The sequence below is a fragment of the Streptomyces sp. NBC_00647 genome (assembly GCF_045207245.1).
Classification (GTDB): Bacteria; Actinomycetota; Actinomycetes; order Streptomycetales; family Streptomycetaceae; genus Streptomyces.
Genome location: NZ_CP109040.1, coordinates 7,160,204 through 7,217,096, shown reverse-complemented (window position 1 = coordinate 7,217,096; position 56,893 = coordinate 7,160,204). Strand labels below are relative to the sequence as shown.

Annotated in this window: 52 protein-coding genes, 2 pseudogenes and 1 riboswitch (1 of these 55 only partly in view); of the genes and pseudogenes, 14 read left to right on the top strand and 40 right to left on the bottom strand. The window is 70.6% G+C overall.

Annotated elements, in window-relative coordinates; translation table 11 throughout:
• The 4 genes from OG788_RS31900 to OG788_RS31885 all read left to right on the top strand — a co-directional run.
• A protein-coding gene (locus tag OG788_RS31900) for a hypothetical protein (RefSeq protein WP_406374678.1) crosses the window boundary here: on the top strand, positions 1-690 show its end. Its footprint begins 915 nt before the window's first position; only the last 690 of its 1,605 coding nucleotides appear in the window; the start codon falls outside the window, past its left edge; its stop codon occupies positions 688-690.
• Positions 691-809: 119 nt separating this feature from the next.
• Complete coding sequence (locus tag OG788_RS31895) at positions 810-1,217, top strand: VOC family protein (protein ID WP_406374677.1); 408 nt, start codon at positions 810-812, stop codon at positions 1,215-1,217.
• A gap of 245 nt (positions 1,218-1,462) precedes the next feature.
• On the top strand, positions 1,463-2,578 hold the full coding sequence (locus OG788_RS31890; RefSeq protein ID WP_406374676.1) for an LOG family protein: 1,116 nt from the start codon (positions 1,463-1,465) through the stop codon (positions 2,576-2,578).
• Positions 2,579-2,767: 189 nt separating this feature from the next.
• Positions 2,768-3,424, top strand: coding sequence for an LAETG motif-containing sortase-dependent surface protein (locus OG788_RS31885; RefSeq protein ID WP_351540448.1), 657 nt, complete (start codon positions 2,768-2,770; stop codon positions 3,422-3,424).
• Between the two features lie 149 nt (positions 3,425-3,573).
• Here the strand turns inward: OG788_RS31885 and OG788_RS31880 are convergent, their stop codons facing one another.
• From OG788_RS31880 to rlmN, 4 genes are all read right to left on the bottom strand, one after another.
• Positions 3,574-4,596, bottom strand: a complete 1,023-nt coding sequence (locus OG788_RS31880) for an ABC transporter ATP-binding protein (protein ID WP_406374675.1) — start codon at positions 4,594-4,596, stop codon at positions 3,574-3,576.
• Positions 4,597-6,300 (bottom strand): ABC transporter permease, encoded by a 1,704-nt coding sequence (locus tag OG788_RS31875; protein WP_406374674.1) that lies wholly within the window; start codon positions 6,298-6,300, stop codon positions 4,597-4,599.
• The gene (locus OG788_RS31870) at positions 6,276-7,364 is read right to left on the bottom strand and encodes a thiamine ABC transporter substrate binding subunit (protein WP_406374673.1); all 1,089 of its coding nucleotides are present in this window, start codon (positions 7,362-7,364) and stop codon (positions 6,276-6,278) included. The genes OG788_RS31875 and OG788_RS31870 overlap by 25 nt, the downstream gene beginning before the upstream one ends.
• 75 nt (positions 7,365-7,439) lie before the next feature.
• Positions 7,440-7,545, bottom strand: a riboswitch (TPP riboswitch).
• 40 nt (positions 7,546-7,585) lie between these two features.
• Positions 7,586-8,692: a 23S rRNA (adenine(2503)-C(2))-methyltransferase RlmN gene (gene rlmN, locus OG788_RS31865; protein ID WP_351540456.1), complete on the bottom strand. Its 1,107-nt coding sequence runs from the start codon at positions 8,690-8,692 to the stop codon at positions 7,586-7,588.
• A gap of 301 nt (positions 8,693-8,993) precedes the next feature.
• On the opposite strand from rlmN, the gene OG788_RS31860 reads away from it, so the two are divergent.
• On the top strand, positions 8,994-9,344 hold the full coding sequence (locus OG788_RS31860; protein ID WP_406374672.1) for a VOC family protein: 351 nt from the start codon (positions 8,994-8,996) through the stop codon (positions 9,342-9,344).
• Positions 9,345-9,410: 66 nt separating this feature from the next.
• On the opposite strand, the pseudogene OG788_RS31855 reads toward OG788_RS31860, so the two are convergent.
• Positions 9,411-9,755: pseudogene (locus OG788_RS31855) on the bottom strand (Lrp/AsnC family transcriptional regulator); the annotation flags it as partial.
• A gap of 259 nt (positions 9,756-10,014) precedes the next feature.
• Between OG788_RS31855 and OG788_RS31850 the strand changes: the two are divergent.
• A complete protein-coding gene (locus OG788_RS31850; protein WP_406374671.1) occupies positions 10,015-10,491 on the top strand; it encodes a hypothetical protein in 477 nt (158 codons plus the stop codon).
• A gap of 278 nt (positions 10,492-10,769) precedes the next feature.
• Here OG788_RS31850 and OG788_RS31845 read toward each other — a convergent pair whose 3' ends face one another.
• Positions 10,770-11,243 carry a carboxymuconolactone decarboxylase family protein gene (locus OG788_RS31845; RefSeq protein ID WP_266763202.1) on the bottom strand — a complete coding sequence of 158 codons (474 nt, stop codon included), beginning with the start codon at positions 11,241-11,243 and terminating at the stop codon, positions 10,770-10,772.
• A gap of 357 nt (positions 11,244-11,600) precedes the next feature.
• Here OG788_RS31845 and OG788_RS31840 point away from each other — a divergent pair, with 357 nt between their 5' ends.
• Positions 11,601-11,945 (top strand): DUF6233 domain-containing protein, encoded by a 345-nt coding sequence (locus OG788_RS31840; RefSeq protein ID WP_406374670.1) that lies wholly within the window; start codon positions 11,601-11,603, stop codon positions 11,943-11,945.
• The gene (locus OG788_RS31835) at positions 11,942-12,220 is read left to right on the top strand and encodes a hypothetical protein (RefSeq protein WP_406374669.1); all 279 of its coding nucleotides are present in this window, start codon (positions 11,942-11,944) and stop codon (positions 12,218-12,220) included. The genes OG788_RS31840 and OG788_RS31835 overlap by 4 nt, the downstream gene beginning before the upstream one ends.
• 117 nt (positions 12,221-12,337) lie before the next feature.
• Here the strand turns inward: OG788_RS31835 and OG788_RS31830 are convergent, their stop codons facing one another.
• The 5 genes from OG788_RS31830 to rpsB form a co-directional block, all read right to left on the bottom strand.
• Positions 12,338-13,477, bottom strand: a complete 1,140-nt coding sequence (locus OG788_RS31830) for a phosphatidate cytidylyltransferase (protein WP_406374668.1) — start codon at positions 13,475-13,477, stop codon at positions 12,338-12,340.
• A complete protein-coding gene (gene frr, locus OG788_RS31825; RefSeq protein WP_037625129.1) occupies positions 13,477-14,034 on the bottom strand; it encodes a ribosome recycling factor in 558 nt (185 codons plus the stop codon). The genes OG788_RS31830 and frr overlap by 1 nt, the downstream gene beginning before the upstream one ends.
• A 172-nt stretch (positions 14,035-14,206) precedes the next feature.
• Positions 14,207-14,977: a UMP kinase gene (pyrH, locus tag OG788_RS31820; protein WP_266763197.1), complete on the bottom strand. Its 771-nt coding sequence runs from the start codon at positions 14,975-14,977 to the stop codon at positions 14,207-14,209.
• A gap of 183 nt (positions 14,978-15,160) precedes the next feature.
• Positions 15,161-15,997: a translation elongation factor Ts gene (tsf, locus tag OG788_RS31815; RefSeq protein WP_351540507.1), complete on the bottom strand. Its 837-nt coding sequence runs from the start codon at positions 15,995-15,997 to the stop codon at positions 15,161-15,163.
• Positions 15,998-16,093: 96 nt separating this feature from the next.
• Positions 16,094-17,023 carry a 30S ribosomal protein S2 gene (rpsB, locus tag OG788_RS31810; protein WP_356468478.1) on the bottom strand — a complete coding sequence of 310 codons (930 nt, stop codon included), beginning with the start codon at positions 17,021-17,023 and terminating at the stop codon, positions 16,094-16,096.
• Between the two features lie 372 nt (positions 17,024-17,395).
• On the opposite strand from rpsB, the gene OG788_RS31805 reads away from it, so the two are divergent.
• Entirely contained in the window at positions 17,396-18,064 is a 669-nt protein-coding gene (locus OG788_RS31805) for a murein hydrolase activator EnvC family protein (protein WP_406376900.1), read from the top strand.
• A 347-nt stretch (positions 18,065-18,411) separates the two neighbouring features.
• Here the strand turns inward: OG788_RS31805 and OG788_RS31800 are convergent, their stop codons facing one another.
• The 18 genes and pseudogenes from OG788_RS31800 to proS all read right to left on the bottom strand — a co-directional run bounded on the left by OG788_RS31800 (position 18,412) and on the right by proS (position 33,627).
• Positions 18,412-18,969 carry a TetR/AcrR family transcriptional regulator gene (locus OG788_RS31800; RefSeq protein ID WP_406376898.1) on the bottom strand — a complete coding sequence of 186 codons (558 nt, stop codon included), beginning with the start codon at positions 18,967-18,969 and terminating at the stop codon, positions 18,412-18,414.
• A gap of 231 nt (positions 18,970-19,200) precedes the next feature.
• Positions 19,201-20,043, bottom strand: coding sequence for an RNA polymerase sigma factor WhiG (gene whiG / locus OG788_RS31795; protein ID WP_356752355.1), 843 nt, complete (start codon positions 20,041-20,043; stop codon positions 19,201-19,203).
• 272 nt (positions 20,044-20,315) lie between these two features.
• Positions 20,316-21,461 (bottom strand): DNA-processing protein DprA, encoded by a 1,146-nt coding sequence (gene dprA, locus OG788_RS31790; RefSeq protein WP_356752353.1) that lies wholly within the window; start codon positions 21,459-21,461, stop codon positions 20,316-20,318.
• On the bottom strand, positions 21,458-23,083 hold the full coding sequence (locus tag OG788_RS31785; RefSeq protein ID WP_406374667.1) for a YifB family Mg chelatase-like AAA ATPase: 1,626 nt from the start codon (positions 23,081-23,083) through the stop codon (positions 21,458-21,460). Before OG788_RS31785 ends, dprA begins: the two co-directional genes overlap by 4 nt.
• The gene (locus tag OG788_RS31780; protein WP_406374666.1) at positions 23,083-23,454 is read right to left on the bottom strand and encodes a YraN family protein; all 372 of its coding nucleotides are present in this window, start codon (positions 23,452-23,454) and stop codon (positions 23,083-23,085) included. The genes OG788_RS31785 and OG788_RS31780 overlap by 1 nt, the downstream gene beginning before the upstream one ends.
• Positions 23,455-23,659: 205 nt before the next feature.
• Positions 23,660-23,968 carry a DUF2469 domain-containing protein gene (locus tag OG788_RS31775; RefSeq protein ID WP_003965949.1) on the bottom strand — a complete coding sequence of 103 codons (309 nt, stop codon included), beginning with the start codon at positions 23,966-23,968 and terminating at the stop codon, positions 23,660-23,662.
• A 55-nt stretch (positions 23,969-24,023) separates the two neighbouring features.
• Entirely contained in the window at positions 24,024-24,548 is a 525-nt protein-coding gene (locus OG788_RS31770; protein ID WP_356752347.1) for an NUDIX hydrolase, read from the bottom strand.
• Complete coding sequence (gene lepB / locus OG788_RS31765; RefSeq protein ID WP_406374665.1) at positions 24,538-25,311, bottom strand: signal peptidase I; 774 nt, start codon at positions 25,309-25,311, stop codon at positions 24,538-24,540. The genes OG788_RS31770 and lepB (OG788_RS31765) overlap by 11 nt, the downstream gene beginning before the upstream one ends.
• A 221-nt stretch (positions 25,312-25,532) precedes the next feature.
• On the bottom strand, positions 25,533-26,474 hold the full coding sequence (gene lepB / locus OG788_RS31760) for a signal peptidase I (RefSeq protein WP_356751523.1): 942 nt from the start codon (positions 26,472-26,474) through the stop codon (positions 25,533-25,535).
• Positions 26,362-27,450, bottom strand: a pseudogene (gene lepB, locus OG788_RS31755) (signal peptidase I); the annotation flags it as partial. The pseudogene lepB (OG788_RS31755) and the gene lepB (OG788_RS31760), both read right to left, overlap by 113 nt.
• Positions 27,443-28,159: a signal peptidase I gene (gene lepB, locus OG788_RS31750; protein ID WP_406374664.1), complete on the bottom strand. Its 717-nt coding sequence runs from the start codon at positions 28,157-28,159 to the stop codon at positions 27,443-27,445. The gene lepB (OG788_RS31750) and the pseudogene lepB (OG788_RS31755), both read right to left, overlap by 8 nt.
• An 80-nt stretch (positions 28,160-28,239) precedes the next feature.
• Positions 28,240-28,590 carry a 50S ribosomal protein L19 gene (rplS, locus tag OG788_RS31745; protein WP_007493339.1) on the bottom strand — a complete coding sequence of 117 codons (351 nt, stop codon included), beginning with the start codon at positions 28,588-28,590 and terminating at the stop codon, positions 28,240-28,242.
• A gap of 131 nt (positions 28,591-28,721) precedes the next feature.
• A complete protein-coding gene (trmD, locus tag OG788_RS31740; protein WP_406374663.1) occupies positions 28,722-29,543 on the bottom strand; it encodes a tRNA (guanosine(37)-N1)-methyltransferase TrmD in 822 nt (273 codons plus the stop codon).
• On the bottom strand, positions 29,543-30,133 hold the full coding sequence (rimM, locus tag OG788_RS31735; RefSeq protein ID WP_406374662.1) for a ribosome maturation factor RimM: 591 nt from the start codon (positions 30,131-30,133) through the stop codon (positions 29,543-29,545). The genes trmD and rimM overlap by 1 nt, the downstream gene beginning before the upstream one ends.
• A 181-nt stretch (positions 30,134-30,314) precedes the next feature.
• Positions 30,315-30,554 carry an RNA-binding protein gene (locus OG788_RS31730; protein WP_005479813.1) on the bottom strand — a complete coding sequence of 80 codons (240 nt, stop codon included), beginning with the start codon at positions 30,552-30,554 and terminating at the stop codon, positions 30,315-30,317.
• A gap of 2 nt (positions 30,555-30,556) precedes the next feature.
• Positions 30,557-30,976 carry a 30S ribosomal protein S16 gene (rpsP, locus tag OG788_RS31725; RefSeq protein ID WP_266763184.1) on the bottom strand — a complete coding sequence of 140 codons (420 nt, stop codon included), beginning with the start codon at positions 30,974-30,976 and terminating at the stop codon, positions 30,557-30,559.
• Positions 30,977-31,364: 388 nt separating this feature from the next.
• The gene (locus OG788_RS31720) at positions 31,365-31,961 is read right to left on the bottom strand and encodes a hypothetical protein (protein ID WP_351544937.1); all 597 of its coding nucleotides are present in this window, start codon (positions 31,959-31,961) and stop codon (positions 31,365-31,367) included.
• A 250-nt stretch (positions 31,962-32,211) separates the two neighbouring features.
• Positions 32,212-33,627, bottom strand: coding sequence for a proline--tRNA ligase (gene proS, locus OG788_RS31715; protein WP_406374661.1), 1,416 nt, complete (start codon positions 33,625-33,627; stop codon positions 32,212-32,214).
• A gap of 197 nt (positions 33,628-33,824) precedes the next feature.
• On the opposite strand from proS, the gene OG788_RS31710 reads away from it, so the two are divergent.
• A complete protein-coding gene (locus OG788_RS31710; protein WP_406374660.1) occupies positions 33,825-34,679 on the top strand; it encodes an SAM-dependent methyltransferase in 855 nt (284 codons plus the stop codon).
• A gap of 4 nt (positions 34,680-34,683) precedes the next feature.
• On the opposite strand, the gene ftsH is transcribed toward OG788_RS31710, so the two are convergent.
• The 6 genes from ftsH to OG788_RS31680 all read right to left on the bottom strand — a co-directional run bounded on the left by ftsH (position 34,684) and on the right by OG788_RS31680 (position 44,520).
• Positions 34,684-36,618, bottom strand: coding sequence for an ATP-dependent zinc metalloprotease FtsH (ftsH, locus tag OG788_RS31705; protein WP_406374659.1), 1,935 nt, complete (start codon positions 36,616-36,618; stop codon positions 34,684-34,686).
• A gap of 120 nt (positions 36,619-36,738) precedes the next feature.
• Positions 36,739-38,292 carry a signal recognition particle protein gene (gene ffh, locus OG788_RS31700; protein WP_351544949.1) on the bottom strand — a complete coding sequence of 518 codons (1,554 nt, stop codon included), beginning with the start codon at positions 38,290-38,292 and terminating at the stop codon, positions 36,739-36,741.
• A 143-nt stretch (positions 38,293-38,435) separates the two neighbouring features.
• Positions 38,436-40,895, bottom strand: coding sequence for a [protein-PII] uridylyltransferase (locus OG788_RS31695; RefSeq protein WP_351544952.1), 2,460 nt, complete (start codon positions 40,893-40,895; stop codon positions 38,436-38,438).
• Between the two features lie 40 nt (positions 40,896-40,935).
• Entirely contained in the window at positions 40,936-41,274 is a 339-nt protein-coding gene (locus OG788_RS31690) for a P-II family nitrogen regulator (RefSeq protein ID WP_003993253.1), read from the bottom strand.
• Positions 41,271-42,608: an ammonium transporter gene (locus tag OG788_RS31685; RefSeq protein WP_406374658.1), complete on the bottom strand. Its 1,338-nt coding sequence runs from the start codon at positions 42,606-42,608 to the stop codon at positions 41,271-41,273. The genes OG788_RS31690 and OG788_RS31685 overlap by 4 nt, the downstream gene beginning before the upstream one ends.
• 436 nt (positions 42,609-43,044) lie before the next feature.
• Complete coding sequence (locus OG788_RS31680; protein ID WP_351544958.1) at positions 43,045-44,520, bottom strand: hypothetical protein; 1,476 nt, start codon at positions 44,518-44,520, stop codon at positions 43,045-43,047.
• A 445-nt stretch (positions 44,521-44,965) separates the two neighbouring features.
• On the opposite strand from OG788_RS31680, the gene OG788_RS31675 reads away from it, so the two are divergent.
• On the top strand, positions 44,966-45,628 hold the full coding sequence (locus tag OG788_RS31675; protein WP_351544966.1) for a bifunctional DNA primase/polymerase: 663 nt from the start codon (positions 44,966-44,968) through the stop codon (positions 45,626-45,628).
• Between the two features lie 168 nt (positions 45,629-45,796).
• Here the strand turns inward: OG788_RS31675 and ftsY are convergent, their stop codons facing one another.
• The gene (ftsY, locus tag OG788_RS31670) at positions 45,797-46,996 is read right to left on the bottom strand and encodes a signal recognition particle-docking protein FtsY (RefSeq protein WP_356751543.1); all 1,200 of its coding nucleotides are present in this window, start codon (positions 46,994-46,996) and stop codon (positions 45,797-45,799) included.
• A 349-nt stretch (positions 46,997-47,345) separates the two neighbouring features.
• Here ftsY and OG788_RS31665 point away from each other — a divergent pair, with 349 nt between their 5' ends.
• Entirely contained in the window at positions 47,346-48,350 is a 1,005-nt protein-coding gene (locus tag OG788_RS31665; protein ID WP_406374657.1) for an LLM class flavin-dependent oxidoreductase, read from the top strand.
• Positions 48,351-48,446: 96 nt separating this feature from the next.
• On the opposite strand, the gene OG788_RS31660 is transcribed toward OG788_RS31665, so the two are convergent.
• Positions 48,447-49,865 carry a sugar porter family MFS transporter gene (locus OG788_RS31660; RefSeq protein ID WP_406374656.1) on the bottom strand — a complete coding sequence of 473 codons (1,419 nt, stop codon included), beginning with the start codon at positions 49,863-49,865 and terminating at the stop codon, positions 48,447-48,449.
• Positions 49,866-50,371: 506 nt separating this feature from the next.
• Between OG788_RS31660 and OG788_RS31655 the strand changes: the two genes are divergently transcribed.
• Entirely contained in the window at positions 50,372-50,713 is a 342-nt protein-coding gene (locus tag OG788_RS31655; protein WP_351544978.1) for a DUF4326 domain-containing protein, read from the top strand.
• Positions 50,714-50,769: 56 nt separating this feature from the next.
• Here OG788_RS31655 and OG788_RS31650 read toward each other — a convergent pair whose 3' ends face one another.
• From OG788_RS31650 to OG788_RS31640, 3 genes are all read right to left on the bottom strand, one after another.
• On the bottom strand, positions 50,770-54,420 hold the full coding sequence (locus OG788_RS31650) for an AAA family ATPase (RefSeq protein ID WP_406374655.1): 3,651 nt from the start codon (positions 54,418-54,420) through the stop codon (positions 50,770-50,772).
• Between the two features lie 207 nt (positions 54,421-54,627).
• Positions 54,628-54,831, bottom strand: coding sequence for a hypothetical protein (locus OG788_RS31645; protein WP_028802434.1), 204 nt, complete (start codon positions 54,829-54,831; stop codon positions 54,628-54,630).
• A gap of 380 nt (positions 54,832-55,211) precedes the next feature.
• The gene (locus OG788_RS31640) at positions 55,212-55,493 is read right to left on the bottom strand and encodes an acylphosphatase (RefSeq protein WP_351544984.1); all 282 of its coding nucleotides are present in this window, start codon (positions 55,491-55,493) and stop codon (positions 55,212-55,214) included.
• Positions 55,494-55,646: 153 nt separating this feature from the next.
• Between OG788_RS31640 and OG788_RS31635 the strand changes: the two genes are divergently transcribed.
• Positions 55,647-56,654, top strand: a complete 1,008-nt coding sequence (locus OG788_RS31635; RefSeq protein ID WP_406374654.1) for a CAP domain-containing protein — start codon at positions 55,647-55,649, stop codon at positions 56,652-56,654.
• Positions 56,655-56,893: the final 239 nt, after the last annotated feature.

Below are 56,893 nucleotides of genomic sequence, written 5' to 3'. Positions count from 1 at the left end.
TACGAGGGTGCCGACCACGCGCAGGCACACCAGGACCGGCGGCCGGCCGCCGAGACCGACGCCCGTCGGCTGCCGCCGCCGGAGACCTCGCCGAACGGGCTCCCCTGGGGCGCGGCCACGCTGGCGGCCGGACTGGCCGTGGAGACGTACGCGAGCCGGTCGGGACCCGCGCCGGCGCTCGCGCTGCCCGGCGGTTTCGTCGGCGGTCCGGCCGGGGTGGTGCTCGGCTGGGTGCTGACGGCGGTCGGTCTGGCCCTCGCGGGGCCCGCGATCACCTATCTGTGCGGGCGGCTGCTCCAGGCCGTACGCCCCGGCGCGCTGCGCCTGCTGGCCGGGCGGGTGCTCCAGGCGGAGGCGCGGCGCATCGGGCAGCCGCTGGGCGTGGTGTGCGCGGTGGCGTCGGGCGGGTTCGCCATGACGACGCTGTACACCGGTTCCCGGCCCGCGTTCGGGCCGCTGACCACCCTCGGGGCCCTGCTGGTCGCCGGGTGCACGCTGCTGACGCTGGCGACCGCCGCCGTCGAGGCGAAGCAGGAGCGGGCGGACACCACGGCGGCCCTGCTGCGGCTGGGCGCGCCCACCGCGACGCTGCGCGGCGCCGCGGCCCTGCGCGTCGGCGCGCTGTTCGCCGTGTTCGCCCCGCTGACCTGGACGGTCGCCGAGCTGGCCGCGCTCCCCTTGACCCGCTGATCCGTCCACGGACCGGTCCACGCGATCGCGGCGGAATTGGGTCCGTGCCGGGCGATGAGTTCCGGACGGACCCCCGGTCTATCCCTGCGAACGGCACAACACTGACGGGAGACCCTCACATGTACCAGCAGATGATCTTCGTGAACCTGCCGGTGTCCGACGTGGACACCTCGAAGAAGTTCTTCACGGAGCTCGGCTACACGATCAACCCGCAGTTCTCCACCGACGACTGCGCCTGTGTGGTGATCAGCGACACGATCATCGCGATGATGCTCAGCAAGCAGCGCTACGCGGACTTCACCAAGAAGCAGATCGCGGACGCGACCAAGACCAGCGAAGTGCTGCTGTGCCTGAGCGCCGAGAGCCGCGAGAAGGTCGACGAGCTGGTCGACGGCGCGATCGCCGCGGGCGGCTCGGCGACCGGCGACACGCAGGACCAGGGCTTCATGTACGGCCGCGCCTTCGACGACCCGGACGGCCACACCTGGGAGGTCATGTGGATGGACCCGACGGCGGTCCAGGGCTGAGTCCGGCCGTCCCGGTTCAGCTCCCGGGGCCGGTGCGCGGTACGGGGGTCCGCGCGCCGGCCTCGTGACGTCGGTCTCCGGGAACCCGGCCCGGCCCCCGCACGGTCCCGGCGTCCCGTGGCGTCGCCCGGCACGGTGTCACCCGCGTTGCGGGTGCGTTCGGGTGATGCGACGTCACCGCGAAGTGTCGTGCCGGGTACCGCGAACCCCGGGTGTCCTCCGAACGGCACCCCTAGCATGGCCGCGTGCAGCCGACTCCCCTCCACGCATCCCATGACCGTGAGATCGAATCCCTCACCGAGTTCGACGAGGTCGTCTCGGCCGGCGCCACGCTCGCCGGGTTCCGTGTCCAGGCGGTCGACCTGACGCGCCGTACGAAGGAACTGCTCTCCGTGGACACCACGGGTGCCGTGTTCCTGGGCTGCCCGATGGAGGCCGAGGCCGCCGCCGGTGTCCGGGCCTCGGGCGCCCTCGTCTTCCCGCCCGTACCGGGGCTGCCCCTCGATCCCTACCGGGGCTGTCTCTACTCCCCCGACGAGCTCTTCGCCTCGCTCGACGCGGGGTACGAGGCGACACCCGACGCCCGTGCGTACGCCTGGTTCCAGCAGACCAAGGCCGACGGCGACATCTTCGCCTCGATGGTGCGCGCGGTGCACGACGACTCCGTGTCGGACGCCCTCGACGAACTCCTCGTCGGCGCACGGGTGGTCGGCGTGATGGGCGGCCATGCGATGGCACGGGGCACGGAGGCGTACGCGGGGGCCGCGCGGCTCGGCCGGGAGCTCGCGCGCTCCGGCCTGACGGTCGCCACCGGCGGCGGTCCGGGCGCCATGGAGGCGGCGAACCTCGGCGCGTACGCGGCTCCCTTCGACGACGGCATGCTCGACGAGGCGCTGCACGTCCTGGCGGCCGTCCCCTCGTTCACCCCGTCCATCACCGACTGGGCGCGCGCCGCGTTCGAGGTGCGGGAGCGCTGGCCGTCGGGTGGCCCCTCGGTCGGCATCCCCACCTGGTTCTACGGGCACGAGCCGCCGAACGCCTTCGCCGCGCACATGGCGAAGTACTTCGCCAACGCGACCCGCGAGGACGGGCTGCTGGCTCGCTCGAACGCGGGGGTCGTCTTCTTGCCGGGCGCCGCCGGGACCGTACAGGAGATCTTCGACAACGCGACCCCGAACTACTACGGGTCGAGGGGCGAGCCCACCCCCATGGTCCTGGTGGACCGTGCGCACTGGACCGAGAGGTATCCGGCCTGGCCGCTGCTCAGGGCGTTGGCGCGGGAGCGTGCGATGGAGTCGCGGATCGCGCTCGTCGACCGTGTTGATGACGCTCCGGAAGCACTCAAACACCTCGGCGGTTAATGACTCGGCAAAGCCAACGGCGAGGCAGGGCATATGCATTGACAGCACTTAGGTGGCGCTTATAAACCTGTGAAACTCCTGGGGGTGCTGTTGCCACGGAATGAATCGCAGCAAATCCCCCGACACCCCCCGCAGTTGCGCAACCTGTGAAGGGCAATCGTGTCCATATCTCGACGCACCGCACGTACCGTGCGAATCCTCGGCGTTGCTTCCGCCTCCGCCGCGCTCACGCTCGGCATCGCCGGCAACGCGCTCGCTTGCAACATCCGTGACTTCTCGGCCGCCGCTTCCTGCGACGACGGGAAGGGCATCATCACCGTGACCGACACGGACGCCTCCGCCAAGGAAGCCACCGTCACGGTCTACCTCGAGTCGAACGGCGCCGACGAGCGGCAGGTCGGCTCCAAGACGGTCACCGGCAGCCGCGAGGGTGCCACCGTCACGTTCTCGGAGGACTGGGCTCCCGGAGCCAAGTACCGGGTCCACATCACGGTTCCCAAGCTCGTCGACGCGGACGTCTCGCCTATCACGACGGCGCCGTCCGAGGCCTGCACCACGAAGTCGGAGTCCCCGTCGCCTTCGGACAGCCCGGAGCCGTCGGAGACCCCCTCCGGCTCGGAGACGCCGTCCGACTCGGCGACCCCGTCGGACTCGGAGAGCAGCGCTGCCCCGGCGACGCCGGGTGACAACCAGCCGTCCGCGGCGGCCGGTGAGTCCAACCTCGCCGAGACCGGCGCGGACTCCAACACCCCGATGATCGCCGGTATCGCCGGTGCGCTCGTCGTCGTCGGTGGCGGAGCGGTCTTCTTCGGCATGCGCCGCCGCGGCGCCTCGAAGGCCGGCTGACCCGTATCCCGTACGACCGTGTGGCCCGCCTCCTCAACGGGGGCGGGCCACACGGCTGTCCGGGCACAGCGGCCGGACAGCGCCTCCGGCCGGACGGCCGACCGCCCTCTGCCCCGCGCCTCTCTCCCGGGCACGACGATCCCGGCGTACTACGGCCCGAGCACGACGATCTCGGCGGCGTCGAACTCCACCCCGACCACGTCCCCGGGCTCCGGAGCGTCCCGCAGCGCGCATGCCGCCTCCAGCCGGGGCGCGTCCCGCGGCTGGAGCTGTACGGCGACGTGGGTGCCCCGGAAGGTGCGTGCGGCGACCGTGCAGCGCAGCCCGTCCGCCGGGGCCACGAGCCGTACACCGGCGGGCCGTACGAGGAGCGTGCCCGGTCCCTGGGGGGCACCCTCGGGCACCGGGACCTTGCCCCACGGGGTGTCGGCGGCCGCCGCGCTCACCGTCGCCTCGACCACGTTGTCGAAGCCGAGGAAGCGGGCCACGAACGCGTCCGCGGGACGCTGCCAGACCTCAAGTGGCGTACCGGACTGGGCGATCCGCCCGTCGCGCATCACCACGACCCGGTCGGCGAGCGCGAAGGCCTCGCCCTGGTCGTGGGTGACGGCGAGCACCGTGGTCCCCAACTCGCCGAAGAGGCCGCGGAGTTCGACGACAAGCCGTTCGCGCAGCGAGCGGTCCAACTGCCCGAGCGGTTCGTCGAGCATCAGCAGGCGGGGGCGGGGCGCCAGGGCGCGGGCCAGCGCGACGCGCTGCTGCTCGCCCCCGGAGAGGGAGGCGACGGCGCGGTCGCGGGCTCCGGGCAGTCCGACCAGGTCCAGCAACTCCCCCACCCGGGCCGTCTGTCCGCTTCTCGACGTGCCGCGCATCCGCAGCCCGAAGGCCACGTTGCCGCCCACGTCCCGCTGCGGGAAGAGCTGATGGTCCTGGAACATCAGGCCGACGCCCCGCTTGTGCGCGGGAACGCCCGCCTGGTCCTGTCCGTCCAGCAGCACGTGGCCCGCGTCCAGGGCCTGCAGTCCGGCCACCGTCCGCAGCAGCGTGGACTTGCCGCTGCCGCTCGGCCCGAGCACGCACACGATCTCGTGCTCGGCGACATCGAGGTCGACGGCGTCGAGCACGGCCCGGCCACCGAAGCGTACGGTCGCGCCCTGCAGGCTCAGCAGCATCTAGAACTCCCCGGTCCGGTCGGTCCGCATCCGCTCCAACAACAGCAGCGCCACCGCGCACACCACCATCAGAATCGTCGAAAGGGCCATCGCCTGGCCGTAGTTGAGATCGCCCGCCCGTCCGAGCAGCCGGGCCACGGCGACCGGCAGCGTGGGGTTGTCGGGCCGTGCGATGAAGACCGTCGCCCCGAACTCCCCGAGGGAGACGGCGAAGGCGAATCCGGCCGCGATCAACAGCGCCCGCCGCACCATCGGCAGATCGACCTCGCGCCACACCCGCCACGGCGAGGCCCCGAGCACGGCCGCGGCCTCCCGCAGCCGCCCGTCCACCGCGCGCAGCACGGGCAGCATCGTCCGTACGACGAAGGGGACACCCACCAGCGCCTGCGCCAGCGGCACCAGGATCCAGCTCGCGCGCAGGTCGAGGGGCGGCTCGTCCAGGGCGATCAGGAACCCGAAGCCCACGGTCACCGCGGAAACACCGAGCGGCAGCATCAGCAGGGCGTCGAAGCCCCGCATCAGCCGGCCCGCGCGCCGGGTGAGGGCCGCCGCCGCCAGACCGCCGATCAGCACGGCGATGGCGGTGGCGGCGAGCGCGTACTCCAGCGAGTTGCCGATCGCCTCGATCGGGGCGACGAGGAAGACGCCTCCGTCGTCGTCGGCCAGCGCCCGGTAGTAACCGAATCCCGGGGCGTCGAGGGAGCGCTGGACGAGGACCGCGAGCGGCAGCACGAGGAGGACGCCGATGCTCGCCAGCACCCCCGCGAGCAGCGCCCACTGCCCGGCCCCGCGCGGCCGGCGCGCGGTCGTCTCCGGGGCCACCAGACGCAGGGCGGTCTCCCGTCGGCGTACGGTCGCGGCGTGTACGGCGAGGATCGCGCCCACCGCCACGAACTGGACGATCGTCAGCACCGCCGCCGTCGTGAGGTCGAAGATCTCGGAGGTCTGCCGGTAGATCTCGACCTCGAGGGTCGAGAAGGTGGGGCCGCCGAGGATCTGCACCACACCGAACGAGGTGAAGGTGAAGAGGAAGACCATGAGGGCCGCCGCGGCGACGGCCGGCCCGAGCGCCGGCAGCGCCACCCTGCGCCACGCCGCGAAGCGCGAGGCGCCGAGCACGCGCGCGGCCTCCTCCTGGCGCGGGTCGAGCTGCGACCAGAGTCCGCCGACGGTCCGTACGACGACCGCGTAGTTGAAGAAGACGTGCGCGAGCAGGATCGCCCACACCGTGGTGTCGAGGCGCACGCCCCACAGCTCGTCGAGCAGCCCGCCGCGGCCGACCAGCGCGAGGAACGCCGTGCCGACGACCACGGTGGGCAGCACGAAGGGCACGGTCACCACGGCCCGGAGGATCTGCTTGCCCCGGAAATCGAAGCGCGCGAAGACATACGCGCCGGGGAGCGCCACCAGCAGCGTGAGCACCGTCGAAGCGAGCGCCTGCCAGGTGGTGAACCACAGCACGTGCCGGATGTCGGACTGGGCCGGCACCTCCCAGATCCGGTCCAGCTGCCAGCCGCCGTCCGTGTGGAGCCCGCGCGAGACGATCGCGATGACGGGGTAGGCGAAGAAGACGGCGAAGAACGCGACGGGCAGGGCCATCAGGCCGAGCCGCGCCGCGTTCCGCCCACGGGCCTTTCGCGGAGCTCCGCCGGTCCCGTCGGCTCGGCCCGCTCCCTCGGCTACTTCAGTACGAGCGAGGTCCACGACTTGACCCACTGGTCGCGTTCGGCGGCGATCTTCTCGGGGGCCAGGGTCTCGGGGTCCTTGGCCGGCGGACCGTACTGCGTGAACTCCGGCGGCACCTGCGCGGCCTCGCGCACCGGGTAGACGAACATGTTGAGCGGCATGTCGTCCTGGAACTCCTTGGTGAGCATGAAGTCGAGGAGCGCCTTGCCGCCCTTGGCGTTCTCGGCGTTGCTGAGCAGACCCGCGTACTCGACCTGCCGGAAGCAGGTGCCGGTCGCGACACCGGTCGGAGCGGTGGTGGGCTTCGGGTCGGCGTAGATGACCTCGGCGGGCGGCGAGGAGGCGTACGAGACGACGAGCGGCCGGTCGCCCTTGGCCTTCTTGCCGCCGGCGGACCCCGAGAACTCCTCGTTGTAGGCCTGCTCCCAGCCGTCCACGACCTTCACGCCGTTGGCCTTGAGCTTCTTCCAGTAGCCCTCCCAGCCCTTGTCGCCGTAGTGCGCGGCGGACCCGAGCAGGAAGCCGAGGCCGGGCGAGGACGTGGAGGCGTTCTCGGTGACGAGGAGGTCCTTGTACGCGGGCTTGACCAGGTCGTCGAAGGACTGCGGCGGCTTCAGCTTGTGCTCGCTGAAGTACGCCTTGTCGTAGTTGACGCAGATGTCGCCCGAGTCGATGGGCGTGACCCGGTGCTTGTCCTGGTCGGTCCGGTACTCGGGCAGGACCAGATCCGCGCCCTTGGCCACGTACGGCTGGAACAGCCCGTTGTCGAGCGCGCGGGAGAGCAGGGTGTTGTCGACGCCGAAGAAGACGTCGCCCTGCGGGTTGTCCTTGGTCAGGATGGCCTTGTTGACGGCCTGCCCGGCGTCGCCGTCCTTGAGGACCCGGACCTTGTACCCGGACTGCTTCTCGAAGTCCTTGAGCACGCTCTTCGACACGACGAACGAGTCGTGGCTGACGAGCGTGATCGTCTTCGGTTCGCCCGAGCCTGCGGCGTCGGACGAGTCGCACGCGGACAGTGCCGGCAGCGTGACGAGGCCGAGCCCGACGGCCAGGGCCGCGAACCGCCTGTTGGTGATGCTCACTGATTCCTCCTGGGTGACCAGGAAGAGACGCGGCCCTGCCCAGGGCCTCTGACGGTCCCGGGCAGGGCGCAACAGCTTGAGTAACGACCGAACTTCCTACCCAGAATGACCTGGGCAAGGTTCAGAGGGTCTGCGGGCTGTCCCGCACTCTCAGCGCTGTGGCGCTCCCCTGTCGGAATATGAAGATGTCGGAATACGAAGAGATACTGACGCGGCTCAGACTACCGCTCGGTCGCGGCGAGCTGACCACACGCTCCGTCGATCTCCTGGCCACGGGTGTCCCGGACGGTCACCGTCACGCCATGGGCGGCGATCGCCTCGACGAACGCCTTCTCGTCCTCGGGCCGCGAGGCGGTCCACTTCGAACCCGGGGTCGGGTTCAGCGGGATGAGGTTGACATGCACGGGCCTGCCCTTGAGCATCCGCCCGAGCCGGTCACCACGCCACGCCTGATCGTTGATGTCGCGGATCATCGCGTACTCGATGGACAGGCGCCGCCCGGACCTGTCCGCGTACTCCCATCCGGCGTCCAGCACCTCGCGCACCTTCCACCGCGTGTTCACGGGGACGAGGGTGTCGCGCAGCTCGTCGTCCGGGGCATGCAGGGAGATCGCGAGCCGGCACTTGAAGCCCTCGTCGGAGAACCGGTTGATGGCGGGGACCAGCCCGACCGTCGACACGGTGATACCGCGCTGCGAGAGCCCGAGCCCGTCCGGCTCGGGGTCGGTGAGGGCCCGGATCGCCCCGACCACACGCTTGTAGTTGGCGAGCGGCTCACCCATGCCCATGAAGACGATGTTGCTCAGCCGCGCGGGACCCCCGGGGATCTCGCCGTCGCGCAGCGCCCGCATACCGTCGACGATCTGGTGCACGATCTCGCCGGTCGACAGGTTCCGGTCGAGGCCGGCCTGCCCGGTGGCGCAGAACGGGCAGTTCATTCCACAGCCCGCCTGCGAGCTGATGCACATGGTCACCCGGTCCGGGTAACGCATCAGCACGGACTCGACGAGCGTGCCGTCGAAGAGCCGCCACAGGGTCTTGCGCGTGGTGTCCTGGTCGGTCGACAGATGCCGTACGACCGTCATCAGCTCGGGAAGCAGCGCCTCCTGGAGCTTGCCGCGCGAGGCGGCCGGGATGTCCGTCCACTCGGCGGGGTCGTGCGCGTACCGGGCGAAGTAGTGCTGCGAGAGCTGCTTGGCGCGAAACGGCTTCTCACCGATCGCGGCAACCGCCTCTTTGCGCTCGGCAGGCGTGAGATCGGCAAGGTGCCGCGGCGGCTTCTTGGCTCCGCGCGGCGCGACAAAGGTGAGTTCTCCGGGCTTCGGCATAACCCTTCCAGTGTCGCAGATCAATACCACCGGCCCAGGCCACAGTGGGGTGGGGGCGGTCACGCCGATCGTGCGGGTCCGTGGCCGTTCCCGCCGCCGCTCACCGGTCACCGCGCCGGCCGACTGCGAACCCGGGTGACCGCCCCGGCCGATCTACCGGCCCCGCCCCGCCACGACGATGTCCGCTGCCATGCACCTCAGTCGTCGTGTCGTCGAACGCAGCCGAAGGTCTTCCTGGACCTGGGCGTGCCAGGATGCCGAGGACAGGACCGCGAGCACGTCGACGGGGCAGGAGCCAGCCATGATCAGCGGTGCACATGTCATCCTCTACAGCCAGGACGCCGAGGCGGACCGCGCCTTCCTCCGTGACGTCCTCGACTTTCCCGGCGTCGACGCGGGCGGCGGCTGGCTCATCTTCAAGCTGCCCCCGGCCGAGGTGGCCGTGCACCCGACCGACGGGCCGCCCCAGCACGAGTTCTTCCTGATGTGCGACGACCTTGATGCCCAGCTCGGCGAGTTCCGCGCACAGGGCGTCGAGATCACCCGCCCGGTCAGCGAACAGCGCTGGGGCAGACTGACTGCGATCCGGCTCCCCAGCGGCGCCGAACTCCCGCTGTACGAACCACTGCACCCCATCGCCCACAGCCTGTGACCCCCACAGCACTTGGCTCAGCGTGCCGAATCCCAGCGGAGCGCCCCGTCTCCCGGCGGCGGCTCATCACTGCAGCTCAGGCAGAGGGCGGTCGTCGATGACGTTCTTCATGACAAGGGTGGAGGTCAGTCGCTGGACGCCGGGCAGCCTGGCCAGCTGCTGGTCGTAGAGCTGCTGGTAAGCGACCAGGTCGGCGGTCGCGATGCGCAGGAGGTAGTCCGGTTCACCGAAGAGGCGCTGGGCCTGGATGACGTGCGGGATGGCCGTCACGGCTTCCTCGAAAGCGGTGACGGTGTCGGGGTCCTCCCAGCGCAGGGTGGCGAAGACGAGGGTTTCGAAGTCCAGGCCGACGGCGGCCGGATCGACGACGGCACGGTAGCCGCGGATGGCTCCCCCACGTTCGAGGTCGCGGGGCAGTCACCGCTTCCCGGCCCCTACCGGTGACAGCATTCCGGCTTCGCGCGGACGGCCGGACCCAGGCCGGAGGATCACCTGCGCGGGTCGGACCCGAGCGGGGGGAAGCGGAGCCGTATGGGCCGGAAGCCTTCCCCGGTGTTCCCCATGGCCTCCGACGCCGATGCGGCGCGTGGCGTGTTGATAGCCTCAGCGCGCCCTGACCAGCGCACTCGCCCTGGAGCGGGTCCTACCGCTGGTTCTTCCAAGGGGTGACGTGATCAAGCGGATACACAAGGCCGCCGGGGTGGTCCTGGCGGCAGGCGTCGTCTTGTCCGGATGCGGCGGTACGGAGTCCGAGGGAGCGAAGTCCTCCTCGAGGCCTACGCCGACGGCGACGGCGACGGCGACGGCAAGCTCCCTCGGCGCGGCCGACCAGCCCGGCACCGAGGACACCAGCGGCAACGCCGATGCCACACTCCCCGGTATCTGGATCTCTCTCACCTCCGGGTTCGACACCGGAGACAGAGCCAGGCTCAGCATCGACGATGGCTGGCGGGCCGAAGTGGCCGGCAAGCACTACTGCCGGGGCAGGGTTTCCAAAGAGGACGGCCTGTATGTCGTCAGACTCAAGTGCGCCGACGGCAACACCGACCGGACGGTGGGGCGGGTCTACGGGCTGACGGAGGACGCCATGACCGTCGACTGGGAAGGGTTCGGGGCAGACAGCTTCCACGAGGCCGGCAGAGCCTGAACGGGAGGGCAGAGCCGATGGGCGCCGCCCCCCACTACCACCGCGCACGGCGCCCCCCGCTGGACAGAGACCACGCGAGGGGCGATCCGCCTGACGATCTCTGGACGGCGAGCAACCCGGCGAGCAGTGCAGCCGCCGACGCAGGGGCAAGTGGTGCCGGCCGCCGCCCCGAGCCCCCGCGAAAGGCGCCCGGAGCGCGCGACCGCAGCCACCGCCGTCGGCTCGGACAGGTCCCCCGGCGGTCCCGAGCAGACCCGGACGGCCCGAGCGGTCGCGGGCTACGCGAACTGGCCGGGCTGGTAGCCGCCGGCGGGCTGCTGGACGATGACGTTCCCGCGGTTGAACGCGTTGATGATGGCGATGCAGCACACCAGCGCGGCGAGCTGCTCCTCGTCGTAGTACTTGGCGGCGTTCGCCCAGCACTCGTCCGTGACCCCGCCGGCCGCGTCGGCGATGCGGGTGCCCTGCTCCGTCAGCTCCAGGGCGGCGCGCTCGGCGTCGGTGAACACCGTGGCCTCGCGCCAGGCCGCGACCAGGTTGAGACGCACCGAGGTCTCGCCCGCGGCGGTGGCGTCCTTGGTGTGCATGTCGGTGCAGAACCCGCAGCCATTGATCTGGCTGGCGCGCAGCTTCACCAGTTCCTGCGTCGCGGCCGGCAGACCCGAGTCGTCGAGCGCCTTGCCCGCGGCGACGATGTGCCTGGTGAACTTGGCCGCGACCGGGCTGGCGAAGAGGTTCAACCGAGCTTCCATGATGGGCTCCTGTGTCGTCGTTCGTGGTTACACCTCTTCGACGGAACGACTCCCCACGATGTGACACGACGGAATGTGACCTGCGTCTCACCCCTCCCGCGACGGGAAGCTCCACTCCACGCGTTCCAGGTCCGCCGCCGCCGACGACAGGCTCACGCTCGGGCCCCAGCCACAGCCGGAGCCACAGCAGCAGCCGGAGCCGGAGCCGGAGCCACGATCTCGCCCCCGATTCCAGTTCGCGCTCCGGCCTGAACCCCGGCTCCGGCCCCAACAGCCACCCCTCTGGCGCCGCCGACAGCGGCAGTGACATGGGCAGGATGCTGCCGCGACGTCACACCAAGCCCTAGAATCGAATACGTGTACGAATCAGTGTCCCGCCTGGAGCACCTGCGCAGCGTCCGCGCATGGCTGCTCTGGCAACTGCGCCGCACCGACGACACCATCGCCGAACTGGAGCGGCAAGAAGTCATGGCCACCCGTGCTGCCCGCACCTTGCCCCCACCGCCCCGCGGATGGAAGCTCGCGTTGCGGCGTGCGGGCGGCGACAAGGCCACCCCCGACGCCGTCCACACGGGCGACTGCGGCATGGCGGGAAAGAACACGAAACCACTGGCACGCGAGCAGGCCCTCAGGGCGCTCACCGAAGACGGCGTCACGGCATGCCCGTACTGCCGCCCCGACACGGATCTGGGTGTCCTGTGAACGACGAACACACACAGCCCGAGGACGGGTGCGGCGCACCCATCGTCGTCCAGCGCGCGGGGGGAACCGGCGGCCGCCGGGTGACGATCCGCGCCCGGAACGCCGGCATCGCCCACAGCGACGCCGATCTGGTCGAGTTCCTGCGCCGCGCGGGCCTCCCGGACGCGGGGGATCTCCTGGACGACCCGCGCTGGGTGGAATGGCAGGACGGCCGGCCGCACGAATACGACACCACCCCTCCCGGTCACATGGATCACGGTGCGGTGATCAGATGACCCGAAGGGGTGGTGTCGTAGCTGTGCACGGAATAGCTGTGCACGGAATAGCTGTGCAGCGAATAGCGGCGTGCGGAGCGGCTGGATGCGACGCGGCTTGGTGCGGGAGAGCGCCGGTCAGCCGGATCCGACGAAGAGCACGAGCAGCAGCCAGACCACCGGAGCCGTCGGGAGCAAGGAGTCCAGACGGTCCATGATGCCGCCGTGGCCCGGCAGCAGGGTGCCCATGTCCTTGATGCCGAGGTCCCGCTTGATCATGGACTCGCCGAGGTCACCGAGCGTGGCGCTGGCCGCGACCGCGAGGCCGAGGATCAGACCCTGCCACCAGGTGCCGTCGTCGATCAGGTACTGCATGCACAGCGCGCCCGCCGCCATCGCGAAGGTGACCGCTCCGAACAGACCCTCACGGGTCTTTCCGGGGCTGATCCGCGGCGCCAGCTTGTGCTTGCCGAAGCGCCAGCCGACGGCGTACGCGCCCGTGTCGCTGACCACCGTCAGAAGCAGGAAGGTCAGCACGCGGCGCGGGCCGTCGTCGGCCGTGAGCATCATGGCCACGAAGGTCGCCAGGAACGGCACGTAGAAGGCCGCGAAGACCCCCGCCGTGACGTCCCTGAGGTAGCCCTCGGGCGGTTCCGTCATCCGCCAGACCAGGACGGCCAGTGCGGTGAGCGCCATGGCGACCCACGCGCCCTCGGCACCGCGCACGTATCCGGCGACGACCATGGCGGCCCCGCCGAGCGCCAGCGGCACGAGGGGCGCCTTGATGCCCTTGCGCTCCTCCAGCCGTGAGGTGAGCTCCCAGAGCCCCACCACCACGGCGACCGCTATCACGCCGATGAAGACGGCCTTGACGACGAACAACGACGCGACGATCACCGCTCCGAGCCCGACGCCCACTCCTATGGCCGCGCCCAGGTCGCGTCCCGCACTCTTCTTCTGAGGTGCGGGGGCGGGCTGGGGGGCGGCGCTGGGCATGGGCTCCTGCGGACTCTGCGGGTTGTGTGACGGCTCCCCGTAGGGCGCCGTCGTCGGTGTCTCGTCGCGGACCGAAGGGCCGCTCAGCCGAGCGGCCCCCCTGTCGTCATCCTGGTCTCCGCCGTCTGCGGGTACGTCGGGCACGGTGGGCATGGGCCGAGTGTGCTGCGCGTCATGCGCATCGTACGTGGGAACCGCCGGGGTTGCCCCCTGGACAGGTCCCTGCTCGGACGGCCCCCAGTACCCGGCTTGTGGCGGCGCCCCCCAGGAAGAGTCGTTCATCAGACCTCGAGCAGCTCCGCTTCCTTGTGCTTCAGGAGCTCGTCCACCTGGGCGACGTACTTCGCCGTGGTGTCGTCGAGCTCCTTCTCCGCGCGACGGACCTCGTCCTCGCCGGACTCCTTGTCCTTGACGAGCTTGTCGAGAGCGTCCTTGGCCTTGCGGCGCACGGCGCGGATCGAGACCTTGGCGTCCTCGCCCTTGGTCCGCGCGACCTTGATGTAGTCCTTGCGGCGCTCTTCCGTCAGCTCAGGGAAGGTCACCCGGATGATGTTGCCGTCGTTGCTGGGGTTGACGCCCAGGTCGGAGTCGCGGATCGCCTGCTCGATGTTGCGCAGCGCGCTCTTGTCGAACGGGGTCACCACGGCCATGCGCGGCTCCGGCACGGAGAACGAAGCCAGCTGGTTGATCGGCGTCAGCGCGCCGTAGTAGTCGGCCACGATCTTGTTGAACATCGCCGGGTGCGCACGGCCGGTGCGGATCGCGGCGAAGTCCTCCTTGGCGACCACGACGGCCTTCTCCATCTTCTCCTCGGCCTCGAGGAGGGTCTCTTCGATCACCACTTGCTCCTGCGTGTCTTGAGTAGGCCCGGCAGCTGTTTCCTCGTCGGGGTCGGCGGCCGGCTGCGTCGCGTCTTATTACTGCACGGTTCCGGACCGGCAGGACATTGTCCATCCCCCGGTCAGGGTCCGTCCTGGACCGGGACTGGTGCCCGGTCCGGAGCGTTCCCCGTCAGGCGCGGCCGCTCTGGTCGCCCACGAGTGTGCCGATCTTCTCACCCTTGACCGCCCGCGCGATATTGCCCTCCGCCAGGAGCTCGAAGACCAGGATCGGCAGCTTGTTGTCCCGGCACAGCGTGATGGCGGTCATGTCGGCGACCTTTAGGTCCCGGGTGATGACCTCGCCGTAGCTGAGCGAGTCGAACTTGACGGCCTCGGGGTTGGTCTTCGGGTCGGAGTCGTAGACACCGTCCACGCCGTTCTTGCCCATGAGGAGCGCCTCGGCGTCGATCTCCAGGGCGCGCTGGGCGGCCGTGGTGTCGGTGGAGAAGTACGGCATGCCCATACCGGCGCCGAAGATGACCACACGGCCCTTCTCCAGGTGCCGCACGCCGCGCAGCGGGATGTACGGCTCCGCGACCTGGCCCATGGTGATGGCGGTCTGGACGCGGCTGTCGATGCCCTCCTTCTCCAGGAAGTCCTGGAGAGCGAGGCAGTTCATGACCGTGCCGAGCATGCCCATGTAGTCGGAGCGCGCCCGGTCCATGCCGCGCTGCTGGAGTTCGGCCCCGCGGAAGAAGTTGCCGCCGCCGATGACGACGGCGATCTGGGCACCGCCGCGCACGACGGCCGCGATCTCGCGGGCGATCTTGTGCACCACGTCGGGATCGACGCCCAGTCCGCCGCCGCCGGCGAACGCCTCGCCGGAAAGCTTCAGCAGAAAGCGTCCCGCGCCTTTGCCGTCGTCGGTCTTATCGCCCTTGCCGGCCTGGGTGGTGGTCATGGAGATCTCCTCATGGTGCACATACGAAGAAGGCCATTGCCGGTGGGGTGTTGTTCGCATCCCATGCTCGGCAATGGCCTCCTCGTCAGATCTGCTGTCGTCCGGCACCCGCGCGTGGGTGCCGGCGTACGCGGACGACTGCTGTCGACCCTATCGGGGTCGCGCGTCGATCGCCGTACGGACTCAGATGCCGACCTTGATGCGCGAGAAGCGCTTCAGGGTGACACCGGCCTCGTCCAGAACCTTCTGGACGGACTTCTTGTTGTCGAGCGCGTACGGCTGACCGAGGAGGGTGGCCTCCTTGAAGAAGCCGTTGACGCGACCCTCGACGATCTTGGGGAGGGCGGCCTCGGGCTTGCCCTCGGCGCGGGTGGTCTCCTCGGCGACGCGACGCTCGGTCTCGACGACCTCGGCCGGGACGTCCTCACGGGAGAGGTACTTCGGCGCGAAGGCGGCGATGTGCTGCGCGATGCCCTTGGCGAGGTCGGCGTCGGCCTTGTCCAGCTCGACCAGAACACCGATCTGCGGGGGCAGGTCGGGCATGGTGCGGTGCATGTACGCGGCCACGAACGCGCCGGAGAACTGGGCGAAGCGGTCCAGGACGATCTTCTCGCCCAGGTTGGCGTTGGCCTCGTCGACGAACGCCTGAACCGTCTTGCCCGGCTCGATCTCGGAGCCGAGGAGCGCGGCGATGTCCGCCGGGGAGGTCGCGGCGACGTGCTGGGCGATCTGGTTGGCGACGGCCTGGAACTTCTCGCCCTTGGCGACGAAGTCCGTCTCGCACTTCAGCTCGACCAGGACACCGGAGGTGTTGTCGTCAGCGATGATGGAGACCACGGCGCCGTTCTCGGCGGAGCGGCCCTCGCGCTTGGCGACGCCCTTCTGGCCCTTGATGCGCAGAGCCTCGACGGCCTTGTCGACGCTGCCGTCGGCCTCGTCCAGCGCCTTCTTGCAGTCCATCATGCCGGCGCCGGTGAGCTCACGGAGCTTCTTGACGTCGGCGGCGGTGTAGTTCGCCATGATTCCTGGAATCTCTCTCGAAGTCTGAAGATCTACGGGACGAACGGCGGGGGCTTTGTGGGCCCCCGCCGTTCACAAACCCGAAAGGGTGAGGGGTCAGGCCTGCTCGGCGTCCGTGGCCGGCGCCTCGGCGGCGGGGGCCTCGGCGGCGGGCGCCTCGACAGCCTCGGCCTCGGCGGCCGGAACCTCGGCCTGCTCGGCGTCGGCGACCTTCTCCGTCTCGGCGGAGGTCTGGACCTCGGGCTCGTCGGCCTTCTTCTCGCCCTCGAGCAGGTCACGCTCCCACGCGGCGAGCGGCTCGCCCGCGGCCTTGTCACCCGCGGCCTTACCGGCACCGGAGCGGGAGATGAGGCCCTCGGCGACGGCGTCGGCGATCACGCGGGTGAGCAGGGTGACGGAGCGGATCGCGTCGTCGTTGCCCGGGATCTTGTAGTCGACCTCGTCGGGGTCACAGTTGGTGTCGAGGATGGCGACGACCGGGATGTTGAGCTTCCGGGCCTCGCCGACCGCGATGTGCTCCTTCTTGGTGTCCACGATCCAGACGGCGCTGGGCACCTTCTGCATCTCGCGGATACCACCGAGGGTCTTCTCCAGCTTGGCCTTCTCGCGCGAGAGCACGAGAAGCTCCTTCTTGGTGAGACCGGAGGCGGCGACGTCCTCGAAGTCGATCTGCTCGAGCTCCTTGAGGCGCTGCAGACGCTTGTAGACGGTCGAGAAGTTGGTGAGCATGCCGCCCAGCCAGCGCTGGTTGACGTAGGGCATGCCGACGCGGGTGGCCTGCTCGGCGATGGCCTCCTGCGCCTGCTTCTTCGTGCCGACGAACATGACCGTGCCGCCGTGGGCGACGGTCTCCTTGACGAACTCGTAGGCGCGGTCGATGTACGACAGCGACTGGAGCAGGTCGATGATGTAGATGCCGTTGCGCTCCGTGAAGATGAAGCGCTTCATCTTCGGGTTCCAACGACGGGTCTGGTGACCGAAGTGGACGCCGCTTTCCAGCAGCTCCCGCATCGTGACGACGGCCATGGCCGTTCTCCTCGGTGTTCTCGGTTGTACCGCGTGTGCCGGACGGCACACGCGCCTGACGCCCGCGATGCGCCTTGCCACAAAGGACCGAGAGGCGCTGACACCGGTCGGTGACGACCAGGTGCCGGGGCGTGCGAAGTCGACTCGGTGACCCGAATCGCCATCAGAAGTGTACGGGACCCGAGAGGGGCCGGGTGACGCCGCTGTCCACAACCGGCCGGTACTCCACAGATCCAGGCCATGATCCGCTCGATGCGGGACCGTTCTCGCATGCGAGTGAACCGATGTGCGCGTACCTGGCCGGGCCTGCTCCTGGGCCTGACCCTGACCGTCCTGGGCGCCCTGCCTCCCTCGGCCCTGGTCCACTCGGCCATGGCCCCCTCGGCCCTGGTCCATGGGAGTGGCCCCGCACCCCCGCCCCCACCCCCGCCCCCGCCCCCGCCCCCGCCCCCGGCCACCGTGCCGGGCGCGGGCTCCACCGTCCCGCCCCGAGCGGACGCCGCTCTCCCGCCGGGAGCCGACTCGGCTTTCCCGGCGGCGGCCGACTCAGCCGTTCCGCCGGCGGCCGACCCCTCCGTCCCTGCGGTCGCCCGCGCCTGGCCCGTGGGTGTCCGCCCGTCCGTCGTACGGGGCTGGGAACCCCCGGAGACGGCCTACTCCCGGGGTCATCGCGGTGTCGACCTCGCGGCCGTCCCCGGCACTCCGGTGCGTGCCGTCGCACCCGGCCGGGTCTCCTTCGCCGGCCGGGTCGCGGGCCGTGGGGTGGTCTCGGTGGAGCTGTCGGACACGGGAGCGCCCCCGCTGCGGACGACGTACGGTCCGGTGCGGGCATCGGTACGCAAGGGCGACGAGGTCCTCGCGGGCGAGGTACTGGGCACCGTGGAGTCGGGGGACGCCCACTGCGGGCCGACTGCCTGTCTGCACTGGGGGCTGCTCAGAGGCAGGACCTACCTGAACCCGCTGTCCCTGCTCCCGCCGTGGCTCCTGATCAGGGGCCCGTCCCGCCTTCTGCCGCTCGCCGAGAGCGACGCACGGCCCTGACCCACGGCCCTGACCCACGGCCCGGAACCCCAGAGCAACGGATACGTGGGCAGCGGCATGAGGACCAGGAGATCCGCGCCGGAACCCCGTCGGGTCCCCGAACACACGCCAGGGGCGGGAAGGCGGCGAACGCGGACCAGGACGCCAGGAGCGCCAGGAGGCACGGGCCACTACTCCGTGACCCCCACGGACTCGGACCGGAGAGCAGGAAAGGCCGCTTCCACCAGCTCGGGGAACGGGATGGCCGCTCCACCAGCCCGGGAGCCGGAAGGGCCACTCCATCAGCCCGGGAACGGGAGGGCCGCTCCGGCCCGACGGGGCTCAGCCCCGCACACGACCGGCGGGACTCAGCCCCGGACGCCTCGCAGGGCCATCGCGACGGCCGCCTCCGTGATCGCCGAGGGGTCCTCGGCGGCCCCCATTTCGATGCGCCGCACCGCGGCGTCCACCACACCCTGGAGAAGCATCGCGGCCAGCCGCGGCTCGGCGTGCCCCAACGCGCCGAGCGCCTCGCCGATCATCGTGACCAGCCCGCCGTGCGCGGCGCGGATCTTCTCCCGGGCACCCGCGTCGAGTTCGCTCGCGGAGATGGCGACCACGGCCCGGTGCCGCCGGTCCCCGACCAGGGCAAGCTGCCGGCGTACGTACGCCTCGACCTTCCCCTCGGGGCCGTCCGCCGCCGCCATCGCAGCCGACACCTCGGCCGCCCAGACGGGAAAGTCGACCTCGCACAGTTCCTCGACGACGGCCGCCCTGGACCGGAAGTACTCGTAGACAGAAGAACGCGCGAGTCCCGTGCGCTCCGCGAGCGCCGGGAAGGTCAGCGCTTCCGTCCCGCCCTCGGACAACAGGGACCGCGCAGCGTCCAGCAGGGCGGCTCGCTGCATCGACCGGTGCTCGGCCACGGAGGCCGCTCGAATCCTTGGCACGTCAACCACTGTACGGACGCGCCGCCGCGGACGGGAGCCACTCGACCCAGCCGACCGCGGTGGCGTCCGTCTCCGCAGCCCGGGGTGCCAGGGCGGAACGGCACCACGGCAGGACCCACACCGAGCCGGGCGGCACCACGCCGGCACCCGCGCCCAGCCGGGCGGCAGCACCCGCGCCTGCCGGGCGAGGCCACGCCGGCGCCCGGCTCAGCGGCCGAAACTGGCCAGCTTGGCGCGGAGCTGGAGCACCGACTTGGTGTGGATCTGACTCACCCGGCTCTCGGTCACCCCGAGCACATTGCCGATCTCCGCGAGGGTGAGCCCTTCGTAGTAGTAGAGCGTGACCACGGTTTTCTCCCGGTCGGGCAGCGTGTTGATCGCCCGCGCCAGAAGCCTCCGCAGCTCCCGGTCCTCCGCCACCTCGACCGGATCGTCGGCGGCGGTGTCCTCCAGCGTGTCCATCAGGCTCAGCCGGTCGCCGCCCTCGCCGCCCACGTGCAGCAGTTCCTCCAGCGCGACCACGTTGGCCAGGGACAACTGGCTGAACACCGCGTGGAGTTCCTCCACCCCGATGCCCATCTCCGCGGCCACCTCACCCTCCGAGGGGGTGCGCCTCAGCCGGGCCTCCAGCGTCGCGTAGGCGCGCTCCACATTGCGCGCCTTCTGCCGCACCGACCGGGGGATCCAGTCCAGCGCCCGCAATTCGTCGATCATCGCGCCGCGGATGCGGGTGATCGCGTACGTCTCGAACTTGATCTCCCGCTCGATGTCGAACTTCTCGATCGCGTCGATCAGCCCGAACACCCCCGACGAGACGAAGTCCGCCTGTTCGACGTTGGCCGGCAGACCCACGCTGACCCGGCCCGCCACGTACTTCACCAACGGCGAGTAGTGCAGGATCAGCTGCTCCCGCAGCCGCTCGTCGCCGGTCGACTTGTACGACCGCCACAGCTCGTCGAGCGTCGAGGGCGCGGGCGGTCGCACGCTGCCGCCGTCGCGGGCGGCTGGCGGGATCGCCGTCCGGTCGGACCCGGAGGTGTGCTGGGGCATGCGTCGCCTTGTGCCGTTCTGCCGTGAACTGTGGAGTGACTGGGTGTCCTGTCGGCGTCATGCCGAGATCGCGTGCCTGCTTCGGATCCTTGTGAGCGTAGCGTGACTGGGCTGTCGCAGTGCGCGAAGAGCGGGCTGTCACCCGCACGCGAAGACTTTCCCCGGCGCGTTCCGCGGAGTCGTGACGGTTGCCCTGCGTGACCGCCAGGGGCGGCCAACTGCAGGTATTCCCAAGGGTGTCGGCGTTCCCCCGGACGGCCGAACACGCTCGGTCAGCATGGCTCCCGATCACCGCGGACGGAGATCATCGCCTGGCGTGTCAACTTCCAGCCGTCGCCGTGTCGTTCGACGAAACCAAGTGCTCGGAGTTCGTACAGTCTCCCGACCGCGTCGTCCGCGGTGGTCGCCGCTCTCCGGGCGATCTCCGGGGCCTCCGCGGAGCCCCGCGCCGGCAGGGCGGCCAGGACGCGTCCCGCACCCGGGTGCAGCAGGTCGCGCGGCAGCACGGGTCCGCGCCGGTCCGGCGCCAGCTCGCCCATGTCGCCGACCATCTCGGCGACTTCCGCGGCGTCGGAGACCAGGACGGCTTCCCCGCGCAGCAGTTCGTGCACCCCCGCGGAGAGTCCGCTGGTGGCGGGTCCCGGCACGCCCATCGTGAACCGCCCCAGACGCTGCGCCGAGCGGGCCGTGACCAGCGCTCCGCTGCGGTACGCCGCCTCGACGACCACGGTGCCCCGGGTGAGCGCCGCGATGACCCGGTTCCTGAGGATGAATCTGCTCGGCGTCGGATGCTCGCCGGGCGGCAACTCCCCCACCACGAGTCCCTGTTCCGCGATCCTGGTGATCAACTGGGTGTGTCCGCGCGGGTAGGGCCGGTCGACACCGCAGGCGAGCACGGCGACGGTGGCGCCGCCCGCCCCGAGGGCGCCCCGGTGCGCGGCACCGTCGATGCCGTACGCACCGCCGGACACCACCACCCAGCCCCGCTCCGCGAGCCCGGCGCCGAGGGTGGCCGCCATGTGCGCGCCGTACTCGGTGCAGGCCCGGGCGCCGACGACGGCGACGGACCTCAGGGCCCATATCCGCAGGGCGGCCCGCCCCCGCACCCACAGTCCGACGGGCCGGGCGTCTCCCAGGTCGTCGAGCTGCGCGGGCCATTCGGATTCACCGGGACAGATGAACCGCACCCCTGCGTCCCGGGCGAGGGCGAGGTCGCGCTCCGGGTCGGCACGCCCCGCCCGGGCCCTCAGCCCCGCCCACCGCTTGTCGGTCATTCCCCGGGGCTGCCCCTCGTCCCCGTAAAGCCACCGGACCGCCTCCCGGGCCCCGACCTCCCGGAGCCAGCGCCCGCAGACCTCGTCGCCCGGTTCGACGACCCGGGAGAGCGTGACGCGGGCCCTGCGCTCGTCGTCCGTCATGCCGGCGAGCCGATCGCCATCGGTACCCCGCGCGGGATACCGGTGCGCAGCTGGAGGGCCAGGGCGACGTCCCCGGCGTCGGGCCGGTCGTGCCCCGACAGGTCCGCGACCGTCCACGCGACACGGAGCACCCGGTCCAGGCCGCGGGCCGTCAGCAGCCCGCGCTCCAGGCCCCGCTCGGCCTCGTCCATCGCTCCCGGCTGCGCCTGCCAGCGCCCGCGCAGCTCGCGTCCCGGCACCTCGCTGTTGGTGAGCCAGGGGGTTCCCGTCAGGCGCGCGGCGGCTCGCTCGCGGGCGGCCCGCACCCGGTCCGCGACCGTCTTGGTCGACTCGCCGCGCGCGCCGCGTGCGGTGAGTTCGGCTCGGGTGACCGGCTCGACCTCGACGCGCAGATCGACCCGGTCGAGCAGGGGTCCGGAGAGCCTCGCCTGGTAGCGGCGGATGGCGGAGGGCGGGCACTCGCAGTAGTCGTTCGTCGTGCTGAAACGGCCACAGGGGCAGGGGTTGGCGGCCAGCACCATCAGGAACTTCGCGGGGAACCGCACGACACCGGCGCTGCGCGCGATCACCACGTGCCCGGCTTCCAGCGGCTGCCGCAGGGCGTCGAGCGCGAAGCCGCTGAATTCCGGTGCCTCGTCGAGGAAGAGCACCCCGCGGTGCGACAGGGACACCGCGCCGGGCCGCGCGAGTCCCTTGCCGCCGCCGACGAGCGACTGCATGGTCGCGGAATGGTGGGGTGCGCAGTAGGGCGCGATGTCCACCATCGGTTTGCCCGGTGGCAGCAGGCCGGCGACGGAGTGGATCGCGGTCACCTCCAGGGATTCCTGCCGGGACAGCCGTGGCATGAGCGACGGCATCCGCTCGGCCAGCATCGTCTTGCCCGCGCCGGGCGGTCCTTGGAGGAAGACGTGATGGCCTCCTGCCGCCGCGACCTCCATCGCGGTGCGTGCCGACAGCTGGCCGACCACGTCGCCGAGGTCGTGGTCCCGGTCGTGCTCCGGCACGGCGATGCCGCACAGGCCGGTGGCCTCGCCCGTACCCGGCACGCGCAGGCCGGCCAGCAGGGGGTCCGGGCGGCCCTGCTCGTCGGGATCCTCCTCGGGCACCGGTTCGTCCGCGAGCACCGCGATCAGCTGACGCAGGCTGCGGACCCCGAGCACCGAGACGCCCGGCACCAGTGAGGCCTCGGCCGCCGCGCACTCCGGCACCACCACCTGCTCGTATCCGGCGTCCGCCGCGGCGAGCACGGCCGGCAGGATGCCCCGGACCGGCCGCACCCTGCCGTCGAGCCCCAGCTCCCCGATCATCACGATGTCGGCGAGCACACGGGGATCGATCCGCTCGGAGGCGCCCAGCACCGCGCAGGCCACGGCGAGGTCGAAGCCCGAACCTCCCTTGGGCACGGAGGCCGGACTCAGCCCCACCGTCAGCTTCTTCTGCGGCCAGGACGCACCGGAATTGACCACCGCGGCCCGGACCCGGTCGCGGCTCTCCGTCAGGCTCTTGTCGGGGAGCCCCACCAGTGTGAAGGCCGCGATCCCCGGCTCCAGGTCCGCCTGGACCTCGACGACGACGCCCTCCACGCCCACCAGGGCGACCGAACACGTACGCGCGAACCCCATCAGGCCACCCCCCGCGCGTGCTCGACCAGGGGTGCGCCGCGCTCGGGGAGGACGACGCCGATCAGGTCGATGCGGACACCGCCCGGTGGGGCTCCCCCGTGTTCCTGGAGCCAGCGTTCGGCCAGGCCGCGCAGCCGCTGGGCCTTCGCCGGTGTGACGGCCGCCATCGGGTGCTGGAACGCGCCCGCCCTGCGGGTCTTGACCTCGCAGACGACCAGCGCGTCGCCGTCCCGGGCCACGATGTCGATCTCGCCGGTCCTGCCGCAGCGCCAGTTGCGTGCCAGGACCGTCATGCCGGTCTCGGTCAGGCGTCGTGCGGCCAGCTCCTCGCCGTACGCGCCCAGTGCCTTGCGTGCCTCGGATGTCTTCATGTCGGCACCACCTCCGGCACCGACACTGAGGCCACGTCACCCAGCTATTGGATCTTGGTGGACGAGCGGGTGATTGTGGAAATCTCCGTCACCCGCTCGAGCCATTCACGCGATCACCGCTCGCCGTCGGCCGCCGGGAGAAGCCGTCGGCCGGGGGACCCTGCCCCTCCCTGAACCCTCAGCCCGCGGTCCGGCCGTCCGGACTTCAGCCGCCCGGCAGTTCCAGATCGCTCTTGTTCAGTTCCTCGATGTTCACGTCCTTGAATGTCAGGACGCGTACCTGTTTCACGAAGCGGGCGGGCCGGTACATGTCCCACACCCAGGCGTCCGCCATGGACACCTCGAAAAACACCTCACCCTGGACCGAGTGCACCTGCATCTCGTAGTCGTTGGTGAGGTAGAAGCGCCGTTCGGTCTCGATCACATATTTGAACAGACCGACGACATCGCGGTACTCCCGATAGAGCTTCAGCTCCATCTCGGTCTCGTACTTCTCGAGGTCCTCGGCGCTCATGGCATGTTCCCCTTCAGCCGTGCGTCCCCCTATTGTGCGCCAGCCCCGAGAGCCCCTAGACGATTTCCGTGTCGAGGACCTCGGGCGTGGCCGGGGGGCCCTCGTCGAGCACCCTGCGCAGCAGCTCGGCGAGCTTGGTCGGATACACCGTCTCATGTGCCTCGGTCAGTTCCCGGCACGTCCACCAGCGCGCTCCGGCGACGCTGCGCCGCTCCAGGTCCGTCAGCCCCGCGGCGGCCGTGGCCGTCTGGGTCGTACGGGCGAGGAAGTACCACTCGTCCTGGTCCCAGCGCCGCCCCGCGAACGGGAACGAGCAGATCCGCCGCCACAGCACCGGGCCCAGTTCGACCTCTGTGATACCGGTCTCCTCCACGAGTTCCCGCAGAGCGGCCTGCTCCCGGGTCTCGTCGCCCTCCAGACCGCCGCCCGGCGTGAACCACCAGTCGTCCGAGGGATCGTCCGGCTCGTGACCGTGCAGCAGCAGGACGCGGTCCCGCGGGTCGAGCAGGACGACCCGGGCGACCTTGCGCAGGCCGCCTCGATAGGCGTCCTCGCCCCCGTCCGTCGCCTCAGCGGGCACCGGCGGGCTCCGTGCGCGCACGGGAACGGCCCACCCTCTTGGCGACGGGCCCGTAGGCCGCGCCGCCCAGCACGAGCACGGCGCCGGCGATCACCAGGGCGACGATCGTACGGAGCGGTCCCGGCTGGGACAGGGCGCCGAGCGTCTCGAAGCCGGTCGGGCGCTCGAGCATGCCGTTCATCGGCCAGGCGACGGCGTCGACCCGGGCCGTCACCGCGCCGACCGCCACGGTGCCGCCGGCCGCGTCCGTGAGATGCGCCGTGGAGTCCAGGGAGCCCTGCCGCTCGTCACCGAGCAGGAACAGCCGACCCTTCGGAACCTTCACGGACGGGAAGTCCGTGATCTCGGCGAGGCTTCCCTTGGACAGATACGGTTCGTCGATCTGCTTGCCGTTGACGGTCAGCTTGCCCTTGGTGCAGCAGGAGACCGTGTCGCCGCCGATCGCGACCACGCGCTTGACCACCGACGTGCCGGTGACCCACGTCTTGTCCTTGAAGACGACGACGTCGCCCCGGCGGATGTCGCTCCCGTCGATGCGCTGGGCCAGCACACGGTCGCCGACGTTGATCGTCGGGGACATCGAACTCGTGGGGACGGTGTACGGCAGATAGACCACCGCTCCCCAGGCGAATCCGCCGAGGAACAGCACCAGCCCCAGCGCGACGGCCAGTCCGGACAGCCGCTGTCCGGCCTTGCTGCCCACCGGGCCCTTGCCTGCGCCACCGCTGCGCGGGGCCGTACGTATTGCGTTCTCGCCACCCATGGGTCCGCACCTTACCCGGGGGTACGGTCCGGGGTCAGCCCATGGCCCGTATCGCGATCACCACCGTGGAACGGAATGTGCGGGACTTGTGCCGGCCACCCGCCGTCCGCCCGTCCGTCTGCCCGATCCGCCCGTCCGAACGCCCGCGCTCCCCGGAAACGAGCGGGGCCGGCCGGTCCGGAGGAATCCGGACCGGCCGGCCCCGAAGGCCGAGAGGTGTCTCAGTCGTCCTTGGACGCCTTGCGCTTGCGTCGCACCAGCACGAGCGGCACCGCGCCCACGAGGGCCACGGCACCCGGCGAGCTGATCGCCGCGGCCGCCTGGTCGTTCAGGCCGGGCTGGTCGAAGGTGTCCGGGACCGGGAGGGTGCCCCAGCGGTTGATGGGCCAGGCCTTGACGATGGCACGGCCGACGACCTCGTTCACCGGCACCATGCCGTGGTGCTTGTCCGCCTGGTTGTAGCGCGAGTCCCGCGAGTTCTGGCGGTGGTCGCCCATCACCCAGATCATGCCCTCGGGAACCTTGACCTTGAACTGGCCGCCGTCCTCGTCCTGGCTGCACGGGGTGTTGCCCGCGTACACGTACGCGTCCTCGTTCAGGGCCTTGCCGTTGACCGTCAGCGGGCCGGTGCCCTTGCACTGGACCGTGTCGCCGCCGACGCCGATGACCCGCTTGATGAGGTCCTTCTCCTCCGCGGACGGCATCAGGCCGATCCAGCTGAGGAACGTCTGCAGGGCGTTCGGGTTGGCCGTGGGCTCGCCCGCCAGCCAGTTGTCCGGGTCGTGGAAGACGACGACCTCGCCGCGCTCCGGCTCCGAGCCGAACCACGGGGTCAGCTTGTCGACCAGGACGCGGTCACCCTGCTGGAGGGTGTTCTGCATCGAGTCCGAGGGGATCGAGAACGCCTGCACCAGGAACGTCTTGATGAGCAGCGCGAGCACCAGGGCGATGCCGATCAGGATCGGCAGTTCCTTCCAGAACGAGCGCTGTTTCGAGGATTTCGGCTTCCGCTCGGCGCGCCCGGTCGAGGCGTCCCCGTCCTCGGAGCCACTCCCGGAACCCGAACCGTCCTCTACGGCAGGGGCAGCCGCATCGTCGGGTCGCTCCGGCTGACCTTCCGGACCTTCGTGTCCGGACCGTGCGCCGACCGCCACATCCCCCACATCCACTCCTCACTCCGTGCCGCCGCCCGCGCCGTATTCGGCGCAGGCCCACCACTCCCATAACGAGCGGGAGTTCCGCAGGGCTCGGGAGCGGGATCAATCCGTCTGGATCCGCAGGGGCCACCCTATGCGACAGAGAGAGAGCGGAGGTCGACCCTCCAGGCGCGTCGGCCACCGTCGAGAAGGTGCTCGGCTCCTGCAGACGTGTCCAGTGACCGATGGGCCATCCGATGATCATGGCCCGGCCGACGATCGACTTCTGCGAGACGGTGCCGCTGAACTTGTCGGTCCGGTGATAACGGGAGTCGGCGGAGTTGCCCCGGTGGTCGCCCAGTACGAACAGGCGGCCCTCGGGCACCTTCACCTCGAAGGAGAAGTCCGACGGTTTGTCGCCGGCGTAGATGTAGGGCTCGGTCAGGGGGGTGCCGTTCACGGTCACCCGGCCCTGTGCGTCGCAGCACTTGACCGTGTCGCCGCCGACCCCGACGACCCGCTTGATCAGGTCCTTCTCGTTGTCGGACGGCAGCAGGCCGATGAAGGTCAGCCCCTGCTTGAACTGCTTGACGACCACGGGGTCGTCCTTCTTCTTGGTCTCCTCGGCGGTGAGCCAGCCTCCGGGGTCCTTGAAGACGACGACGTCACCGCGCTTGGGCTCGGAGCCGAACCACGGGGTGAACTTGTCCACCAGGACGCGGTCGCCGATCTGGATCGTGTTCTCCATGGAGCCCGACGGGATCACGAAGGCCTGCACCAGGAAGGTCTTGAGGACCAGGGCTATCAGCACGGCCACGCCGACGAGGAGGGGTATCTCCTTGACGGTCGAGCGCCGCCTGCGCCGCTTGATCTTGCGGGCGAGCTTGCGCCGCTCGACCCGGCTCGGCCGGGCGGCGCCTCCGGAGGCGCGCCGGGAGCCGGTGGGCAGCAGGTTGTCGGCGGCGCTGGCGGAGACCCCGCGCGCCCGTCCGCGGTTACCCATGGGCACCTCCGGCGGCGGGCACCCGCGCATAGGCGTCGGGGCGCGTCAGCCGGGTCCAGTGGCCCGCCGGCCAGGCGATCCAGTCGGCCCTGCCGATGACGTCGCCGACGGGGACCATGCCACCGCCGGGCGAGCCCAGATGGTCACGGGAGTCGCGGGAACGGCTGCGGTGATCGCCCAACAGGAAGAGGGAGCCCTCGGGCACGACGATGTCGAAGGGCGCGTCGGACGGGCTGTCACCCCGATGGAGAAATGTCGACTCGTCGACCGATCGGCCGTTCACTTCGAGTCTCCCCTCCTTGTCGCAGCAGACCACGTGGTCTCCCCCTACTCCGACGACGCGTTTGACGTAGTCCGCGTTCCCGAAATAACCAGTGCCGTCGAACACGACGACATCGCCCCGCTGCGGCTCGGAACCGAAACGGTACGCCAACTTATTTACGAGAACGCGGTCCCCGATCCTCAATCCGGACTCCATGGAGCCGCTGGGAATTTCGAACGGCTGCATCACGAAGCGGCTGACCAGCAGCAGAAATACCAGACAGACCAGCACAGTCAAGGTGATCCGGCCCCCGGGGAGCCAGTCGGCGACGCGGTCGGCGAACGCAGAACGCGACCGCCCCTCCGGCCCCGCTGTGTCCGAGATCTCCTCGGAAGCGGAAGGGCGGGAGGAGCGGTCGCGCTCCACATGCTGTGCTTCGGTGTCCATCGGGGCCAGATGCTATCCGGCCTCCATGTGACGCCTTCTTACTGGCTCGGTCGCCGGCGGCTCGCCGCGGCGGCGCGAGGTCAGTTGTCGCGCTTCTCCTTGATCTTCGCGGCCTTGCCGCGCAGCTCACGGAGGTAGTACAGCTTGGCGCGACGCACGTCACCGCGGGTGACGAGCTCGATCTTCTCGACGATCGGGGTGTGCACCGGGAAGGTGCGCTCGACGCCGACGGAGAACGAGACCTTGCGGACCGTGAAGGTCTCACGGACACCGGCACCCTGGCGACGGATGACTACGCCCTTGAACTGCTGCACACGGGAGCGGTTGCCCTCGATGACGCGGACGTGGACGTTGACGGTGTCACCCGGGCGGAAGGCCGGGACGTCGGTGCGCAGCGACGCGCTGTCGACAGTGTCGAGCAGGTGAGACATTTTGTCTGCTTCCTTCGCTGATGCCACAGGTCATCAACGGGAGAGTGGTTCGAAGATGATGCTGCCTCGTCGGGACGGGCGTCGTGTCCCCCTGTGGCAGGGGCGCACGCCGGACGACGTAGAGCAGCGGCCTATTCTTCCATGCCCTCGGGCCTGCGCCAAAATCGGCCGTCGGGACCCGGCTGCCAGCCCAGGATCGAGAGCATCTCGCGGTCCTTCTTGTCGAAGGCGGAGGGGTCGCAGCGCTCGATGAGGTCGGGCCGGTTCGCCGTGGTGCGGCGCAGGGCCTCGTCGCGCCGCCATCGGGCGATCTTCCCATGGTGGCCGCTGACCAGCACCTCGGGGATCTCACGGCCGCGCCACTGCGGGGGCTTGGTGTACACCGGGCCCTCCAGGAGGTTGGCCATGGCCCCGGGAGCGAAGGAGTCGTCCCGGTGCGACTCGGCGTTGCCGAGGACCCCCGGCAGCAGCCGGGCCACGGCCTCGGTGACGACGAGGACTGCCGCCTCACCCCCGGCGAGGACGTAGTCGCCGATGGACACCTCGTAGACGGGCATCCTCGTCGCGTACTCGTCGATGACCCGGCGGTCGATGCCCTCGTAACGCGCCGGAGCGAAGACCAGCCAGGGGCGCTCGGAGAGCTCGACGGCGAGTTCCTGGGTGAAGGGGCGTCCGCTGGGGGTGGGAACCACCAGGACGGGCCCGTGGGAGCCCGTCTCGTAGCCGTCCGCCAGGGCGGAGTCCAGGGCGTCGCCCCAGGGCTCGGTCTTCATGACCATGCCCGGTCCACCGCCGTAGGGGGTGTCGTCGACCGTGTTGTGACGGTCGTACGTCCACTCCCGGAGATCGTGCACGTGCACGTTCAGCTGTCCACGCGCGCGTGCCTTGCCCACGAGTGAGACGTTCAGGGGCTCCAGGTACTCGGGGAAGATCGTGACCACGTCGAGCCGCATCAGGCGTCGGCCCCCGCGGCGTCCTCGTCGTCGCTCCCGGCGGAGCCGTCCTCCGCGTCCCGGGAGGAGACGACCTCCGCCTGGTCGTCGATCAGCCCGGGCGGCGGGTCGATGACGGCCCGCTGCTCCTCGAGGTCGATCTCGACGACGATCTCCTCCACGAACGGGATCAGCACCTCGGTCCCGTCCGCGCGCTCCACCACGAACAGGTCCTGGGAAGGCAGGTGCGAGATCTCGGTGATGCGGCCGACCTCGGCGCCGTCCTTGGTGACGACGTCCAGGTCCATCAGCTGGTGGTCGTAGTACTCGTCCGGGTCCTCCGGCGTCTCCTCCGGGTCGACCTCGGCGATCAGCAGGGTGTTGCGCAGCGCCTCGGCGGCGTTGCGGTCCCGTACGCCTGCGAAGCGCAGCAGAAGACGGCCGCTGTGGACGCGGCCCGTCTCGATGGTCAGCGGTCCGGTGGAGGCCGGATCGGTGAGCAGGACGGCACCGGGCCCGAGCCTGAGCTCCGGCTCGTCGGTGCGGACCTCCACGGTGACCTCGCCCTTGATGCCGTGGGCGCGGCCGACGCGAGCGACTACCAGCTGCACTGTGCTTGATCTCCTGTCGTGTGCCGACGGCCATGCTTCATGGACGACTGCGGGTGCGCGGACGCCCGCGGGTGCGCGGGGATCCACGCGGTCCGTGGCCGTCTGCGAGGGTTCGCAGACGACTACGGGCCGGGGACGGCTCGTAAGCCCTCCCCGGCCCGAGCCGGTGCTGCCTGTTACGTCAGCGGACGTGATCCACGTCGACGAGGTCGACGCGGACACCGCGGCCGCCGATGGCGCCCACGACGGTGCGCAGAGCGCGTGCGGTGCGGCCGTTGCGGCCGATCACCTTGCCGAGGTCGTCGGGGTGGACCCGGACCTCGAGAACGCGCCCGCGGCGCAGGTCACGCGAAGCGACCTGCACATCGTCGGGGTTGTCGACGATGCCCTTCACGAGGTGCTCGAGAGCCTCCTCGAGCATGCTCAGGCCTCGGTCGACTCGGACTCGGCCGGAGCCTCGTCCTTCTTCTCAGCCTTCTTCTTCTGGGTGATGGCCTCACCCTTGCTCGCGTCGTCGCCACCGAGGGCGTCGAACAGCGGGCGCGCGGCCTTCGGCTCGGCAACGAGCAGCGGAGCCGGGGCCGGCAGGCCCTTGAACTTCTGCCAGTCGCCGGTCAGCTTCAGGATGGCGAGCACGGGCTCGGTCGGCTGCGCGCCGACACCCAGCCAGTACTGCGCACGGTCCGAGTCGACCTCGATGCGCGAAGGGTTCTGCACCGGGTGGTACAGACCGATCTCCTCGATGGCCCTGCCGTCACGGCGGGTACGGGAGTCGGCGACGACGATGCGGTAGTGAGGCGAACGGATCTTGCCCAGACGCTTCAGCTTGATCTTGACTGCCACGGAAGTGGTGTCTCCTGGTCTTGACGGGGTTGGACACGACGAGATGGCCGCGTGGGGTTGCGGTACCCGAGTGTCCGATGGACGCGTCAGCCGGAGGAGAGAGGGGTCCTATGCGGCTGTCGAGTACAGCTAGCCATTCTGCCACATCCTGCGGACCGGCCGGACCGAGGGTGCGCGGGCCCATGGCTGACGGGCACCCGGCGTTCCGGGTGCCCGTCAGCCATGGGCCCGCGTGGACCGGCGACGCCGGGCACCGGCGAGGTGTGGCCCGCGCGCACTCGTGCTTCCTGAAATCCCCCACTGCCCCGAAGGAGGCGGGGGAGGCACGACTGCTCACGGGCCGCGCGTACTCGTCCGGCACCCACGAGACGCCGGTGTCGCACGCACCTCAGCCCGCGGCCGCCCCGACCACCTCCGGAATCCGGAAGGGCTTGCCGCACCCTCCGCACACGATCGGCGCCTGCGCGAGGACCGAGGGGACCACGCGCACGTTGCGCCCGCAGTCGCAGACGGCCTTGACGCGGACGCCTCCCCCGGAGGAACCGTGGCGGGCGGCCGGGCCGCGGAACGAGCGGGCGGTGTCGGCGGCGGTGGCGGCCGAGTGCGCCTTCAGCGCGCGCTGGAGCCGCTCGATCGTCGGGCGGTAGCGGCGCTTCGCCTCGGGGTTGAGCGTGACCAGCGAGAAGCCACTGCTGGGATGCGGCTCCTCGGGGTGGTCGAGGCCCAGCTCCTCGGCGATCGCGAGGAACCTGCGGTTGTGATACCGGCCGGCGCGCGAGGTGTCGCGGACTCCGCGGGCGGCGGCGATGCCGTGGACTGCTTCATGAAGCAGTCGTTCGAAGGAGAGCTCGTGTCCGCAGGCGGACGACGATTCTCCGATCAGGGACTCTGGCGCGGCAAGATCGGGCAGTTCGGGGTGGTGCCGCTGAATGTCGGCCCACGCCCCTGCCAGCTCTGCGGCGAGAACAGGTGGTGTCGTGCTCACGTAATGACAACGAGCGGGGGTGCCCCTGTGTTCCTATTCCGGGGCATCCCAAATAATTTGCACGTACCCGTCAGTTGCCACTGATGCGTCCTGACGAGGGCGGGTGCGCTGATCTGCGGAGAAGCGTCACAGCTCCTACCAAGGCGGTACGTAGGCACACGTACGCCCCGGCACGTAGACGGTCTCCGCGCTCCGGGGCGCCTGTGGTCGGCAGATGCGCAAGAGGTGTTTCGGCCGCCCTCGGGCCCGCTCAGTAGGCGCGGGCGACGACGGCGACGTTACCGGGTGCGTCGTCGGCGCCGGGCACCGACCCGTCCTCCGCGACCAGACACCGTACGGTCACCGCGTGCTCGGCGAGCCTGGCCTCGCCCTCTTCGCCGAGGTCGGCCCACGGAATGCGCGCCCAGCCGCCCGCCACGGCGGCCTCCACGGCCGCGTCGATCGTCGAGACGTCCGACGTGCGGGACTCGCGGCGCTCGCGCGACTGCCTCAGGAGCAGCGCCTGGTCCTCCTCGAGGATGCCGGGGAGCAGTGCCGCCAGTGCGTCGACGGCCACGGGCTCCTTGCCCCCGGGGATACGGCGGACCAGCATCGCGGTGCCACTCTCCAGGTCACGGGGGCCGACCTCGACGCGCGCGGGGACGCCCTTGAGTTCCCAGTCGACGGCGCGGCGCCCGAAGGGGGTGTCCGTGCGGTCGTCGACCTGGACCCGTACACCCGCCGCCTTCAGCCGGTCGCCGATCTCGCGGACCTTGGCCAGAACCGCTTCGTCCCCCTTGATCGCGAGGACGACGACCTGTACCGGGGCGAGCCGAGGCGGCACCCGCAACCCTCTGTCATCACCGTGCGACATGATCAGGCCACCCACCATGCGGGTCGAGGACCCCCAGGAGGTCTGCCAGACGAGCTCCTGTCTGCCCTCCTTGGACAGGTACTGGGTGTTGAACGCCTTCGCGAAGTTCTGCCCCAGCTCGTGGCTGGTGCCCATCTGGAGCGCCTTGCCGTCGCCCATCATGGCTTCGAGGGTGAGGGTGTTGATGGCACCCGCGAACCGCTCGCTCGCCGTCTTCCGGCCAAGGACGACGTCGATGCCGAGGACATCGACCATGAAGTCGGCGTACACCTCCTTGTGGATGTGCGCGGCATAGTCCCGGGCGTCCTCGTAGGTGGCGTGGGCGGTGTGGCCCTCCTGCCAGAGAAATTCAGTCGTTCGGAGGAACACCCGCGGGCGCATCTCCCAACGGACCACGTTCGCCCACTGGTTGATCAGGAGCGGCAGATCGCGGTAGCTCTGCACCCACTTGGAGAAGTAGTCGTTGATGATCGTCTCGGAGGTGGGGCGGACGACGACCGGCTCCTCCAGCTCCTTGCCGCCGCCGTGCGTGACCACCGCGAGCTCGGGGGCGAACCCCTCGACGTGCTCCGCCTCCCGGGTCAGGTACGACTGCGGGATGAACAGCGGGAAGTACGCGTTCTGGGCGCCCGCTTCCTTGATACGGGCGTCCATCTCCTGCTGCATCCGCTCCCACAGCCCGTACCCGTACGGCCGGATGACCATGGTGCCGCGCACCGGCCCGTTGTCGGCGAGCTCGGCCTTGTTGATCAAGTCCTGGTACCAGCGCGGGAAATCGTCCGCCTGGGGCGTGAGAACGGGTGCCTTTGCCATGCGGCGATCGTACGGGCCCACGTTGCCGGAATGTGAATTCTCGCGCCCTTTGCGGCCCGCGCACAAACGGGACCCCGCAACCCCTGGACGGCACGTCGAGTGCGGAGTTACCTGACATACGGGGGGAGTGCGGGCCTCGTGCGCGGGGGCGAAGGAACAGGCCCGGCGGCAACTCTCGGCGGATTGGGGCACTTTCGATGACACCTACGCTCGTGCGGCAGCACCTTCCTCATGCGGGTCCAGCGCCCCGCGCGGACCGGGGTGCACGCGCGCGTGACTGGGCCGAGATCCAGGAGCGGATGCTGGTGCCGCTCTACGAGGCCGTCTACGAGCGGCTCGAAGTGGGCGGCGGGACGCGGCTGCTCGGGCTCGGCTGCGGGGCGGGGCTCGCCCTGCTCATGGCGGCCTCCCGCGGCGCCGCGGTCACGGGTGTCGACTCCTCGTCGCCCGAACGGCTGGCCTTCGCACGCGAGCGTCTGCTGCCTGAGGGAGGGAGCACACCCCCGCGCGGCCACCGGCTCGTGGCCGGCTCCCCCGGGGACGCGGCCGTGGCGGGAGCGCCGGCCTACAACCTGGCGACCGCGTTCGAGCCGATCGGCTGCGTGTCCGGAGACTCCGAGGGACTCGGTTCGCTGCTCGCGGAGGCGGCACCGCTCACCGGCCGCGGAACGCCCGTGGTGCTGGTCGGGTGGGGGCCACCGGAACGGTGCAGCACCTCGGCCGTGCTGCGGGTGGCCACCAAACTGGCCGACCCCCTGCGCGGTGCGGTCTGCCTGCGTGCCGCCCGCCGGGACGACCTGGAGGAGGTGGCCCAGCGGGCCGGGCTGCGGCCGGACGGCTCAGGTCGGGTGGCCTGTCCCTTCGGATACGCCGATGTGGACAGTGCCGTGCGAGGGCTGCTGTCCACGGGTCTCTTCGACGCCGCGGTCGACGCGACCGATCAGGCCCAGGTCGACAAGGAAGTGGCCGAGGCGCTGCATCCGCATCTGCGGCGGGACGGGACGGTCTGGATGCCGAACGTGTTCCGGTATCTGATCGCCCGTACGGTCTGAGGGATCACGCTTCCTTCGCCGCACGGGGTACTCCGGCGATCCGGTAGGCCTCCGCCTCTTCCAGGGTCTCGTTGGCGAGGAGCGCCTTCGCCAGGGCGTCCAGTTGTCCTCGGTGTTCGCGGAGTTTCAGGCAGGCCTCCTCGTAGCACTCGTCGACGATGCGGCGCATCTCGTGGTCGATCGAGTCGAGGGTGCCCGGGGCGGCCGAGAGGCCGTAGGCCTGCTGGGCGTCGCTGGGCAGGGCGGACAGCCGGCCGACGCGTTCGCTCATGCCCCAGCGGGCGACCATGCCGCGGACGATGTTCGTGACCTGTTCGAGGTCGTTCTCCGAGCCCGTGGTGATGACGTCGTAGACGACGTGTTCGGCGGCCATTCCGCCGAGGGCGCCGATGATGCGGCCGCGCAGGTACTCCTCGGTGTAGGCGTACCGGTCCGCGTCCGGCGTCGAGAGGGTGACGCCGAGGGCGCGGCCGCGCGGGACGATGGTGATCTTGCGGACCGGGTCGGCGCCGGGCCGCAGCATGCCGAGGAGCGCGTGTCCGCTCTCGTGGTAGGCGGTGCGGCGGCGTTCCTCGTAGGGCATGACCAGGGAGCGCTCGGCGCCGAGCTGTACCTTTTCGAGCGCTTCGGACAGGTCGCCCTGGGTCACCTCCTGCTGCTTGCGCTTGACGGCGAGGAGGGCCGCCTCGTTGGCGAGGTTGGCGAGGTCTGCGCCGGTCATGCCCGGGGTCGTACGGGCCACCTGGGTCAGGTCCACGCCGGGGGCGAGCGGGATGTCGCGGGTGTGGATCTCCAGGATCGCCTCACGGCCGCCGCGGTCGGGGGGCGAGACGTTGACGACGCGGTCGAAGCGGCCGGGGCGGGTGAGCGCCGGGTCCAGGATGTCCGCGCGGTTGGTGGCGGCGATGACGATGACGCCCTCCGAGCCGGAGAAGCCGTCCATCTCGGTGAGGATCTGGTTCAGCGTCTGCTCGCGCTCGTCGTGGCCGCCCATGCCGGAGCCGCCCGACCGCGCCCGCCCGATGGTGTCGATCTCGTCGATGAAGATGATCGACGGGGCCACTTTGCGGGCCTCGGCGAACAGCTCGCGCACGCGCGAGGCGCCGACGCCCACGATCATCTCGATGAACTCGGAGGCGGAGGCGGAGAAGAACGGGACCCCCGCCTCCCCCGCGACCGCCCGCGCGAGCAGGGTCTTTCCCGTGCCGGGCGGCCCCGCCAGCAGCACACCGCGCGGCATCTTGGCGCCCATCCTGCGGTACGCGTCGGGGTTCTTGAGGAAGTCCACGACGTCGTTGAGTTCACCGGCGACCTCGTCGATGCCGGCCACGTCGGCGAACGTCGTGCGCTTGCCGCCGGGCACGAGTTCGACCGGCTTGGGGGGTGTCTTGCGGCCGAGCATGCCGCCGGCGCCGCCCATGCCGGAGCCCATCCTGCGGGCGATGAAGATCCACAGGACGACGAGCAGGAGCATCGGGGCGAGCGAGATCAGCAGATTGAAGAGGAAGCTGCGCTCCTGGACGACCGGCGAGGCGGTCACCGTGACGTCGTGCGCCTGCAGGTTCTCCCAGAGCTTGTCGTCCGCGAAGACCGGGCGCTGGGTCTTGAACTTGGTGTATTTCCCGTCGCCGTCGGGGTTCTCCTGGGAGTTCTTGAGCTGCCCCTGGATCGCGTCGCCCTTGGAGTAGATCTTGGTGACGTTGCCGTCGGTCACCTGTCTGCTGAACTCCGTGTACGAGATCGTCGGCTCGTCGCCCTGGTTGTAGAAGGAGAGCACCAGGTTCGCGACCAGGAACACCACGAGAGCGGCCAGGGCCAGGCTCCACCAGCCGCCGGGCAGCTTCCGCCGGCCACCCGAAGGCGGTGTCGACTCGGGTGGCGTGCCCTCGGTACGCCACGGCTGATCAGGTGCCTTGCGCGGCGGTACGGGGTTGCCCATATGGTGACGTTACGACATATGGCGGACGGCGGCACCCGCGCTCACGCCACTGGGGGCGCCCCTCCGGTGAGGGGCGCCCCCAGTGGGCGTCGCTGAAGCGCTCCCGTACGGGACGCGATGTCAGCCCATGAATTTCTTGAACTCGTCCGGCAGCTCGAAGTCCTCCTGGGCGCCCTGCTGAGGAAGGCCGAAGGCGTTGCCGCCCTGGGCACCGGCCTCGCGGCGGGCAGCCTCCTCTTCCTCCTGCTGCTTGCGCTTCATCGGGTTGCCGGAGCGCTGCTTGCCCTTGGCCTGCTTCTGCTTCTTCTTGGTGCGGCCGGGGCCGCCACCCATGCCCGGCATTCCGGGCATGCCCGGCATCCCGCCGCCCTGGGCCATGCGGGACATCATCTTGCGGGCCTCGAAGAAGCGCTCGACCAGGCCCTTGACCGCGCTGACCTCGACACCGGAACCCTTGGCGATACGGGCGCGGCGCGAGCCGTTGATGATCGTCGGCTCCTGGCGCTCGGCCGGCGTCATCGACTTGATGATGGCGGCCGTGCGGTCGACGTCGCGCTCGTCGAGATTGTTGATCTGGTCCTTGATCTGGCCCATGCCCGGGAGCATGCCGAGCAGCTTGCTGATGCTGCCCATCTTCCGGACCTGCTCCATCTGGGCCAGGAAGTCGTCCAGGGTGAAGTCCTGGCCCTTCTTGGACGCCAGCTTGGAGGCCATCTTCTCGGCCTCTTCTTGGCTGAACGTCTTCTCCGCCTGCTCGATCAGGGTGAGCAGGTCACCCATGTCGAGGATGCGGGAGGCCATCCGGTCCGGGTGGAAGGCGTCGAAGTCGTCGAGCTTCTCGCCGTTCGACGCGAACATGATCGGCTTGCCGGTGACCGAGGCGATCGACAGGGCCGCACCACCGCGGGCGTCACCGTCGAGCTTGGAGAGCACCACGCCGTCGAAGCCGACGCCGTCACGGAAGGACTCGGCCGTGTTGACCGCGTCCTGGCCGATCATCGCGTCGACGACGAAGAGGATCTCGTCGGGGCTGACGGCGTCGCGGATGTCCGCGGCCTGCTGCATCAGCTCCTGGTCGATGCCGAGGCGGCCGGCGGTGTCCACGATCACGATGTCGTGGACCTTGGTCTTCGCGAACTCCATGGAGTCCTTGGCGACCTTGACCGGGTCGCCGACGCCGTTGCCCGGCTCGGGGGCGTAGACGGCGACGCCCGCGCGCTCGGCGACCACGCTGAGCTGGTTCACCGCGTTCGGGCGCTGGAGGTCGGCGGCGACGAGGAGCGGGGAGTGCCCCTGGTCCTTGAGCCACTTGCCGAGCTTTCCGGCGAGCGTGGTCTTGCCCGCACCCTGGAGACCCGCGAGCATGATCACGGTGGGCGGGTTCTTGGCGAAGCGGAGGCGGCGGGTCTCCCCGCCGAGGATCGTGACGAGCTCGTCGTTCACGATCTTCAGAACCTGCTGGGCGGGGTTCAGCGCCTTGGAGACCTCGACACCGAGTGCGCGCTCCTTGACGTTCTTGATGAAAGTCCGCACGACAGGCAGGGCCACGTCGGCTTCGAGGAGCGCGATACGGATCTCGCGTGCGGTGGCGTCGATGTCGGCTTCGGACAGTCGGCCCTTGCCCCGCAGGTTCTTGAACGTCGCTGAGAGGCGATCGGAGAGAGTATCGAACACGGCGCTCGTCGGTCCTCAGGGGTCGGGGGCGATGGGAATCGCCCTCCAGGGTATCCGGCCGCGTGCGGTGGGGTCTCCACCGCGTTCATACGAGAGACCTATGGCACCCTCACGACCAGCTGTACGGGACGGTCGGCACCGCTTCATTCCCGCAGCGCCTCCTCCAGCGCACGGGCCACCGAGGCCGCCTCCGCGCCCGGCAGGGGCGCCCCCTTCGTGCCGGTCACGTAGAAGGCGTCCACGGCGTTCGCGCCGAGCGTGGAGACATGCATGCTGCGTACCCGGACGTGCGCCTTCTCCAGGGCCCGCCCGATGCGGTGCAGCAGGCCCGGGGCGTCGTGGGCGCGGACCTCGATGACCGTGGCGTGCCGCGAGGCGGCCGGGGCCACTGTCACACGGGGCGGCGGCGCGATCGTTCCGCGGCGGCGCGGGTAGGCGGCGTCGCGTTCGGCGAGGCGCGCCGCGATGTCGAGGGAACCGTCGAGGGCGCGTACGAGGTCGGCGCGCAGGCGGGCGGCCTGCGGCAGGGAGCCGTACTCGGCGGCGACCCGCCAGTTGAGCAGCAGGACCGAGCCCTCGACCCCGTCGGGCAGGTCCAGGGCGCGCAGCTCGGCGGTGCGGACGGTCAGCCGGTGCATGGCGAGGACGCCGGCCACCGCGGGGAGCACGCCCGGCTGGTCCGGGACCGCGATGAGAAGTTCCACACCCAGCGGCTCCGGGTCCTGGGGGACGGATTCCGCCTCGGCGTCGGCGTCGACCGGCTCCGTCTGCGCGCGCAGCGCCAGGACGGGACCGCCCGTGCGGAACGCCTCGATCGCGAGCCGTTCCTGTTCGGCGGTCGGCGCGGCGGCCTCGGGCTCGTCGGGGGTGTCCCCGGCGAGCACGGCCGAGACCCGTTTGACCAGGTCGGTGACGAGAGAGCCGCGCCAGGAGGACCAGGCGGCGGGCCCGGTGGCCAGCGCGTCCGCCTCGGTGAGCGCGTGCAGCAGTTCCAGGGTGCCCTGCGATCCGACGGCCTCGGCGACCGAGCGGACGGTGGCCGGGTCCTCCAGGTCACGCCGGGTCGCGGTGTCGATGAGCAGCAGATGGTGGCGTACGAGCGTGGCGAGCACCGCCACGTCCACGCGGTCGAAGCCGATCCGGGCGGCCACGTCACGGGCGATGATCTCGCCGGCCACGGAGTGGTCGCCGGGCCAGCCCTTGCCGATGTCGTGCAGCAGGGCCGCGACGAGAAGGAGGTCGGGACGGCCCACGCGGCGGGTCAGTTCCGAGGCACGGACGGCCGTCTCGATGAGGTGGCGGTCGACGGTCCAGATGTGGACGGCGTTGCGCTGCGGCCGGCAGCGCACCCGCTCCCAGTCGGGCAGCAGCCGGGTGATCAGTCCTTCCGCCTCCAGCGCCTCCCAGACCTCGATGGTCGGGCTGCCCGAGCCGAGGAGGGTGACGAGCTGCTGGCGCGCCTCCGCCGGCCAGGGCGTGGGGAGAGGGCGCGCGGCGGCGGCCATGCGCCGTACGGCGTGCAGGGACAGGGGGAGATCCGCCTGCGCGGCCGCTGCCGCCGCGCGCAACGGCAGCACCGGGTCGCGCTCGGGACGGGCGGCGCGGGCGAGCACCACCTCGCCGTCCTGCTCGACCACGCCCTCGGCGAGGGGGGATCGCTCGGTGGTCGGCTTGCCGCCGCCCAGCATGGCGCGCAGCCGCGGACGTACGGCACGCGATCGCAGGACACGCCCCACTTCGCGCCAGGTGACGTCACTGGCGTACGACACGACGCGCGCGGCCTCGTAGACCTGGCGCAGCAGCGTGTCGGCGTCCAGCAGACCGAGTTCGGCGGCGACCTGGTCCTGTTCCTGGAGCGCGAGGCGGTCGGTGGCGCGTCCGGTGGCGAGGTGCAGGGCGTCTCGGACGTCGAGGAGCCTGCGGCGTGCGTCGGTCAGGCCCTCGCGGGGCGCGTCCGCGAGCCAGGACGCGGCGACGGCGCGCAGTGCGGTGGCGTCGCGCAGCCCGCCGCGCGCTTCCTTCAGGTCCGGTTCGAGGAGGTACTGGAGTTCGCCCTGGCGCTCGGCGCGCTCCGCGCACAGCTCCTGGAGTTCGGGCAGACGCTTCGGGGCCTGGTTGCGCCAGTCGGCGAGGACGGCCGTACGCAATCCGGCGGTGAGACCGAGATCGCCCGCGAGGTGGCGGGCGTCGAGGAGGCCGAGCTGGGCCTTGAGGTCGTCGGCGGCGGTCTTGCGGGCCTCCGCGGGTGTGCGGACCGAGTGGTCGAGGTCGAGGCCCAGATCCCAGACGGGGTACCAGATGCGGTCGGCGAGGGAGGCGACGGCGCCGGAGTCGCCGCCGTCGTGCAGGAGGAGCAGGTCGAGGTCGCTTCGGGGGGAGAGCTCACCGCGGCCGTAGCCGCCGACGGCGACGAGGGAGACCCCGCGCATGCCCTCGGATCCGGCGGTGAACAGGCCGGTCAGCCAGTCGTCCGTCAGTTCGGCGAGGGCGGCACGGCGCGGCGGCCCGGACCGCGCCCCCTCCTGGAGGAGGCGCAGCCGGGCCGCCGCGTAGCCGCTGGGTCCCGAGTCCTCTGCTTCCACTCGCGTGTCCGTGCTCGTCACCCAGCGACTCCTGTCTTTCTTCTTCTGCGGGCCGATCCGGTCAGAGTGCGTCCGGGCCGCGCTCGCCGGTCCGGACCCGGACGGCCGTATCGACCGGGATGGACCACACCTTGCCGTCACCGATCTTGCCGGTACGGGCCGCCTTCACGACGACGTCGATGAGCTGTTCGGCGTCGTCGTCCTCGACCAGCACCTCGATGCGGATCTTGGGGACGAGGTCGACCGTGTACTCGGCGCCGCGGTAGACCTCGGTGTGTCCCCGCTGCCGACCGTAGCCGCTGGCTTCGGTGACCGTCAGTCCGTGAACCCCGAAGGCCTGCAGGGCCTCCTTGATCTCGTCGAGCCGGTGAGGCTTCACGACGGCGGTGATGAGCTTCATGCGTCCACCTTCTTGGCATCCGTGTCGGCCGGGGCGGGCACGGCGGTCCGGGCGGAGCCGCCGCCGGCACCGCTGAAGTCGTATGCGGTCTCGGCGTGCTCGGCCTGGTCGATGCCGGCGATCTCCTCGTCCTCGGTGACCCGCATGCCCATGGTCTTGTCGATGAGGAAGGCGAGGATGGCGGAGACGACGAGGGAGTAGCCGAGGACGGCGAAGACGCCCGCGCACTGCTTCCAGAACTGGGTCAGACCGCCGCCGTAGAAGAGGCCCTCGACCGTGGACTGGCCCTTGCCGCTGGCGAAGAAGCCGATCAGCAGGGAGCCGATGACACCGCCGACCAGGTGGACTCCGACGACGTCCAGGGAGTCGTCGTAGCCGAACCTGTACTTCAGGCCCACGGCCATGGCGCACAGGACACCGGCGATGGCTCCGACCGCGATCGCGCCGAGCGGGGAGACCGCACCGCCGGACGGGGTGATGGCGACCAGACCCGCGACCGCGCCGGAAGCCGCGCCCAGCGTGGTGAACGCGCCGTGCCGGATCTTCTCGTAGGCGAGCCAGGCCAGCATGGCGGCCGCGGTGGCGATCTGCGTGTTGACGAACATCAGCGCGCCGACGCCGTCGTCGTTGCCGAGCCACGAGCCCGCGTTGAATCCGAACCAGCCGAACCACAGCAGACCGGAGCCGAGCATCACCAGCGGGAGGCTGTGCGGGCGCATCGGGTCCTTCTTGAAGCCGACGCGCTTGCCGATGACCAGGATCACGCCGAGCGCCGCGGCGCCCGCGTTGATGTGGACCGCCGTACCACCGGCGAAGTCGATCACACCCAGCTCGAAGGCCCAGCCGCCAGCGCCCCACACCCAGTGGGCGACCGGGAAGTAGACGACCGTGGCCCACAGCGCGATGAAGAGCGACCACGCGGTGAACTTCACGCGGTCAGCGAGAGCACCGCTTATCAGCGCGGGCGTGATGATCGCGAACATCAGCTGGAAGACCATGAAGACGAAGACCGGGATGGTGTACCCGTCCCACAGCTCCGTCAGGCCGATGTTGCTGAGGCCGACCCAGTCAGAGGTCCAGCCGATGAACGATCCCTTGTCCGTGCCGAAGGCGAGGGAGAAGCCGTACAGCACCCACAGGATGGTGATGATCCCCATGCTGATGAAACTCATCATCAGCATGTTGAGGGTGCTCTTGACGCGGACCATGCCTCCGTAGAAGAAGGCGAGGCCGGGCGTCATGATGAGCACCAGGGCGGAACAGATGAGCATGAACCCTGTGTTGGCGGCAGAAAGCTTGGGTGCCTCTGCGGCAAGGGTGATGGCTGGTGCCATCGGCGTCTCCTCGTCGTTGGTACGGCCCCGTGCGGGCGAAGCCTGAGTGGTCGTGAGGGGTGGGCCGGTTATGCGCCATGAGATTGGCGCAGCGCCGTTTCCGTGGAAGCCCCTCGATGTTTCGCACCAGTGACGAAGGCGCTCTGTGTGTTACGCATTCATGAACTGCCGGATAGTGGTCGAACCGATCGTTATCGTGACGCAATCATCGGCAGGGGCCGTCGCGGCGCCCCGGGCGCGGTCGACCGCGGCCACCGGGTGAGCCGTCCCCGCACTGACCAGCCACGTCCTCGCGAGCGGCGCCGGCCGAGGGGCACACAACGGAACCGGCCACGGCTGGTCGTCCGATGACCTGGCATGGGGGAGCCGAGTCGGGCAGTTCGGGACGACCGGCCGCGGCCGGGGTACGGGGCGGGGCCGCCTTCGCGGCCCCGGGTCAGACCGCTTCCGCGGTCTCGGGCAGGTCGACGGCCAGCTGGTCGGTGAGGTCGATGACCTCGGCGAGGTCCCCGAAATCGCGGACCGCGGCATCGACGGTCTTTCGGATACGAGTGTTGACGCGCTCCGAGCGCACCTTCTTGCCGATCCTCAGCGCTTCCTTGGCCAGGACCGCACTCCGCTCGGGCTCACGCTGCAGCAGGTGCACGGTGGCCATGCCGATGAGGTTGAGTGCGTACGAACGCTGGTGCTCGGGATCCTTGCCGAAACGGTCGACGGCCTCCTGCATCAGCGGCTCGGCCATGGAGGCGTACGTGGGGCTGCGGCCGGCGACATAGGCGAGGTCACGATAGGAGTGCGAGTTCTCGCCGTACAGCTCGGCCTTGGAGAAGAAGCGGATCCAGTCGGGATCCGGGTCGTCCCACTCGTGCACGTCGGCGAAGGTGTCCTCGGCCATCCGGACGGCCCGCTTGCACTTTCCGGGCTGGCCCATGTTGGCGTAGGCGCGGGCCTCCATCGCATACAGCATCGACTGGGTGCGAGGGCTCGCGCAGTCGCGGCTGCCGTACTGCGCGAGATGGATCAGTTCCAACGCGTCGTCGGGCCGCCCGAGATGAATCATCTGGCGGCTCATGCTGGAGAGGATGTACGAGCCGAGCGGCTTGTCGCCGGCCTCCTTCGAGGCGTGCAGGGCGAGCACGAAGTACTTCTGGGCGGTGGGCTGGAGGCCCACGTCGTAGCTCATCCAGCCTGCCAGCTCGGCCAGTTCGGCGGCGACCTTGAACAGCAGCTTGCCGGTGGCGGCGGGCTGCGGCTCCTGGAGCAGGTCCGTCACCTCGTGCAACTGGCCGACGACCGCCTTGCGGCGCAGTCCGCCGCCGCACTGGGCGTCCCACTGACGGAACATCGCGGTGGTGGACTCCAGGAGGTCCAGCTCCGGCTTGGAGAGCCGGCCGCCGCGGCGCGCCGAGGCCGGGGGTTCGGGCTCCTCCTGCGGCGCCAGGGGCGTGGGGACGAGCCAGCGCTGCATGGGCTCGACGAGGGCGGGACCCGCGGCGAGGGCCAGCGAACTGCCGAGGAAGCCGCGCCGCGCCAACATCAGGTCGCTGCGCGAGTATTCACTGATCAGCGCGACGGTCTGGGGGCCCGTCCACGGCAGGTCGATACCCGACACGGAGGGTGCCTGGTGGGCGGCGCGCAGACCGAGGTCCTCCACGGCGACGACACAGCCGAACCGCTCGGAGAACAGCTCGGACAGGATCCGCGGGATCGGCTCGCGCGGGTTCTCGCCGTCCAGCCAGCGGCGCACCCGCGAGGTGTCCGTGGAAATGTGGTTGGCCCCCAACTGGCGGGCCCGGCGGTTCACTTGGCGCGCGAGTTCGCCCTTCGACCAGCCGCTGCGCACGAACCACGAGCCGAGCAGCTCGTTGGGGCGCTTGTCAGCGTTCGTCCCGCCTCCGCCGTTGCCGCCCACTGGAACGCCCCCACTCTCTGAGACCACTTGCCGCCGCTCTGCGCCAAGCCCTATCAGAATGCCGGTAAATACGGCCCCGCGTCCGGCAGTTCCCACCCTTCGAACGGTAAGCCGACTTGCCCTTGGCATACCCACGAGTACAAACAGCCCCGGACTCGTGTACTCAAAGTAATCCTACGATCACGCCTCAGCCATGGCGATCCGTGAAACGCCACCATTCGCCACCCCTTCGAATGAACTCCGTTCGCCCTGCTCGCGATTGACTTGACACAGGAGGGCCGGTGATGGGCGGAACGGTGTACGCCGGGGCGCACGGAGCCGAGCGCACCACCCGGTGCACCACAAGGCGCCGCCTGGATCGCGCGAAACCGGGCAGTCAGGAACAGAGGGTGACGATCCGGTTTCGTCACGTAACCACCGGCGCATCGGACCCGTTGGAGGGGGCATGGGCTTCACGATCGGCAGCAGTCGGGCGATGCGCGACATCCGGACCGGCACTCGTCGCCGCGGCCGCTCGTCGGAGAGCACAGCCGTCGCAGAATTCACCGGACTCTGGGGATGGGACGTGGTCCCGGGCGCCAGGGCCGCCGCGGGGGTGTGCTCGTGCGGCAGGGGCGACTGCGCGGCACCGGGTGCGCACCCCCTGGGCTTCGCCCCGACGATCCCGGCCGGCGCGACACTGGACGAGGCGACCGGCCTCTGGTCCGAGTTCCCGGGCGCCGCGGTGATGCTGCGGGTCGGCCGGGCGTTCGACGTGATCGAGGTCGCCGAGCCCGCCGGGCGCCGCGCGCTGGTCCGCCTGGAGCGCATGGGCCTCCCTCTCGGCCCGGTCACGGCCACACCCGACGGCCGCGCCCACTTCTTCGTCTCCCCCGGGTCCGCCGCCGAGCTTCCCGAACTGCTCTACCGGATGGGCTGGGACGACCCGTCCCTCGATCTGTACGGCCTGGGTCCCGGTTCCTTCATCACCGCCCCGCCCTCCGACCGCGCGGGACTCGGCCCGGTCCGCTGGCTGCGCTCCCCCGCCCTCGACTCCGCGACGAAGCCGCCGCCGGCCCGGCTGCTGCTGGGCACGCTCGCGTACGTGGCCCACCGTTCACGGGCCTGAGCCTCGCCGCACCGGCCCGTCCGTCACCTCGCCCGCCGCCTCACGGGCCGACGGCGTCGACGCCACGAACACCACGAACACCACGAACGTCACATGAAGAAGCGCCCGTCCCCGACAGTGTCGTGGGGACGGGCGCTTCTTCGGGCACCTACGCGTTCACGCGGGTGGTCACTCGCCGATAAGGGCGTCAACGAACGCCTCCGGCTCGAACGGCGCCAGGTCGTCCGCGCCCTCGCCGAGCCCCACCAGCTTCACCGGGACGCCCAGCTCACGCTGCACCGCGATGACGATGCCGCCCTTCGCCGTACCGTCGAGCTTGGTCAGCACGATGCCGGTGATCTCCACGACCTCGGCGAACACACGCGCCTGGACCAGGCCGTTCTGGCCGGTGGTCGCGTCGAGGACGAGAAGCACCTCGTCGAGCGGCGCGTGCTTCTCGACGACGCGCTTGACCTTGCCGAGCTCGTCCATGAGGCCGGTCTTGGTGTGGAGCCGGCCGGCGGTGTCGATGAGGACGACGTCCGCGCCCTCCTCGATGCCCTCCTTGACCGCGTCGAACGCGATCGAGGCGGGGTCTCCGCCCTCGGGGCCACGGACGGTGCGGGCACCCACACGCTCGCCCCAGGTCTGGAGCTGGTCGGCGGCGGCGGCGCGGAAGGTGTCGGCGGCACCCAGCACGACGTTCTTGCCGTCGGCGACGAGCACGCGCGCGAGCTTGCCGGTGGTGGTGGTCTTGCCGGTGCCGTTGACGCCGACGACCATCACGATGCCCGGGGTGTCGAGGTTCGAGTCGGTCTTGACCTCGCGGTCGAACTCCGGGACGAGCAGCAGGAGCAGCTCTTCGCGCAGCAGGGCGCGCAGCTCGTCCGGCGTCCGCGTGCCGAGCACCTTCACCCGCTCGCGCAGCCGCTCGACCAGCTCCTGGGTGGGCTGCACGCCGACGTCGGCGACGAGCAGCGTGTCCTCGATCTCCTCCCAGGTGTCCTCGTCGAGGTGCTCGCGCGAGAGCAGCGTGAGCAGCCCCTTGCCGAGCGCGTTCTGCGAGCGGGAGAGCCGGGTGCGCAGGCGCACCAGGCGGCCCGCGGTCGGTTCCGGGATCTCGATCGCGGGGGCGGCCGGTTCCTCGACGACGACCGGCGTGGCGGCCGAGCGATCGGGAAGATCCACCTCCTCGATCGTGCGGCGTGGTTCGTCGCGCGGCGTCTCGGCCTCGTCGCCGACGTGCGGTTCGGCCGGAGGGGCGGTGATGTCGGGGGCGGCCGGGGGCGGCGGGGGCAGCTGCTTCCGCTTGCGACTGCCGACGACGAGCCCACCGAGCGCGCCGATCACCACCACGGCGATGACTACAGCAAGGATGATGGTTTCCATAACCCGTCCAGTATGCGTGACCTCGCGTCCGGCCAGCCGCTGCCCGTGCGGGGCCGCGTGCCCCGCGGGCCGGGCCGGTCCGCCGCCCGGACGCGTCTGCGGGAAGCCTCGAGGGCGGAGTCACAACCCTCCCCCGTGTCGCTCGAGCTCACGGGGCGTGGGGGTGCGCGCACCGTACCCGGGAGTGGACACTGCCCTTGCCGTCGACCGTGGCGCACCCTCGCCGCCGCGCCGTGCCGCCCGGCCCGCGGCGGCACCCGTGCCACCGCCCGCGAAAGCGTTCCGCGGCTATGGATGTCTGACGCACCGTCAGCTACCGTCCCCCTCCACACACGAAGGGGGGCTCCCCATGCCCGTAACGGTCGTGCGCTTCAACCTCGTCGAACCCGACGCCACCCCCGCCTCGCTGAGTGCCCGCTACAAGGCGGCCGTCGAGATGGCCACGTACGCCGACGACCGCGGGATCACCACCGTGCAGACCGAGGAGCATCACGGTGCGGCCAACAACTGGCTGCCCTCGCCGTTCGCCTTCGCGGGCGCGGTCTTCGGGGCGACCCGGCATCTCGCGGTCACCGTCTCGGCGGTCATCGGCCCGCTGCACGACCCGCTGCGTCTCGCCGAGGACATCGCCGTACTCGACCTGCTCAGCGGCGGGCGGCTGGTGACCGTGGCCGGCATCGGCTACCGGCCCGAGGAGTACGCGCTGTTCGACGTGGACTGGAAGCGGCGCGGCGAACTCCAGGACGAGCTCCTGGAGACGGTGCTGAAGGCGTGGACCGGCGAGGAATTCACGTATCGGGGCCGCACGGTACGGGTCACCCCGCGCCCGTTCTCGGATCCGCACCCCCTGCTGCTGGTGGGCGGCTCCTCCAGGGCCGCGGCCAGGCGGGCCGCCCGGCTCGGGCTGCCGTTCTTCCCGAGCGCGCACCTGCCCGAGCTGGAGGCCTACTACAAGGAGCGGCTCACCGAGTACGGCACCGAGGGCTGGACGATGATGCCCGCCGCCGAGACGCCGTTGCTGCACATCGCGGAGGACCCGGACCGGGCCTGGGCCGAGTACGGCTCCCACTTCCTGCACGAGGCGCGGACCTACGCGTCCTGGCAGTCGGGGGAGATCCGCTCGGCGGTGAAGTCGGCGGCCACGACCGTCGAGGAGCTGCGCGCCGAGGGCGTCTACCGCATCCTCACGCCCGACCAGTGCGTGGCGCAGGGCCTCGACAGCCTCGTCCTGCATCCGCTGTCCGGCGGAATGCCCGTCGACGAGGGCTGGCGCAGTCTGCAGCTGTTCTGCGAAAGCGTGCTGCCCCGGCTCGATCGACCTCACGGTCCGGGCCGGGGCAGCACGCCCTCTTGACGAGTACGGGGAGAGGGGCAGCGGGGACTTGGCCCTTCTCCCCGAGTTCCGGGGAGCCACCGGGGCCCGTGGGGGAGCCGCCGGTGGCACGGGCGGTCAGCCCATCTCCTCCAGGGTCTTGCCCTTCGTCTCCTTGACGAACTTGAGCACGAAGGGGATGGAGAGCACGGCGAAGCACGTGTAGATCACATAGGTGCCGGACAGGTTCCAGTCGGCCAGCGACGGGAAGCTCGCGGTGATGGCCCAGTTGGCGATCCACTGCGCGGAGGCGGCGACACCGAGCGCGGCGGCGCGGATGTGGTTCGGGAACATCTCGCCCAGGAAGACCCAGACCACGACACCCCAGGAGAGGGCGAAGAAGAGGACGAAGACGTGGGCGGCGATCAGGGCCACCCAGCCCTGGGTGGCGGGCAGCTTGCCGTCGACCAGGTCGAAAGAGAAGGCCCAGGCCTCCAGCCCGAGACCGATGGCCATACCCACCGAGCCGATGAGGGCGAGCGGCTTACGGCCGATGCGGTCCACGAAGATCATGGCGATCACGGTGCCGATGATGTTGATGATCGAGGTGGTGAACGAGTAGAAGAACGAGTCCGTCGGGTCGACGCCGACCGACTGCCACAGCGTCGCGGAGTAGTAGAACGCGATGTTGATGCCGACGAACTGCTGGAAGACCGAGAGGCCGATACCGACCCAGACGATCGGCTTGAAGAAAACGGTCCCGCCGAGCAGGTCCTTGAAGGTCGACTTGTGCTCGCGCTTCATGGCGTGCTCGATCTCGGCGACACGGGCGTCCAGGTCGATCTTGTCGCCCTCGACCTCCTTGAGCACCTCACGGGCACGGTCCCTGCGGCCGACCTCGAGCAGGAAACGCGGCGACTCGGGGATGACGAAGGAGAGCAGACCGTAGAGGACGGCCGGGATGACCATGACGCCGAGCATGACCTGCCAGGCTTCCACGCCCAGGAGCTCGCCCCGCTGATCGCCGTCGGCGGCGTTCAGGATGGCGTAGTTGACGAGCTGCGAGATGGCGATGCCGACGACGATCGCGGCCTGCTGGAACGAGCCGAGCCGTCCGCGGTACGCGGCCGGGGAGACCTCGGCGATGTAGGCGGGGCCGATGACGGAGGCCATGCCGATGGCGAATCCGCCGACGATGCGCCAGAAGGCGAGGTCCCACAGCGCGAAGGGCAGCGCCGAGCCGACGGCGCTGATGGTGAAGAGCGTCGCGGAGATCTGCATGCAGCGGATGCGTCCGATGCGGTCGGCCATGCGGCCGGCGACCGCGGCACCGACGGCACAGCCGATCAGCGCGATGGCGATGACCTGGGCCAGGGCCGCGGAGCCGATGTCGTAGCGGCTCCGGATGGCCTCGACGGCGCCGTTGATGACGGCACTGTCGTAGCCGAACAGGAAGCCGCCCATGGCGGCCGCCGCCGCGATGAAGATGACGTGCCCGAGATGTTCGGGGTGAGCCGACCTGGCTTCTGACTTAGGTGCCTGCGCTGCGCTGGTCACGTAAAACTCCTCGGGCCACCGGCCTCGCTGCCGGGGGTGGGGGGCGAAACCCTTCGCGGGTGGTACCAGTGGCGCACATGTTCACGCCGCCCACCACCTGAAGGTAAAAGCAACGCTGGAGAGACTATGCCTTCAAGTTTCGAAGTCAATAATTAGTTTGCTGTGAGTTTCGGCCTCCGATGTGACGTAGTTGTGTTCAAGTCTTGAACGTCGTATGACCGGATGGCCTAGCGAGGGTCACTCTGCGCTCCGGGTCCCGTCGTCCCTCCGATGCGCCGACTCCGCGGAATCCGCGGCGTGTTGGCGTCTTCGTGAACCGGCCGCGCCGGCGGCCGGGGCCACCGAGAGGTCCGGCACGGGCGCCGACCGCGACGGCTGTCCCGGCCCGCGCCTCCCGGACGGAGCACCCGGGTGTGACACGCGGAACACGGAGGCCGGGCCCGCGGGAGCGCGCCGTACGCCGTGTTCGCCTTGCTCGTACCCGCCCGAGCGGCGAGTATCCGACCATGCCGCCCACGACGGTCGTCAACCTCAAAGGCCACCGCGACGATCCCGCGTACGCCGATGTCGTGTACGTCGGCCGCGCCATGCACCGGGGCGGCTGGCACCTGGCCGGTTCTCCGCTGGCGAGCCCCTTCCGTCCCGGCCGCGACGGCACCCGGGACGAGGTCGTCGAGATGTACCGCGCGTATCTCCTGGCCCGTCCGGAGCTGCTGGCCCGCCTCCCCGCTCTGCGCGGCCACCGGCTCGGCTGCTGGTGCGTCCCCGAGCGCTGCCACGCCGAGGTGATCGCCGAACTCGCCGACGAGGGCGAGGGCGAGGGCCTCCCGGAGCCGGAGGAGCCTTAAGGACCGGCAGGGCCCGCAGGACCCACAGGACCCGTCTTGCGGGCAAGCCCGGGGCGTCAGCGCAGGCGCTGGCTGATGACCTTCGAGACGCCGTCACCCTGCATGGAGACGCCGTACAGCGCGTCGGCGACCTCCATCGTGCGCTTCTGGTGAGTGATCACGATCAGCTGGGAGGCCTCCTGCAGCTCCTGCATGATCCGGATCAGCCGCTGAAGGTTGGTGTCGTCGAGCGCCGCCTCGACCTCGTCCATCACATAGAACGGGCTGGGGCGCGCCTTGAAGATCGACACGAGCAGCGCGACGGCGGTCAGCGACCGCTCGCCGCCGGAGAGCAGGCTGAGCCGCTTGACCTTCTTGCCCGGCGGCCTGGCCTCCACGTCGACACCGGTGGTGAGCATGTTGTCGGGATCGGTCAGGATGAGCCGCCCGTCCCCTCCCGGGAACAGCCGGCTGAAGACGCCCTCGAACTCGCGGGCGGTGTCCCGGTACGCCTCGGTGAAGACCTGCTCGACGCGCTCGTCGACCTCCTTGATCACCTGGAGGAGGTCGGTGCGCGTCTTCTTGAGGTCCTCCAGCTGCTCACTGAGGAACTTGTGGCGCTCCTCCAGCGCGGCGAACTCCTCCAGGGCGAGCGGATTGACCTTGCCGAGCTGCTGGTACGCCCGTTCGGCCGACTTGAGCCGCTTCTCCTGCTCGGCGCGGTGGAACCGCCGGGGCTGGTTGCGCGGATGCTCCGGGTCCTCGGGCAGCTCCTCGCCCTCGGCGGGCAGCGAGGGCGGTACGAGCTGATCGGGGCCGTAGTCCGCGACGAGTCCCGCCGGTTCGACGCCGTGTTCGTCCAGCGCCTTCGCCTCGAGCTGCTCTATGCGCAGCCGCTTCTCCGCGCCGAGCACCTCGCCCCGGTGCACCGAGTCCGTGAGCTTGTCGAGCTCGTCCTTGAGATCACGGCCCTGGCCACGCGCGGCCACGAGCTCCTGCTCACGGCGGGCCTTGGCACTGTCGGCGGCGACACGCTCCTCGTCGGCCCGGGCGAGCGAGACCTCGACATGCGCGAGCAGCTGCCGCGCGCCGGAGGCGACGGCCTCGGCGACGGCCGCCTCGTGGCGGAGCCGTGCCCGGCGCTGTTCGGCACGCGCGCGGGCCTCGCGTTCGGCGCGGGCTCCCCGGTCGAGCGAGTCGGCCCGTCCGGCGAGTCCCTTGACCCGCTCCTCGTGCGTCCGCACCTGGAGCCGGGCCTCCATCTCCGTCTGGCGCGCGTTGGCGCCGTCGGCGGCGAGCCGGTCCCGTACCGAGGTGTCGGGTTCCTCCTCGACGGGCATCTCCTCGGCCACGGCGAGCCGTTCGGCCAGCTCCTCGGCCTCCACCACGGCCCGGTCGAGCGCGTCCTGCGCGCGGGCGGCGGCCGCGGTGCTCCGCTCCGCCTCGCCCGCGGCGCCTCGCGCCTGCCCGGCCAGCCGCCCGAGCTGCTGGGCGACCGACGACTTCTCCCGCTCGGCGGCCCGGCGGCGCTCCCCCAGCTCCTCGACGAGCGCGGCCCGCTCCGTGCGCAGCTCCGTCGCCAGCCCCTGCGCCTCGGTCAACTCGTCGCAGCGCACGGCCAGTTCCTCGAGCTCGGCCGCCGCCTCGTCCACGGAGGCCTGCACCTCGAGCAGGCTGGGCGCCCCGGCGGACCCGCCGTGCGCGAAATGTGCCCCGAGCAGATCACCCTCGGCGGTCACCGCGGTGAGCCCGGGCCGCGCGTAGACGAGATCCTCGGCGTCCTCGAGGGTCCCGACGACGACGATCCCGCGCAGCAGCCGCCGTACGGCGGGCATCAGCTCGGCGGGCCCCCGGACGAGATCGGCGGCGTAGGGAGGCCCGTCGCTCCGGTCCCGGTCCTGGTCCCGGTCCCGGCCCTGGTCACGCTCCCGGTCCCGGTCCCGGTCCTGCGGGGGTACGCCGACGGAGGCGTCGCCCGCCGGTCCGGCGCCGGCGGGAAACTCTTCGGGTGCTCCGGAGAGCAACAGCGACGCCCGGCCCGCGTCCTGCTTGCGCAGCAGGCGGATGGCCTCCGCAGCCGAGGCGGGGGTGGTGACCGCGATGGCGTCGGCCGCGGCGCCGAACGCGGCGGCGAGCGCGACCTCGAAGCCCGGGGTGACCGACAGCAGTTCGGCGGCGGGACCCAGCACCCCGGTGAGCCGGTCCTTGGCACCGAGCAGCGCTCCCGTGCCGTCCTTGCGCCGCAGGCCGAGGGCCAGTGCCTCGTGGCGGGCCTGGGTGGCCGCCCGCCTGCGTTCGGCCGCGGTGGCCGCCTCGCGGGCAGCGCTCAGCGCGGCCTCCGCGTCGGACAGGGCCCGCTTGGCCGCCTCGTGCTGGTCGGCGAGGTCGGCGTCGCCCGCGTCGAGGCCGTCGACCTCGGCCTTCAGCTGCTCGTACTCCTCCTGCGCCGTGACCGCGCGCTCCTGGGCCTCGTCGCGGGAGGCGGCGAGCCGGTCGATCTCGGCCTGCGCGGAGGCGGCGCGTGAACGGGCGGCGTTGACCTGGCCGTTGAGGCGGGCGAGGCCCTCGCGGCGGTCGGCGATGGCACGGGCCACGTCCTTGAGGCGGCGCTCCTCGACGGTGAGTTCGCGCTCCAGTTCGGCGCGGTGCGCGACGGTGTCCTCCAGGGCATGCTCGGCCGCCTCCAGGGCCGCTTCGAGTTCGGCCTCCTGCTCACGGATGCGGGCGGCCTCGCGCTCCATGTCCTCGGGGTCGCGTCCGCGGCGTTCCTCGGCGGGCACCGAGGTGGCGCTCTTCACGCGCGCGTCCGCCAGCGAGATCGTGCCGCGCACCCGCTCGGCCAGCTGGGAGAGTTCGTACCAGGTCTGCTGGGCGCGCTGGAGGCGCGGCGTCAGCTGCCGCACCTCGTCCTCCAGCAGGGCCTCCCGCTGGAGTGCCTTCTTCAGCTCGGCCTCGGCGGATTCCTTGCGCTGCTTGAGCGCGGCCTCGTCGGCGATCTCGGACTGGAGTGCCCCGCGCAGTCGTACGAGGTCGTCGGCGAGGAGGCGCAGCCGGGCGTCGCGCAGGTCGGCCTGGATGACGGCGGCGCGGCGTGCCACCGCGGCCTGCCTGCCGAGCGGCTTCAGCTGGCGCCGCAGTTCGTCGGTGAGGTCCTGGACGCGGGCGAGGTTCGCCTTCATGGCGTCCAGCTTCCGGAGCGCCTTCTCCTTGCGCTTGCGGTGCTTGAGGACTCCCGCCGCCTCCTCGATGAAGGCGCGGCGGCCCATCGGGTCGGCGTGCAGGACGGAGTCGAGCTGGCCCTGACCCACGATGACGTGCATCTCGCGGCCGATGCCGGAGTCGGACAACAGCTCCTGGATGTCGAGCAGCCGGCAGGTGTCGCCGTTGATCTGGTACTCGCTGCCGCCGTTGCGGAACATGATCCGCGTGATGGTGACCTCGGCGTACTCGATGGGCAGGGCGCCGTCGGAGTTGTCGATGGTGAGGGAGACCTCGGCACGGCCGAGCGGCGGGCGCCCGGTGGTGCCGGCGAAGATGACGTCCTCCATCTTGCCGCCGCGCAGCGACTTGGCCCCCTGCTCGCCCATGACCCAGCTGAGCGCGTCCACGACGTTGGACTTGCCCGAACCGTTGGGGCCCACGACACAGGTGATTCCCGGCTCGAACCGCAGCGTGGTCGCCGAGGCGAACGACTTGAACCCGCGCAGGGTCAGGGCCTTGAGGTGCACGCCGCTGGACTCTACCTTTCGGGCCGGTCTCACTCCATGAACGCGCGGTTTCGCCCATGAACGCGCAGGGCAGACCAGACGTTAAAGAGAGTGGAAGGGTCGCGGGGGAAAGAAAGAAGGGACGCCTGAGGGCGTCCCTTGCAAATCTGACAACTTAGCGGTTGATTCGGGCCGCCCAACCACTGCTGTCGTAGTGCGGTGCAGTGATCAGGTGAGCGCAGGCTCCGCCTGGGGTACGTCGATGCTCTCGAGAAGCGAGTCGTGAGAAGCGGCAGCCGCGAGCGCGTCGTTCTCGGCCTGAATCCGTACGAGCTCGGATTCGAGGTCCTGTACGCGCTGCTGGAGCCGTCGCATCTCGGCAATGAGTCGCGGGTCGGAACCGCCGACGTAACCGAGAAGCGCCTTTGCCATGATGGATGGTCCTCCACACTGAGTGACCGACCGAAGCGGTGTGGGTCGTGAGGGAATCGCACCCGCGATGCTTGACACTGCTGATGTCCTGCTGCCGTTCCACATGCCAAACAGCTAAGGTGCGCGGGGCTTTCAGCGTCTCACCAAAAAGTTTGACGGTCAACACGATCACGCCCCGTATCGGTGGGCAACCCACTGTCGCGCGGCTCCGGGGACGGGGCGCTGCGACTCCTGCGGGACCCTCAGGGCGTCGAGATCATCGTTACCTCGGGAGCCTGCCACTTCGAGCCGTTCTTGGCAACCACCAGGCCGTTTCTGCTACGGAGGGGTGCCGGTGGCATACGCCATGGCGTCGGTCCGGGGCATCGGGGCCGTCACCGTCACCGGATGGCGAAGCCGTCGTAGCTCCCCCGGGGCGTGTCCCAGATCTCAGTGACTCCGTCCACCCGCCCGGGCGTGTCGTTCCCCTGGAGCCAGTCGAGCAGGTGTTGACAGCCGGCCCGGGAGCCCTCCGCGACGACCTGGACGCGTCCGTCGTCCAAATTGAGAGCAAAACCACTCAGCCCGCCGATCTCCAGTGCCTTGGCCCGCGTAAACCAGCGGAAACCCACGCCCTGGACGCGTCCGCGTACCCAGACGACCAGCCGTGCAACCTCGTTCATGGGTGCACGCTAACCGGACAATGTCTCGCGGAGCACTTCCTCCCCTTGCGCCATGGGGTACCGTCCCGACCCAATGAGTCTCATAAGAAACTCACTCTTTCGGGTGAGGTTCGTGTGAGGATCGCTGACGCAAGATCGAGGAAGGCCCAACAGATGGGACGCCACCGACGCTCCGACGCCGGCCGCGCCGCCACAGGGCGCGCCACCGGGGTCACAGATACGAACGGGGCCCACACGGAAAGCTACGGTCCGGAGAACCTGTACGGCTACGCGGCCGTCGCCGATCTCCCGTCCGCGGCATCCGCCCGCTCGCACCGCAAGAGGAAGGGTGCGACCCCCGTCCGCTCGGGCCTGCTCGGCGTCTCGGCGGCCGTGGCCCTCGGCACCGTCGCCGTCGCGGCCGGTGTACTGCCCGGCAGCGACAACTACGCGCTCGGCGGTGGCGGCAACAAGTCCGACAACGTGCAGGCCGCGAGCTCGCCGTCCAGCGTGGACACCCAGCAGGGCGGCACCTCGGGCAGCGCCGACTCCCGCGAGGACACGTCGACGAGCCGCGGCGCCGATCGCGCCGGCACTCCCTCGACCGCCCCCTCGACGACGTCGCCGTCGACCGCGCCGACCACGAAGGAGCCGTCGGAGGAGCCGAGCGCCGAGCCGACCAAGAACAACAACGGCAACGCGAACGGCAACGCCAACGGCAAGACGAAGGCGCCGAAGGCCCCGAAGCCTTCCAAGAACGCCACCAAGGCGCCCTCCGACAAGGCCCCGGTGACCGTCTCCGCGGAGGCCGCCGCCGAAGCCGAGGTGCTCAAGCTCGTCAACGACGAGCGTGCCAAGGTCGGTTGCAGCCCGGTGGCCGCGAACAGCGCCCTGTCGGACCTGGCCCAGACGTTCAGCGAGGACATGGCGTCGCGGGACTTCTTCGACCACACCGACCCGAGCGGGCTCAGCCCCTGGGACCGTGCGGCGAAGGCCGGGATCACCAGCCTCGGCGGCGAGAACATAGCCCGCGGCCAGGCCGACGCAGCCGCCGTCATGGAAGCCTGGATGAACAGCCCCGGCCACAAGGCCAACATCCTGAACTGCGACTTCAAGACCCTCGGCGTCGGAGCCCACTTCGGCTCGGGCGGCCCTTGGTGGACGCAGGACTTCGGCTACTGAGCCGGCCGGAGGGCTGAGCGCCTTCCTGGGCCGTGTCCGGGCCGTCCCGTGGGTTCTTCATCGCTGAAGACACCATCCACGGCGGCCCGGGTTCGAGTCCCGCCCGACGGCATCAGGCGCGTGTACGTGTACGTCCGCAGCGTGAAGCCGGGGTCGTGGTGCCCCAGATACTCATCGACAGCCCTGATGCCCTCCCGCGCGTCCAGCACGACCGCCGCGTAGCAGCGCCGCGCCGCGTG

Bases quoted from the DNA above. Each gene is read 5' to 3' on its own strand.
- OG788_RS31845 (WP_266763202.1), bottom strand. From the start codon at position 11,243: ATGGAAGCTCGGTTGAACCTCTTCGCCAGCCCGGTCGCGGCCAAGTTC.
- OG788_RS31860 (WP_406374672.1), top strand. From the start codon at position 8,994: ATGATCAGCGGTGCACATGTCATCCTCTACAGCCAGGACGCCGAGGCG.
- lepB (WP_406374664.1), bottom strand. From the start codon at position 28,159: ATGGACACCGAAGCACAGCATGTGGAGCGCGACCGCTCCTCCCGCCCT.
- OG788_RS31880 (WP_406374675.1), bottom strand. From the start codon at position 4,596: ATGCTGCTGAGCCTGCAGGGCGCGACCGTACGCTTCGGTGGCCGGGCC.
- OG788_RS31785 (WP_406374667.1), bottom strand. From the start codon at position 23,083: ATGGGGTTCGCGCGTACGTGTTCGGTCGCCCTGGTGGGCGTGGAGGGC.
- rlmN (WP_351540456.1), bottom strand. From the start codon at position 8,692: ATGCCGAAGCCCGGAGAACTCACCTTTGTCGCGCCGCGCGGAGCCAAG.
- OG788_RS31895 (WP_406374677.1), top strand. From the start codon at position 810: ATGTACCAGCAGATGATCTTCGTGAACCTGCCGGTGTCCGACGTGGAC.
- ftsY (WP_356751543.1), bottom strand. From the start codon at position 46,996: ATGGAAACCATCATCCTTGCTGTAGTCATCGCCGTGGTGGTGATCGGC.
- OG788_RS31805 (WP_406376900.1), top strand. From the start codon at position 17,396: ATGGCCCCCTCGGCCCTGGTCCATGGGAGTGGCCCCGCACCCCCGCCC.
- trmD (WP_406374663.1), bottom strand. From the start codon at position 29,543: ATGCGGCTCGACGTGGTCACGATCTTCCCCGAGTACCTGGAGCCCCTG.
- whiG (WP_356752355.1), bottom strand. From the start codon at position 20,043: ATGCCCCAGCACACCTCCGGGTCCGACCGGACGGCGATCCCGCCAGCC.
- OG788_RS31685 (WP_406374658.1), bottom strand. From the start codon at position 42,608: ATGGCACCAGCCATCACCCTTGCCGCAGAGGCACCCAAGCTTTCTGCC.
- lepB (WP_406374665.1), bottom strand. From the start codon at position 25,311: ATGGGTGGCGAGAACGCAATACGTACGGCCCCGCGCAGCGGTGGCGCA.
- ftsH (WP_406374659.1), bottom strand. From the start codon at position 36,618: ATGGGCAACCCCGTACCGCCGCGCAAGGCACCTGATCAGCCGTGGCGT.
- OG788_RS31780 (WP_406374666.1), bottom strand. From the start codon at position 23,454: ATGAAGACATCCGAGGCACGCAAGGCACTGGGCGCGTACGGCGAGGAG.
- OG788_RS31730 (WP_005479813.1), bottom strand. From the start codon at position 30,554: ATGCTCGAGGAGGCTCTCGAGCACCTCGTGAAGGGCATCGTCGACAAC.
- proS (WP_406374661.1), bottom strand. From the start codon at position 33,627: ATGGCAAAGGCACCCGTTCTCACGCCCCAGGCGGACGATTTCCCGCGC.
- OG788_RS31675 (WP_351544966.1), top strand. From the start codon at position 44,966: ATGGGCTTCACGATCGGCAGCAGTCGGGCGATGCGCGACATCCGGACC.
- tsf (WP_351540507.1), bottom strand. From the start codon at position 15,997: ATGGCGAACTACACCGCCGCCGACGTCAAGAAGCTCCGTGAGCTCACC.
- OG788_RS31635 (WP_406374654.1), top strand. From the start codon at position 55,647: ATGGGACGCCACCGACGCTCCGACGCCGGCCGCGCCGCCACAGGGCGC.
- OG788_RS31645 (WP_028802434.1), bottom strand. From the start codon at position 54,831: ATGGCAAAGGCGCTTCTCGGTTACGTCGGCGGTTCCGACCCGCGACTC.
- OG788_RS31710 (WP_406374660.1), top strand. From the start codon at position 33,825: ATGACACCTACGCTCGTGCGGCAGCACCTTCCTCATGCGGGTCCAGCG.
- rpsB (WP_356468478.1), bottom strand. From the start codon at position 17,023: ATGGCCGTCGTCACGATGCGGGAGCTGCTGGAAAGCGGCGTCCACTTC.
- OG788_RS31830 (WP_406374668.1), bottom strand. From the start codon at position 13,477: ATGAACGACTCTTCCTGGGGGGCGCCGCCACAAGCCGGGTACTGGGGG.
- pyrH (WP_266763197.1), bottom strand. From the start codon at position 14,977: ATGACCACCACCCAGGCCGGCAAGGGCGATAAGACCGACGACGGCAAA.
- OG788_RS31655 (WP_351544978.1), top strand. From the start codon at position 50,372: ATGCCGCCCACGACGGTCGTCAACCTCAAAGGCCACCGCGACGATCCC.
- OG788_RS31775 (WP_003965949.1), bottom strand. From the start codon at position 23,968: ATGAGCGCCGAGGACCTCGAGAAGTACGAGACCGAGATGGAGCTGAAG.
- OG788_RS31665 (WP_406374657.1), top strand. From the start codon at position 47,346: ATGCCCGTAACGGTCGTGCGCTTCAACCTCGTCGAACCCGACGCCACC.
- dprA (WP_356752353.1), bottom strand. From the start codon at position 21,461: ATGACGGACGACGAGCGCAGGGCCCGCGTCACGCTCTCCCGGGTCGTC.
- rplS (WP_007493339.1), bottom strand. From the start codon at position 28,590: ATGTCTCACCTGCTCGACACTGTCGACAGCGCGTCGCTGCGCACCGAC.
- OG788_RS31690 (WP_003993253.1), bottom strand. From the start codon at position 41,274: ATGAAGCTCATCACCGCCGTCGTGAAGCCTCACCGGCTCGACGAGATC.
- OG788_RS31640 (WP_351544984.1), bottom strand. From the start codon at position 55,493: ATGAACGAGGTTGCACGGCTGGTCGTCTGGGTACGCGGACGCGTCCAG.